General features: G+C 44.4%; 46 protein-coding genes and 5 pseudogenes. 32 read left to right on the plus strand and 19 right to left on the minus strand.

Annotated features, from left to right (window positions below):
- Window positions 1-126: 126 nt before the first annotated feature.
- Window positions 127-321, plus strand: a pseudogene (locus AC2VDX_RS00985) (hypothetical protein); the annotation flags it as partial.
- Window positions 322-417: 96 nt separating this feature from the next.
- Here AC2VDX_RS00985 and AC2VDX_RS00990 read toward each other — a convergent pair.
- On the minus strand, window positions 418-885 hold the full coding sequence (locus AC2VDX_RS00990) for a hypothetical protein (RefSeq protein WP_378173393.1): 468 nt from the start codon (window positions 883-885) through the stop codon (window positions 418-420).
- A gap of 95 nt (window positions 886-980) precedes the next feature.
- Between AC2VDX_RS00990 and crn3 (AC2VDX_RS00995) the strand changes: the two genes are divergently transcribed.
- From crn3 (AC2VDX_RS00995) to cas3, 17 genes and pseudogenes are all read left to right on the plus strand, one after another.
- On the plus strand, window positions 981-1,325 hold the full coding sequence (crn3, locus tag AC2VDX_RS00995) for a CRISPR-associated ring nuclease Crn3/Csx3 (RefSeq protein ID WP_378173391.1): 345 nt from the start codon (window positions 981-983) through the stop codon (window positions 1,323-1,325).
- A 17-nt stretch (window positions 1,326-1,342) separates the two neighbouring features.
- Window positions 1,343-2,275: a CRISPR-associated ring nuclease Crn3/Csx3 gene (crn3, locus tag AC2VDX_RS01000; RefSeq protein WP_378173388.1), complete on the plus strand. Its 933-nt coding sequence runs from the start codon at window positions 1,343-1,345 to the stop codon at window positions 2,273-2,275.
- Between the two features lie 173 nt (window positions 2,276-2,448).
- Window positions 2,449-4,785, plus strand: coding sequence for a type III-B CRISPR-associated protein Cas10/Cmr2 (gene cas10 / locus AC2VDX_RS01005; protein ID WP_378173386.1), 2,337 nt, complete (start codon window positions 2,449-2,451; stop codon window positions 4,783-4,785).
- Entirely contained in the window at window positions 4,782-5,507 is a 726-nt protein-coding gene (locus AC2VDX_RS01010; RefSeq protein WP_378173383.1) for an RAMP superfamily CRISPR-associated protein, read from the plus strand. The genes cas10 and AC2VDX_RS01010 overlap by 4 nt, the downstream gene beginning before the upstream one ends.
- A complete protein-coding gene (gene csx10 / locus AC2VDX_RS01015; protein WP_378173380.1) occupies window positions 5,504-6,802 on the plus strand; it encodes a type III-D CRISPR-associated RAMP protein Csx10 in 1,299 nt (432 codons plus the stop codon). Before AC2VDX_RS01010 ends, csx10 begins: the two co-directional genes overlap by 4 nt.
- Window positions 6,803-6,804: 2 nt before the next feature.
- Window positions 6,805-7,314 (plus strand): hypothetical protein, encoded by a 510-nt coding sequence (locus tag AC2VDX_RS01020; protein ID WP_378173378.1) that lies wholly within the window; start codon window positions 6,805-6,807, stop codon window positions 7,312-7,314.
- Between the two features lie 41 nt (window positions 7,315-7,355).
- Window positions 7,356-8,531 carry a putative CRISPR-associated protein gene (locus tag AC2VDX_RS01025; protein ID WP_378173375.1) on the plus strand — a complete coding sequence of 392 codons (1,176 nt, stop codon included), beginning with the start codon at window positions 7,356-7,358 and terminating at the stop codon, window positions 8,529-8,531.
- Window positions 8,532-8,663: 132 nt separating this feature from the next.
- Complete coding sequence (gene csx7 / locus AC2VDX_RS01030; RefSeq protein ID WP_378173372.1) at window positions 8,664-9,515, plus strand: type III CRISPR-associated RAMP protein Csx7; 852 nt, start codon at window positions 8,664-8,666, stop codon at window positions 9,513-9,515.
- Window positions 9,516-9,571: 56 nt separating this feature from the next.
- The gene (locus tag AC2VDX_RS01035; protein WP_378173370.1) at window positions 9,572-10,192 is read left to right on the plus strand and encodes a hypothetical protein; all 621 of its coding nucleotides are present in this window, start codon (window positions 9,572-9,574) and stop codon (window positions 10,190-10,192) included.
- A gap of 29 nt (window positions 10,193-10,221) precedes the next feature.
- Window positions 10,222-11,220, plus strand: coding sequence for an RAMP superfamily CRISPR-associated protein (locus tag AC2VDX_RS01040; RefSeq protein WP_378173367.1), 999 nt, complete (start codon window positions 10,222-10,224; stop codon window positions 11,218-11,220).
- On the plus strand, window positions 11,217-11,657 hold the full coding sequence (locus AC2VDX_RS01045; RefSeq protein ID WP_378173365.1) for a hypothetical protein: 441 nt from the start codon (window positions 11,217-11,219) through the stop codon (window positions 11,655-11,657). The genes AC2VDX_RS01040 and AC2VDX_RS01045 overlap by 4 nt, the downstream gene beginning before the upstream one ends.
- Complete coding sequence (locus tag AC2VDX_RS01050; RefSeq protein ID WP_378173362.1) at window positions 11,654-12,760, plus strand: RAMP superfamily CRISPR-associated protein; 1,107 nt, start codon at window positions 11,654-11,656, stop codon at window positions 12,758-12,760. Before AC2VDX_RS01045 ends, AC2VDX_RS01050 begins: the two co-directional genes overlap by 4 nt.
- 21 nt (window positions 12,761-12,781) lie before the next feature.
- Window positions 12,782-13,390 carry a Uma2 family endonuclease gene (locus AC2VDX_RS01055; protein ID WP_378173359.1) on the plus strand — a complete coding sequence of 203 codons (609 nt, stop codon included), beginning with the start codon at window positions 12,782-12,784 and terminating at the stop codon, window positions 13,388-13,390.
- Window positions 13,391-13,393: 3 nt separating this feature from the next.
- Entirely contained in the window at window positions 13,394-14,095 is a 702-nt protein-coding gene (locus AC2VDX_RS01060) for a hypothetical protein (protein ID WP_378173357.1), read from the plus strand.
- Between the two features lie 120 nt (window positions 14,096-14,215).
- A pseudogene (locus AC2VDX_RS01065) lies at window positions 14,216-14,836 on the plus strand (hypothetical protein).
- 29 nt (window positions 14,837-14,865) lie between these two features.
- Window positions 14,866-15,495, plus strand: a complete 630-nt coding sequence (locus AC2VDX_RS01070; protein WP_378173354.1) for a DEAD/DEAH box helicase family protein — start codon at window positions 14,866-14,868, stop codon at window positions 15,493-15,495.
- A complete protein-coding gene (cas3, locus tag AC2VDX_RS01075) occupies window positions 15,476-17,539 on the plus strand; it encodes a CRISPR-associated helicase Cas3' (protein ID WP_378173352.1) in 2,064 nt (687 codons plus the stop codon). Before AC2VDX_RS01070 ends, cas3 begins: the two co-directional genes overlap by 20 nt.
- A gap of 6 nt (window positions 17,540-17,545) precedes the next feature.
- Here the strand turns inward: cas3 and AC2VDX_RS01080 are convergent, their stop codons facing one another.
- The 3 genes and pseudogenes from AC2VDX_RS01080 to AC2VDX_RS01090 all read right to left on the minus strand — a co-directional run bounded on the left by AC2VDX_RS01080 (window position 17,546) and on the right by AC2VDX_RS01090 (window position 19,818).
- A complete protein-coding gene (locus AC2VDX_RS01080; protein ID WP_378173349.1) occupies window positions 17,546-18,163 on the minus strand; it encodes a Uma2 family endonuclease in 618 nt (205 codons plus the stop codon).
- A 195-nt stretch (window positions 18,164-18,358) separates the two neighbouring features.
- Window positions 18,359-19,628: pseudogene (locus AC2VDX_RS01085) on the minus strand (IS701 family transposase).
- Between the two features lie 67 nt (window positions 19,629-19,695).
- Complete coding sequence (locus AC2VDX_RS01090) at window positions 19,696-19,818, minus strand: hypothetical protein (RefSeq protein WP_378173347.1); 123 nt, start codon at window positions 19,816-19,818, stop codon at window positions 19,696-19,698.
- Between the two features lie 79 nt (window positions 19,819-19,897).
- On the opposite strand from AC2VDX_RS01090, the gene AC2VDX_RS01095 reads away from it, so the two are divergent.
- Complete coding sequence (locus AC2VDX_RS01095) at window positions 19,898-21,142, plus strand: glycoside hydrolase family protein (protein ID WP_378173344.1); 1,245 nt, start codon at window positions 19,898-19,900, stop codon at window positions 21,140-21,142.
- Window positions 21,143-21,160: 18 nt separating this feature from the next.
- Here the strand turns inward: AC2VDX_RS01095 and arfB are convergent, their stop codons facing one another.
- A complete protein-coding gene (arfB, locus tag AC2VDX_RS01100; protein WP_378173342.1) occupies window positions 21,161-21,577 on the minus strand; it encodes an alternative ribosome rescue aminoacyl-tRNA hydrolase ArfB in 417 nt (138 codons plus the stop codon).
- A 111-nt stretch (window positions 21,578-21,688) separates the two neighbouring features.
- Between arfB and AC2VDX_RS01105 the strand changes: the two genes are divergently transcribed.
- The gene (locus tag AC2VDX_RS01105) at window positions 21,689-23,425 is read left to right on the plus strand and encodes an ABC transporter ATP-binding protein/permease (protein WP_378173339.1); all 1,737 of its coding nucleotides are present in this window, start codon (window positions 21,689-21,691) and stop codon (window positions 23,423-23,425) included.
- Between the two features lie 47 nt (window positions 23,426-23,472).
- Here AC2VDX_RS01105 and AC2VDX_RS01110 read toward each other — a convergent pair whose 3' ends face one another.
- Both AC2VDX_RS01110 and AC2VDX_RS01115 read right to left on the minus strand, forming a co-directional pair.
- Window positions 23,473-23,754, minus strand: coding sequence for a hypothetical protein (locus AC2VDX_RS01110; RefSeq protein WP_378173337.1), 282 nt, complete (start codon window positions 23,752-23,754; stop codon window positions 23,473-23,475).
- Between the two features lie 206 nt (window positions 23,755-23,960).
- Window positions 23,961-24,440: a cupin domain-containing protein gene (locus AC2VDX_RS01115; RefSeq protein WP_378173334.1), complete on the minus strand. Its 480-nt coding sequence runs from the start codon at window positions 24,438-24,440 to the stop codon at window positions 23,961-23,963.
- A 163-nt stretch (window positions 24,441-24,603) separates the two neighbouring features.
- On the opposite strand from AC2VDX_RS01115, the gene AC2VDX_RS01120 reads away from it, so the two are divergent.
- The 6 genes and pseudogenes from AC2VDX_RS01120 to AC2VDX_RS01145 all read left to right on the plus strand — a co-directional run.
- Window positions 24,604-25,509, plus strand: a complete 906-nt coding sequence (locus tag AC2VDX_RS01120; RefSeq protein ID WP_378173332.1) for a Uma2 family endonuclease — start codon at window positions 24,604-24,606, stop codon at window positions 25,507-25,509.
- A 227-nt stretch (window positions 25,510-25,736) separates the two neighbouring features.
- A pseudogene (locus AC2VDX_RS01125) lies at window positions 25,737-27,568 on the plus strand (N-6 DNA methylase); the annotation flags it as partial.
- Between the two features lie 15 nt (window positions 27,569-27,583).
- On the plus strand, window positions 27,584-27,811 hold the full coding sequence (locus tag AC2VDX_RS01130; RefSeq protein WP_378173326.1) for a type II toxin-antitoxin system HicB family antitoxin: 228 nt from the start codon (window positions 27,584-27,586) through the stop codon (window positions 27,809-27,811).
- Entirely contained in the window at window positions 27,804-28,028 is a 225-nt protein-coding gene (locus tag AC2VDX_RS01135) for a type II toxin-antitoxin system HicA family toxin (protein WP_378173324.1), read from the plus strand. Before AC2VDX_RS01130 ends, AC2VDX_RS01135 begins: the two co-directional genes overlap by 8 nt.
- Window positions 28,028-28,567, plus strand: coding sequence for a type ISP restriction/modification enzyme (locus AC2VDX_RS01140; protein ID WP_378173321.1), 540 nt, complete (start codon window positions 28,028-28,030; stop codon window positions 28,565-28,567). The genes AC2VDX_RS01135 and AC2VDX_RS01140 overlap by 1 nt, the downstream gene beginning before the upstream one ends.
- A gap of 55 nt (window positions 28,568-28,622) precedes the next feature.
- Window positions 28,623-29,270, plus strand: a pseudogene (locus AC2VDX_RS01145) (type ISP restriction/modification enzyme); the annotation flags it as partial.
- An 18-nt stretch (window positions 29,271-29,288) separates the two neighbouring features.
- Here the strand turns inward: AC2VDX_RS01145 and AC2VDX_RS01150 are convergent.
- On the minus strand, window positions 29,289-29,450 hold the full coding sequence (locus AC2VDX_RS01150) for a PIN domain-containing protein (RefSeq protein ID WP_378173319.1): 162 nt from the start codon (window positions 29,448-29,450) through the stop codon (window positions 29,289-29,291).
- 2 nt (window positions 29,451-29,452) lie between these two features.
- Window positions 29,453-29,695 (minus strand): hypothetical protein, encoded by a 243-nt coding sequence (locus AC2VDX_RS01155; RefSeq protein ID WP_378173316.1) that lies wholly within the window; start codon window positions 29,693-29,695, stop codon window positions 29,453-29,455.
- A gap of 167 nt (window positions 29,696-29,862) precedes the next feature.
- Between AC2VDX_RS01155 and AC2VDX_RS01160 the strand changes: the two genes are divergently transcribed.
- On the plus strand, window positions 29,863-30,216 hold the full coding sequence (locus AC2VDX_RS01160; RefSeq protein ID WP_378173314.1) for a hypothetical protein: 354 nt from the start codon (window positions 29,863-29,865) through the stop codon (window positions 30,214-30,216).
- A complete protein-coding gene (locus tag AC2VDX_RS01165) occupies window positions 30,213-30,620 on the plus strand; it encodes an HNH endonuclease (protein ID WP_378173311.1) in 408 nt (135 codons plus the stop codon). The genes AC2VDX_RS01160 and AC2VDX_RS01165 overlap by 4 nt, the downstream gene beginning before the upstream one ends.
- Before the next feature lie 58 nt (window positions 30,621-30,678).
- Here the strand turns inward: AC2VDX_RS01165 and AC2VDX_RS01170 are convergent, their stop codons facing one another.
- Both AC2VDX_RS01170 and AC2VDX_RS01175 read right to left on the minus strand, forming a co-directional pair.
- Complete coding sequence (locus tag AC2VDX_RS01170) at window positions 30,679-31,344, minus strand: SDR family oxidoreductase (RefSeq protein WP_378173309.1); 666 nt, start codon at window positions 31,342-31,344, stop codon at window positions 30,679-30,681.
- A 429-nt stretch (window positions 31,345-31,773) separates the two neighbouring features.
- Window positions 31,774-31,932, minus strand: coding sequence for an ATP-binding cassette domain-containing protein (locus AC2VDX_RS01175; protein ID WP_378173306.1), 159 nt, complete (start codon window positions 31,930-31,932; stop codon window positions 31,774-31,776).
- Between the two features lie 122 nt (window positions 31,933-32,054).
- Here AC2VDX_RS01175 and AC2VDX_RS01180 point away from each other — a divergent pair, with 122 nt between their 5' ends.
- Entirely contained in the window at window positions 32,055-33,155 is a 1,101-nt protein-coding gene (locus AC2VDX_RS01180) for a WD40 repeat domain-containing protein (protein ID WP_378173304.1), read from the plus strand.
- A 47-nt stretch (window positions 33,156-33,202) separates the two neighbouring features.
- On the opposite strand, the gene AC2VDX_RS01185 is transcribed toward AC2VDX_RS01180, so the two are convergent.
- From AC2VDX_RS01185 to AC2VDX_RS01200, 4 genes are read right to left on the minus strand one after another with little or no spacing between them, the layout of a single operon-like run.
- Window positions 33,203-34,945 (minus strand): RluA family pseudouridine synthase, encoded by a 1,743-nt coding sequence (locus AC2VDX_RS01185; RefSeq protein WP_378173301.1) that lies wholly within the window; start codon window positions 34,943-34,945, stop codon window positions 33,203-33,205.
- A complete protein-coding gene (locus AC2VDX_RS01190; RefSeq protein WP_378173299.1) occupies window positions 34,908-35,105 on the minus strand; it encodes a hypothetical protein in 198 nt (65 codons plus the stop codon). Before AC2VDX_RS01190 ends, AC2VDX_RS01185 begins: the two co-directional genes overlap by 38 nt.
- Before the next feature lie 53 nt (window positions 35,106-35,158).
- Complete coding sequence (locus AC2VDX_RS01195; protein WP_378173296.1) at window positions 35,159-36,475, minus strand: hybrid sensor histidine kinase/response regulator; 1,317 nt, start codon at window positions 36,473-36,475, stop codon at window positions 35,159-35,161.
- Between the two features lie 50 nt (window positions 36,476-36,525).
- Window positions 36,526-38,895: an MASE1 domain-containing protein gene (locus tag AC2VDX_RS01200; protein ID WP_378173293.1), complete on the minus strand. Its 2,370-nt coding sequence runs from the start codon at window positions 38,893-38,895 to the stop codon at window positions 36,526-36,528.
- Between the two features lie 102 nt (window positions 38,896-38,997).
- On the opposite strand from AC2VDX_RS01200, the gene AC2VDX_RS01205 reads away from it, so the two are divergent.
- Complete coding sequence (locus AC2VDX_RS01205) at window positions 38,998-39,135, plus strand: hypothetical protein (RefSeq protein WP_378173291.1); 138 nt, start codon at window positions 38,998-39,000, stop codon at window positions 39,133-39,135.
- A gap of 420 nt (window positions 39,136-39,555) precedes the next feature.
- Here AC2VDX_RS01205 and AC2VDX_RS01210 read toward each other — a convergent pair whose 3' ends face one another.
- The 4 genes from AC2VDX_RS01210 to AC2VDX_RS01225 all read right to left on the minus strand — a co-directional run bounded on the left by AC2VDX_RS01210 (window position 39,556) and on the right by AC2VDX_RS01225 (window position 40,864).
- Window positions 39,556-39,777: a hypothetical protein gene (locus AC2VDX_RS01210; protein ID WP_378173288.1), complete on the minus strand. Its 222-nt coding sequence runs from the start codon at window positions 39,775-39,777 to the stop codon at window positions 39,556-39,558.
- A gap of 53 nt (window positions 39,778-39,830) precedes the next feature.
- Window positions 39,831-40,028 carry a DUF4258 domain-containing protein gene (locus tag AC2VDX_RS01215; RefSeq protein ID WP_378173286.1) on the minus strand — a complete coding sequence of 66 codons (198 nt, stop codon included), beginning with the start codon at window positions 40,026-40,028 and terminating at the stop codon, window positions 39,831-39,833.
- Between the two features lie 111 nt (window positions 40,029-40,139).
- On the minus strand, window positions 40,140-40,739 hold the full coding sequence (locus AC2VDX_RS01220; protein ID WP_378173283.1) for a Uma2 family endonuclease: 600 nt from the start codon (window positions 40,737-40,739) through the stop codon (window positions 40,140-40,142).
- Entirely contained in the window at window positions 40,736-40,864 is a 129-nt protein-coding gene (locus AC2VDX_RS01225; protein WP_378173281.1) for a hypothetical protein, read from the minus strand. Before AC2VDX_RS01225 ends, AC2VDX_RS01220 begins: the two co-directional genes overlap by 4 nt.
- 150 nt (window positions 40,865-41,014) lie before the next feature.
- On the opposite strand from AC2VDX_RS01225, the gene AC2VDX_RS01230 reads away from it, so the two are divergent.
- Entirely contained in the window at window positions 41,015-41,302 is a 288-nt protein-coding gene (locus AC2VDX_RS01230; RefSeq protein ID WP_378173279.1) for a DUF5674 family protein, read from the plus strand.
- A gap of 44 nt (window positions 41,303-41,346) precedes the next feature.
- Window positions 41,347-41,721: a hypothetical protein gene (locus AC2VDX_RS01235; protein ID WP_378173276.1), complete on the plus strand. Its 375-nt coding sequence runs from the start codon at window positions 41,347-41,349 to the stop codon at window positions 41,719-41,721.
- Window positions 41,722-41,874 lie beyond the last annotated feature (153 nt).

Below are 41,874 nucleotides of genomic sequence, written 5' to 3' on the forward strand. Positions count from 1 at the left end.
GGGATGGGCATCTCTAGCTAAATGTTTGAAAACTTGTAATTCTACATCCATTGCCCTACCTACTGTGTAGAGTTTTATTTTTCAATTTCTTTATTCATTATATTCGGAAAGTGACAGAAGAGGGATAAAGCCCAGGTAGCTAGAAGAGTTCAAAAATCATGCTGTATAAAGTGTGCCAAAACAATCAGACACCATGATAGCTACTGCCCGCACTGCGGTTATTATCAATTCATTGAATGCCAAAACTGTCACAATCTTACTTACGAACATTTGCCATATTGTAAACAGTGCGGACATTCTCAAGTACCAAGTAATTTGTAATTGGTGATGTTGTAAAAGTTCATCATTGTTGATGTAATCTTGATTCATGGCAGCCTCACATCCTATTGCACATCTTTTTAAGACACTGCGATATCCCTAGACTTTGTAATGCCCGTCGCGCTTGAGCCATCCGATTTGGGCGAGAATTTGTAGGTCAGCTTGGAGAGAACGACGAGTCACTGCAAATAAGCGCTGTTCTAAGAGTTCATCCAGCTTGGCGGGAATGGTGTCATGAGAACAGAGCGATCGCCGCCACTCGGATTCTGAGACTCCGATTTGGGTATCGAAAATCCAATCTGCCATTGTTTTGGCACAGGCGCAGTCGGGGTCGTGGAGGTGGGGAATGGCTTCTCCTTGAGGGTGAGTGGGGCTAAAAAAGGCTGTTCGCCAGTCGGCAAAGGTGAAGGAGTCGCTCAATTTCAGGCGATTTGTGTCATCGCCGTAAAGGGCAATGAGCAATGCCCACAAGCGAACGGCTCTCGGCAAGTTTTGTTTGAGGGAACCGCGTGCTAGCCATTGGAGGAGTTCGATGTGGGGAGGTTCGCTAAAAGTTGGCTCGGACATGGAATAAACCTCTGTACTCTCCCAGTATTTTGCATTCTGGAAGAGGAGTTTTCCAGGGGGTGTTAGAGTAGCGTCATCAAAGGTAGGAGACGTTCATGAATCCGATTCAACTTCAAGCGATTCCTCATCAAACGCAGTCGGGTATGCCCTATCAACACCTGCGTTTCCAGATTACAACAGATGACGGTGTTATTGCCCCAGCAGATATTAAGGGTTTGAAACTGCCAGAGGGGATTCAGTTTAACCAAGGTATTGTGATTGAGGGCAAGGGACCAATTTGGCTGTACGGATACCTGGTACATGAATGCCATCCGGCGGCTTGGGTGGGATGCTACGACCCTCGGTTGGGCGCTGTAGTGGTTGCCACTCATACTCACGAGGTAGCGGTGAGTCAGGTTTTTAAGCTGGATCTGCCAGCATCAATTGGAAATAAAGGTTGATAGCTGGGAGTAGACGGGTGAGTGACAAAATATCTGCTAAATCTAATCCTGATGTCGAGTTACAGGCGATCGCATTAAGAGGGAGCGATCGCGATTACCAAGCATTAGCAATTAACTTGACTTTGCCTGAGATTTGCCCGAAGGCAATGTGTGAGTTGGAAATACCTGCTGAACTCGATTGGCAGCAGGGAGTGATTTTATACGGTCAGGCACCAATTTGGCTTTACAGTTATCTGGTTGAGCGTTATCAAGATGCCCTTTGGGTTGGGTGCTACGACATCCGGGAGAAGGCGGTTGTTGTGGTTAAAAGCAGTGTTCCAGAGTGGCAACCTGGAGATACTATCCCCATTATTCCCAACAATGTTCCGGGTGCTGCCATCTTAGTTGGGGGACCACCTGAAAGCGGGAAAAGCGTGTTATCTAATGCTCTGCGTGTGGGTGTGTTAGGTAAGAGGGCAGATGTACAGGTTTACTTGCATCGAGCCAATTGGGATGGTGAGGGGAATCATACCTACGAAACACTAGACTCTGAATTGGTAGCCAGGTTGAGGAAGGAAAATAATGTCAAGCTGCATCACCACCCCAATGCGAATGAGTTGATTGGGAGGTATTTTGGTTATCATGCCAAGGCAACGGAGAATATCCGAAAAGTGATGGATTTGGCGCTGTTTGATGTGGGTGGGGTTCCTGACCCGGTAAAAACTCCTGTGGTAGAGCAGTGCAGTCATTATATTGTGATTAGCAGATACCCCGACAAGGTGCAGGAATGGCATGACCTGTGCGGGGAGAAGTTAAAGCCATTGGCTGTGATTCACAGTGTTCAGGAGGAACGGTTGGAGGTGTTGCAAACTGAGCCGTTTCTAGAAATTGTGGCGGGACCGTGGAAGCGGGAGTCGCCTCGATCTGTGCCGGATGTGTTGCTACAAGCGGTGCTGAAGTTACTACCGTAGTCGGGCTTTTACAAAGATTTTCGGGAACTCTAATTACAGGTTTTCTTTTGATTGGTTAGTCGGTTAGGGTTGTGAGGATGTGAGGGCGATCGCTCCTTGAGGAAGCGAAATTCATCTTTCGATGTCTATTCCATCCAGCAATTGTATCAAACTGTTTAAAGGTTAGGTGAATCATGACAAATTCTGTACACTCGATTACAACTGGAATTGCTTGGTGTCTTGCTTGGGGTGACAAGCGCGGACCTCAGTTTAAGCTAAGTGTGCAGCAAATGCGACAAGCTTTGAATGAGGGAAAAGAGGTTCCAGAGGAAGTGCGATCGCTTATCGATGAAGTTCAGAAACTAGAAAATCTAAGCTTTCCTAACACCTTAGATGAATTAAAGCAGTTAACCGAACAGCACCCTACCCTTTGGAACGCCCGAATTGGTTTAGTCTACGGCGGAGCAACTAAGATTAAGCAATATGTATTTGAAGCGTCTAAACTACCAGATATTCGTGGGGCATCAGCACTACTGGATCAAATTAACCTGATCGACTTGCCTGCTTTTTTTGGTAAAGTCTACAGACCCGAATTGCCAAAATTCAGAATTTACTGTGGAGAAGTTAGAAGATGGCTGGATAGCTCTATTAATCTGCCTGATAACAGTCCTTGCCTTTCAGAAGCTTTGATTCCTGAACTCATTATCTACTCTACTGGTGGTAACATCCTGGCATTTTGCCCTGCGGCTTTTGTACATGACTTAGCTAATGCCATTGAAAAACGTTATACCGAAAGAACTTTAACAGCGAATTCTTGTGCTGTAGGAGATACCTTTAAGCTGCTAGAAACTCGATGGGGTCTGCTGCCAAACTCAGTTGCAGAAACCTTTTGGCTAGAGAGGTATCGTCAAGAATATAAAAATCCGCTGGTTCAAGCTTATTTTGGCAATCTGGATAAGAAACCAAATGAACCGTGTATTGCCGATCCCTCATCTCTTGAAGATGCTTTTGAAAATCGGAAGAGTTTTAACGAACTAACTACCAAACTAGCAATCCTTTTCAATCAACGCCGTAGTGGAAATGACTTCCACAACCGCCCAAGTCGGCGCTATCCACCGATGTTTGAAACGCACCCTTATTTAAAAAGAGATGGAGGCGATCGCCGTTCCAGTATTACTCAAGCAACCCAACTTCCTGGACAACCGTATTTTTCAGAACCCTCTGCACGGAAACGACGGATAGGTGATAGAGCTAAGAAAGGAATGCCTATGCAGGCAGAATGGTATCCAGAATGGCAAACTGGTGTTATTGAAGGTTGGGTTGACAAGTTTGAAGAATTTTTAGAGAAAAATCCTACACAAAAACAGAAATACTATGGAAATTATCCTCCTAATGAAGTTGAGATTCCCCAATCTTTAACACATCTTGGCAATGTTAGTAAGGGTTTTGTTGCCTATATTTATGCTGATGGCAACAATATGGGAGGCTTTATTCAAAAAATCCGTACCCCAAAGGAATATCAAGAATTTAGCGAAGATGTTTCAAAAGCAACGGAGTATGCTGTTTATCAAGCCCTAGCAGATAATCTCCATCCCCGTAAGTTAAGCGGAATCAACGATCCAGAGTCAACGCTTCAGAATGGGGATATAGTTCATCCTTTTGAGATCCTCACCATCGGCGGGGATGACATTATATTGATTGTGCCAGCTAGTCAAGCATTAGCGATCGCTAAGATGATTGGAGAGCAGTTTGAAAAAATTCTACTCAAAGAAGTTTCGCTTGTAGATGTAGAAATTAAGGGAAGCTATCAGACTAAGCCACCCGAAAAACCTATCGATCTCAGTAAATGCCATCGTTACTCTAGCCAAGAAGCAGAAGCTTCTCGGTGTCAATTAAGTACCTCTATTGGGGTGTTGATTACAGCTTACAATACCCCGATTTACTATGCGAAGAATCTGACTGAACAATTACTCAAATTAGCTAAAAAACGCGCTAAAAAATTGAGAAAAGTAGGATACTGTGGTGGCACAGTGGATTTTTTAACGATGAAATCTGTCACGATGATTTCATCTAATATTGAAGAGTTTCGTAAGCAAGCGTTAACTAAGGATCGAGGTCAAAAACTAAGGCTATACGCTGCTCCTTACACTTTTCATGAATTGGGGGGATTAATTAAGGTAGTTGAAGCATTGAAAGAAGCTGAATTTCCGCGATCGCAACTCTACCAAATTCGTAGCTTGCTGGAGCATGGCAAACATACAGCAATTCTCAACTACCGTTATTTCCGAGTCAGGCTCAAAGATGGTAAGTCAGGATTACTCAAAAAAGACTTTGAAGAGACTTGGTGCAAAGCCAAGACTAACGAAGGCAATCTAGCTCCCTGGATGTATGACTCAGGAATGCTTGATCCAGATGATCGCGCCTACGAAACAATCTGGCGAGAGCTTGTAGACATCTACGACTTCATCGACACATCGGAAGACTCTGGCTCAACTGAGCAACAGTTTGCAACTCAGGAGGCTGACTCATGATCTTTCTTGGCGGATTGTCAAACTCAGTTGAGACACACCCTATTACTGCTGTAATTGATACTGCCTTGTGTGTAGGTGCGGGTGGTTCCTCCGGGACACTTGCAGATAAGCCGATTGTTCGTAACTCTGAAAGAAATCTTTTGATTCCTGCTTCGCAGATGAAGGGTCGTTTACGCCATGAATGTGAAAAGATAGCCAAGGGTTTAAATTGGGATATTTGCCAATCTCCCAATGCTCAAATGATGTGTCCGCAGAGAGCAGATGTTTCTGGAAATTTTGAGCGTGAGGAATATCAAGTAAATGAAGATGACGAGCAACGCCATTGCCTAATCTGTCAAATCTTTGGCAATCCAGTGTTGCGATCGCGCCTTATATTTGATGACCTGATTTGTACTGAAGAGCCAGAAAATTTGCCCGAAATCCTGCGTCCAAGTGTAACGATTAACCGCCGCAGACGCACAGCAGAAGAGAAAAAACTTTACTTTTTAGAGACTTCTCCAGCAAATGCTCAACTCAGGTTCAAAGGTGACATTCATATCCAACCAAGCCTAACACCTGAGCGACCAGATTATGCCAAAGCATTGATTTTGGCTGGCTGGCGACATATTCATGCACTAGGCGGAAGTAAGTCGGCTGGCTTGGGATGGCTGCATTGGGAATTGCCTGAAATTCAGGTAGATGAGGATGTTTGGAAATTTCTGGCAAAAGGAGGAGTGCAATGAAGCGCATTCAACTGGAAATAAAGGCACTATCTCCTCTGGCGATCGGACGGCAGAAACCAGGCGGTTCAGTTAGTGAAGTTGAAAATTATATTCCTGGAACTGTAATTCGGGGAGCGATCGCATCTCAAATTTTGCAACAATATCGTCAGGACGAGCAAACTCAACAAGCAGAGCGGTTAAGGCAAGATTTTTCACACAATGGCGGTGATTTTCAAACTCTCTTTCTTGGTGAAACTCCAGCAATTTTCCAAAATGCCTATCCCGCTGTACTGAACATTGATGATGAGTTTGTGATTCAAGACGAGATCAGGGTTTTACCTGCTACCGCCCTCAGTTCTAAGACGAAATCAGGTTTCAAGCCAGAAAACAATGGTGTTTTTGATACTTTGATTGACCGTTTCTGTGCAGAGAGATATGGTCATCTTTACGATCCAAATTGCCCAACTGATGGGGGGCGAGTTGACACTGTTGATTTTAGTTTCTACAGCGAACTTAATGATGAATACTACAACCATACTGTCAGCAAACGCCTGTTGACACGGGTAGGCATCAATCGACGACGAGCTACAGCAGAAGAACAGATACTCTACAGTATTGAAGTTCTAAACGAATCTGAATCCAAAGGGAAAAATCCGAAGCCTGTAATTTACATGGGAGCAATTTTAGTTACAGATGCTCTAGCAGATTCTCTGAAAGAATTCATTAATAACCATAAGGAGGGTTTTCGCCTCGGTGGATCAACTTCAAGAGGGCTGGGAAAAGTCAAAATGGACGCAAAGCTACCTGTGGATGCCAAGCCAAAGTTAGCTGATAAAATCAACCAGTTTAATGACACGTTACAGAAGCGTTGGAATGATTGGAAAGTTTTTGGTAATCCTCTAGAGGAACAGATGAGCAATTGTCCTGCGGACAGGCTATGCCAACGCACCTACTTCACCCTGGATTTACAATCTGATGCGATTCTGAGTGAGCAATGGCGGCGTACTACAGTTATTTCAGCAGCAATGCTACAGCAGTTTACAGATGTGCAAGATACTTCTTTGAAACTTGAAGCGGTTTACAGTAGTTATGACTACCGCTCTGGCTGGAATGCTGCCTGGGGATTAATGAAAGATGTTGAGTTAGTCACAAATAAAGGGGCTGTTTATTTGTTCAGCACTACTCAAAAAAATGATTGGATTGAAGCTCTAGAAAAGCTAGAAGTCCAAGGGATAGGAGAACGTATCCCTGAAGGCTTCGGTCAAGTTCGTGTTTGTGATAAATTTCATTTAATTATTCGAGAGGAGGCTGTTTAAAAATGGATCAAATTCTAGATATCTTCTTAAGAGAACAATTAGCATTAAGACTTGAAAGAGAAATTAGTAACCAAATGGATGACGTGATAGGTAACAAAGTAAAACTGATATCTCAAAAATTCTCAATCGCCAGCAAAGATAAAAAATCTCCATTTAGAAATGTTCTTGCTGTTGCTACTGACTCTATCTCCTCGCTTGAGGTTATCAAAAACTATATTCGTTATCAAGTCGGGCGTAAAGAATCTAGTCCAATTTGGAAAACTTCCAAGGATAGCGAAATATTTGCTAAAGCAGTAGTTAATGACTTACAGAACTTGAGTCAAGATGCTCAAGAAATTGTGCAAAGAATGAGGAGGAAGATTCCAAAAGGTAATTCCTTGGAGCCTTATTTGGAAGATAATCAAAATAGAGAGCAGATCAAAAAAGATATCCACCTTAAACTTGCCCAGCTTTACTTAGGCTATCTAGCAAGGGAGCATACAGCTTCAGTAGGTGAAAGTAAGCTAAATTAATAAAGCCCAATATCGACCAAGTATCAAACAGGAGATATATTATGCCTCGTCTAGTTATTTCAACCGTTGGGACAAGTTTACTAACCAATCAAATCCATCGAAGTGATCCGAAAGATTGGGAGGATATGTTACAAAAAAGTGCTAATCTTACTCAAGAACAAATTAGTCAATCTTGTCATGAAGTTTTAAGCATCATTAATCAATTGGAACAGAGGGCTAAAAATAAGCTCAATAATGGCAATACCTTAGAGATTAGAGATGCCAGCGCTGAACTGAATGGGATTTATGGACTATATGACGAGCAACTAGAAAGCAGCAAGCGAGATCATCACTTCTTAATTACTACAGATACAAAACAGGGACAAGTCACAGCAAATATTGTTAAAAGTTTTATACTACAACAGAAAAAAGATAGAAAATTGAGTTTAGAAGTTGAAGTATATACACCTGAAAAACTTTCAACAGCCAATAACAAAGTTTTTAATCAAGGAATTGACAACTTACTAGATTGGCTTGATAGACGAGCAAATGAATACAAAGAAAAAAACTATGAAATATATTTCAATTTGGTAGGTGGATTTAAAGCATTGCAAGGATGTATGAATACAATTGGAATGTTTTATGCAGATAAAATTATCTATGTTTTTGAAGGAGCCAAATCAAATTTAATTACTATACCTCGCTTACCAATAACCGTAGATTATTCACGACTGACAGACCATGTATCTATTCTAGCGCGACTCGACGCTGGTGCAGGTTTATCTTTATCGCAAACCGAAAAAGTTCCTGAAGCAATGGTGGCAGGAATAGATGGAAAAATGACTCTTTCAAATTGGGGACAACTTATTTGGAATCAGTGTAAAGATAACTTTTTGTCACAGGAATTACAAGAGTTTCCCAGGCTATCTTACGAACATAGCTTTATAGAAGACTATAAAAATATTAGTACGGCAAAAGAAAAGGTTAAACTTCAAAAAACCTTGGCTAAAGTTTCTTACTTGCTAGAAGAATCTAACTGCAATATTAGAGCTTTGGCAAAACCAGTTAGTTATTATGCTTATGGAGGCACAGAAGGAATAGATCATTTCTATGTAGGAATGGAATGGCGGGTAAGCTGTAAAATGTCAAATATAAAATTAGAGGAAATTTCAAAGAGAAAATTAGAGCTAAGACATTACGGAACTCATAAGTATGTCGAAAGAAAAGAAGGAATTTAGATAAAAGCAGTTTAATAGTGGAATCTGGTTTTAAGGGGGCGTTGCGATCGCATCCGAACACTTAAAGTTTTCCTAGTTACCTAAGACCTCTTCACCAATATGATCTTAATTCAGTCTTCTACCAATAGTAATATGTTTGATACTTTTAAAAACCGTCTAGAACTAACCGGAACACTGAGGACAGTAACAGCATTACGCATAAGTGCAGGTCGTTCTACTGAGCCAATTGGGTCAGATTTGCCTGTAATTAAAGATGCTTTGGGTAGACCTTTAATTCCAGGGTCTAGTTTTAAGGGCGCTTTGCGATCGCGTCTCGAAAGCTTCCTACGCGGTATCGATCCAAGTTTTGCTGAAGATCCAGCTAATTTCACAAGTTCAGCCCGAAATAATCAGGTCAAAGCCTTTAAAGAACAGCATAAAGATAATGATTTTAACTTGACACAAGCACTTATCGGCATAACCGACGAGGTTTCTCGCTTATTTGGTTCTCCCTGGATTGCTAGTAAATTTCAAGTGCGAGACTTGACGGTACAAGATAGTGCATGGTTTGGACAGTATCAGGAACGGGATGGAGTTGCTATTGATAGAGATACTGAAACAGCGGCGGATGGCAAGCTTTATGACTACCAAGTTGTACCTGCTGGGACACCCTTTGAGTTTAAGGCTGTAGTGGAAAATGCTAAGGACTGGGAACTGGGTTTATTGATGATTGGTTTGCACCAGTTTGAGACAGAACAAATACCTTTAGGAGGAGGGCGATCGCGTGGCTTGGGTGTTGTTCGTTTAGATAACTTAAAAATGCGCTGGGTTGACGTTGAAGGCAATCCTAAATTCTTGTTGCAATATCTTCAAAAACTAGTAATGGAAGATGAAACTGCTTATGAAGATGCAGCAGACTATAAAGATGAGTGGGCACGAGAACTTATCAAGTATCTAAAAGCTAAAATGCCCACAACGTCTGCAAACATTGCAACAATAGAGTAAAAGGGTCGGTAATAGCCACCCTACAGAAGTAATATAACTTTGCTTGTGAGGTCAAGATGGCTTTCAGTAGTTATAAAGATATCGGTAAAGTTCTCCAAGAATTTCAAGTAACTTACACCGCAACTAATTTTATGGGGGCAACTGATTTTAATATCCCTGATTATTTTCGGGAAGACTTGGAATTTATGCTCCGAGAAGCCGTTGTAGACAATTCTGAGTTTGCTGTGTGTGAAAACTTGATCTATCCAGTTCTCAAAGAAGTTTGGAAATCTTATCATACTAAGTTTGTTCTCTGGAGCCATAAATCTCTTACCTGCAACCAGAATCTTTATGGTTTTCCTGAATATATTTTGGCTAAACGCTCTCCTTTAGGAAAATTTGTGTTTGAAAAGCCTTATTTTCTGTTGGTTGAGGCTAAGCAAGACAAATTCGACGAGGGGTGGGCGCAGTGTTTAGCTGAAATGGTTGCAGTAGAAAAATTAAATGACGAACTAAAACTTACTGTATTTGGGATTGTCTCTAATGGAGCAACATGGCAATTTGGCAAGCTAGAAGGGCAGACTTTTACTCAAAATACTACTCCCTACACGATTTATGAATTAGACAAACTTTTTGCTGCTGTTAACTATGTATTTCAGCAATGCGAAATTCAGCTTAATGAGTTATTAACTGCTTAATTTTTCACTATCTATTAAATTACTCAGTCATGCACAAACGATTTGTAAATCATTGCACGATCGCCCTCACCATAATTCCCGACGGGCCAATTCTGATTAAGTCTGGCAAAGAAGGGGCAGATCCAACTAAACCAGATATGGAATTTGTCGAAACCTACCATGCAGGGGGACGCTCAATCTACTTACCTGGAAGCAGTCTCAAAGGAGCAATACGCGCCCACGCTGAAAGAATTGTAAGGACAGTGGGTGGTGAGCAGCGTCCAGCAGGAAGTAACCAGGAACTTTGGGCTAGTAACCCTTTAGATGATAAAAACAAACAAAATAATCCTAACTTCTATTTAGAAGATTGGAAGAAGCATAATAAAAATCACCCCAATCCGGGCGCGGAGTTATACAGGCAGTCCTGCTTCGTCTCCCAGATGTTTGGCAGCACTTCTGTCGCTAGTCGAGTAAGAGTTGAGGACGCATATCCTGATAAGTCCCAACCACTCAAGATAGAAGAACGTAACGGTGTAGCTATTGATCGCGTATTTGGCTCAACAGTACCTGGGGCATTATTTAACTACCAAGTCTGCACTGCTGGAGAATTCCGTACCAAAATTCATCTAAAAAACTTCTCCCTGGCTCAGTTAGGTTTAATTGGTTTAGTATTGCGAGACTTAAATGATGGTTGGTTTGGGTTAGGTTTTGCCAAATCTCGCGGTTTAGGGATGGTTGAGGTGAAATTGAATTCAGCCGTTGTTCAATATCCAGGCTGCATCTTAGAAAATCAACAAATTCACGCTCTAGGAAGACAACAACAATGGTCTCACACCTCGCTGCTAGGGGCTGGAGTGTTTTTGGAGGAGGAAGAACGGCAACGCTACGGCTTTCCCGCTAACGATGTGCAAGAAACTCCTGTTGCTGCTGAAGCAATGCCTCTCGGTTTTGGGGTGCTGTTGCAATGGCAGGGAGATAACCAAGTACAGAATTTGTTTATAAAGGCAGTTCGCTCTTGGTGTAAAGAATTGGAGAAAACAGCAGCATGAATCCTTTTGTTGGCGTTAGCGAACAACTTCTAACAGTAGAGCAGTTGAGAAACTTATTAGAAAAGCCTTTCAATCAGGGTAACTATTATTTCCTGCGCTGGACTCATCAAGTTAGTGGAATTGTAGGACAACTGCCGAATGAGTTTCCTTCTCCAGAGGGGCAAATGTTTAATTGCGATCGCGAATTGCGCTGGAAACAACAAGGACAGCACTTCAGCGTTCTTCTCCTGAGCACCACAGGTTGTGAACCCGGATTTAAGGGGATTGGACACAAGTGGGAAACCCAGCAACGGGACGCTCATATTTACCCCGCTACCGAAACCCGTTTTCCTAAAGGATTATCCTCAGCAAATGTTGATGTAGCCCAGCGTTACTTTATGGATGCCGATACCGCGACGGTACATTTTGTTGCTCTAACTGTAGCGAAAAAGCAATGACTAGCAATCGACCCTCACCACCTCGACGAGTATCACCTCCGACTCGACCCAGTCAACCGAACTCAGCCGATGCACCTACAGGACTCGTTGCCCCAAAACCTTACGACTTAGTTTCTCTACCAACTCAATCACCCGACAAAGCTAAACCAGCAGGACAAGAACGGTTTAAAAGCGATCGCATCTCTGGCAAAATCTCCCTGCGCTTAACCGTGAAAACGGCTACCTTTATCGCGTCTGGCGTGGTAGCGATGGGTAGTGATTTGTCCGACAAAACTCGAAGTATCCCTTTAATTAAAACCTCAATTGAGGGCAATCAAAAGCTGCTGATTCCTGGGAGTTCTTTCAAGGGTGTAGTGCGCTCTACTTATGAAGCAATTACCCGCAGTTGTTTATGTAAAGTGACTCGCAAGTATCAAAGCCAGATTCCGTCTGGCTATCAAGAATGTACGATTAATCGTCAAAGAAATCAGTTAACAGTCTGTCCAGCTTGTCAAGTTTTTGGGGCAATGGATTGGCAGGGACTGGTTCATTTTACAGATGCCAAGTGTGAAACAACTGGTTTTAGTACCGGATTTATGCCCTCACTCTATCGCCCTCGACCTGATGAAAGAAAGGCGTATTTTAACCCACAGGGGAAAGTCGCAGGACGTAAGTTTTACTATCATGCGGTTAAGGCGGTTGACAAAGGTCAGCAGCAAGGAATTCCAGTGCAGCAGGCAGGTAAAGAGTATAGGTTTGCGACTCAGCTGCGGTTTATGAATTTGACTTCTGCTGAATTAGGAACATTGTTGATTGTACTGGGGCAAGACCCGAAAAACCCCATTGCCCTTAAGGTTGGCGGGGGTAAGCCAGTTGGGATGGGGACGATGGTTGTCGATGTTACTGAAATTAAACGGATTAACAATAAGCAGGAGTGGCGCGATCGCTACTCCTCCTACACTCCCCCCGCATCTGCCCGACTGACTGGAGAAAGTTTGCAACAATTCATGCAGAAGAATATTCAAGCTGCCCACTCTAACTTAGTTGAGGCAACTCAGTTGCAACAACTTGCTGAAGTGCTGCGCTATCCTACGGACCGCGAACCCCCAACCGGAATGTACTAGAAAAAAAAGTGAGGACGAACCATGACTAAAACTCAAACTAAGCAACAACTCACCTTTGAGCAATTTCTAGAGAAAGATATTGCAGAAGAAGGTTGTTATGAACTCGTCAACGGAGAGATTGTGAGAATATTACCGACAAGACAACATGATAATATCGCAGATTTCATGGTTAGACAGTTTGATAGAGAGGTTGAACGGCGTAATCTGAACTACAGAGTGTCAGACAGAATTATGATTAGGACACTAACCACAGAGGGTAAAGAACAAGGTCGGCATCCTGATGTGAGTGTAGTTGATAAAACACTTTGGGACTCAAACCTTGCCGCTTACACTGCTTTTTTTGAACCACTCCAACTAGCTGTAGAGGTAGTCTCAACCAATTGGGAAGATGACTATATCGATAAGCTGGATGAGTATCAACGTTTGGGTATTCCCGAATACTGGATTGTAGATTATTTAGCGATAGGTAGTCGGAATTACCTGGGTAATCCTAAAGTGCCGATGGTCTTTGTTTATTTGCTTGATGATAATGGAGTCTACCAGGCTACTCCCTACCGAGGCACTGACCGGATTGTATCGCGAACTGTCCCAGAACTGACGTTAACAGTTGAAGAGATATTGGGAGCATAATTTATGGCAGTTGAGTCCCTGACGGAATCCTTAACTGAAGTTCAATGGCAGATTGCTCATGCGATCGCTCAAACTCTTGCTACTGATCAACTGCGAATAAATAAAGAAACAGGTAAAAATTCAGATGGCATTGCTACTGAATTAAAGAAGACAGTTACATATCTTTACGCTAATCAAGACCAACCCAATGCTAGAGCAAAGTTTTTCACATATTTAAAGACTCTAGTCGGGCATGGTTTGCAGATTGGACATAGTGGCAAGACTCCTGACTACTATCACTGTATAGAAAAAGCTTGCAAACAACATTTGCCAGGTGAGCAAGCTAATCCTCGAACCATGCTACTGATTTTAGGATGGTCAGCACGTTTGGTGCGCTATCACAAAGAGACGGTTCCGATTGGAGAAATCGCGACTCCCTCTCGAACTTCAGCTATTAAAACACCAACTCCACCTGTAGAGTCGCACCGTCAAACAGAGATCAAGGCAGTTACACAGTCTCAAACGTTTCAGTTGGGACAAACATTAGATGCAGAAGTGACAAATATTAAAGGCAAAGAAGTTACTTATACAATTCTGGAAAAAATTAAACTCACAGTTAAGGAACCCAAGAAGTACGAAATCTTATCAGTTGGAAAGACAGTCAGAGTTGAAGTAACAGAACTCAAGAAAGATGGTAGTCCTAAAAAAGTTAAGTCGGTTGAGTGAATAATAGCAGTTGATGATATGCTACCCCTGATCGCAACCAAAACAAAACAACAAGTCACCTTTGAGCAATTCCTTCCCTAACCGTCGAACAGGTGTTGAACGCTTGATCGTGAGGTCAATATGGCTTTGAGTAGTTATAAGAGTATTGGTGCAGTTGTCAAAGAATTTCAGGTTAAATATACCGAAGCGGATTTTATCGGTGAAATAGAATTTAACATCCCCGATTACTTCCGAGAAGACTTACAAACCGTCATGCGGGAAGGAGTCGTTGATAACTCAGAATTTGCTATTTGCGAAAATTTAATTTATCCCGTCTTGAAAGAAATCTGGAAGTGATATCGCAGCAAGTTCCTTTTGTGGAGTCACGAGTCACTCACCTGTGATGAAAATCTTTCAGGATTCCCTGGATATATCTTGGCGAAACGCTCTCCGTTGGGAAAGGTTGTCTTTGATAAGCCTTATTTCCTTTTAGTCGAAGCCAAGCAAGATAAGTTTGAAGAGGGGTGGGGACAGTGCCTAGCCGAGATGATTGCAGCGCAACGACTGAACGGGGAACTCCAGATAACTGTCTATGGCATTGTTTCTAACGGAACACTATGGCAATTCGGCAAACTAGAGGCAGACTTATTTACCAAAACTATCGTTCCTTACACCATTTACGAACTAGATAAACTCTTTGCGGCTGTTAACTATATTTTCCGCCAGTGCGAATTGCAACTTGATGAGAAAGTAGCTGCTTAATTCTCAATTATGTTGGGAACCTTGTATCCATGACCATCGCTCAATACTTTCAAACCCTAACTGGATTCCCTCCACGTCAATTCCAACAAAACGCGATCGCGCACCTCCTCAATCGCCAAGATGTCCTCCTCCGCGCACCCACAGGTTCGGGCAAAACCGAAACCGCGATCGCGCCCTTTCTTTTCGCTCAACATCTACAACTCGACTTCCCCAACAAACTAATTTACGTCGTCCCCTTACGCACCCTCGCCAATAGTCTGCGCGAGAGAACAGAAACCCTTATCCAATGCTGGTCAACATACTATCCTTCACCCCGACTCTTGACGGTAACGCTGCAAACCGGAGAAAACCCAGAAGATCCTCGCTTTGAAGGCGACATTATCTTCTGCACCATCGACCAAATGTTAAGCAGCTTCCTGAATATCCCGTATTCCGTTGGTCGGGGTTCTGCCAACGTCAATGCAGGTGCTATCTTTGCCTCCTACCTCGTATTTGATGAATTGCACCTTCTCGACCCTGAGCATTCTTTCAGCACTGTTCTCAAAGTCTTGCAACAAGTGAAAGTAATTGCACTCTTTCTATTGATGACTGCTACTTTAACCGACGAATTCGCCACACAGATTCAACAAGTAATTGACAATGGAAATAATTGCCATTAACGACGCAGATTTAGTAGAAATTGAATGCAAGCGTCACCGAATTTTGTGGGCTATCTCCACACCTTTAACTGCTGAAGTTATCCTCAATGACATTCAAACACATCACCGTGAGAGAGTTATTGTTATTTGCAATACAGTCTCGCAAGCGCAAGGATTGTTCAGAGATTTAAATAACCTGAATTCAGATGAAGCATTAAATATTACACTGTTCCATTCTCGGTTTTTACCGGAACATCGCGCCCAAAAAGAAACTCAAATTAAAACTCGATTTGCAGAGAATTGGCAAGATGACGGCTTATGTCATGTTTTAATCTCAACTCAGGTAATTGAAGCGGGACTTAACATTACCTGCGATGTCATGCACACTGAACTTTCTCCCATGAATTCTCTCCTGCAACGTGCTGGACGTTGCGCCAGATTCAAAGGGGAACAGGGTGAGGTTTATGTTTATTGGCAGATTCAAGTAAATCCAGAATCTCTTGAATTAGCCGCACAAGATTTTGACCCAGAATCCGAAGAACCAACTGTAGAAAAGAAAAGTTTTTTGCCCTATGAGAAAACACTGTGCGAACTCACTTGGCAAGTTTTACAGCAACATACACAATCCGAACAACTCAATCAATCAGTTGGCTTTACCTTAGAACAAGTTTGGATTAATCAAGTGCATTGGCAAGCCGATTCCCTGCAAGCCGAACGCCGAAAGAATGACCAAGCCGAATTTGAACGACGATTTAACGATGCCATATTCAACGGCGATCGCTCAACGGCGGACAACTTAATCCGCTGTGTTGATAACCGCAGCGTATTTGTTTGGAACGAACCAACACTAATTGATTTGGATAACGAGTCAATCGACCCCAAAAAACTTTTAGCCTTCTGTGTCCCTACAACAGCACTGTGTAAAGCTTGGCAAGAAATCCAAAACTTGGGATATGAAACTGACTGGGTTTTCAAGCGCATTGAAGCCCCTAGAAGGAAAGATACCGAGACTTATGCACAACCTATTTGCACAACTATCCGTTCTCGCAACGACCTCATAAATAGCATCCAAATTTTAGTCAATCCCCGCTACGTCCACTACGATGAAGAAATTGGCTTACTAATTGGAATCAATATTGTTGGTAATGGGTTTACTTCTCCCAATAAACCTCAAAAACAGGTAATCAGCGAGTATCGCTATCGCATGGATACCTATGTAGGACATTTAGGCTGTATGTGGACTTGTTGGCACAATCCTTTCACAACGAGAGTATTAAAAAATGGATCTGGGGTTGAGATTGAATATGCTAGCGTCCGCGATGAACTATTAAAAGCAGGCAGACAATTCATCCAGCAGAAAATTTTTCCCCAAGTCACCATAGCAGAAGCAGAAGCCCTGTTTGAATATTTAGTTTTACTTGCCGTCTTTACCCACGATTTAGGCAAATTGCAACAAAAGTGGCAAGATGCAATGGGAGGATGGCAAGCGATCGCACACTCTTCCTTCCACGGCAAACCGCCCAAATCCCATCTGTTAGCCCACACTGACTACAACCCCGACGATAGGCTACAACGAGATGCTCTCAAAGCCTACGAAGCCAAACACAAGCGTCCCAACCACGCTGTTGAGAGTGGATTCCTAGCCCAATACATTCTGCAAGAGTCCCTCGTTCCCCTGCTGCGCGACTATTTCCATGCCGAATCCGAACAAATTTTCGGCATCGCCTACACCATCCTTTTGGCAGCGGGACGACATCACTCTGCTTGGGCAAAAGGCTGGGAAATGAAGGATATCCGCAAAGTTGGAGAGATTCAACTGCATCCAAAAGCCAAGGAAGCGATCGCATCCAGTTGGCGCAGTCTTACCCGCTTTCTCCCTAAAACCTTACCGTTTCCTGAAACAATTCCCAACCTCAAACAAACGCGCTATTCAGCCAAAGAACTTGACCTTAACAAATTTTCCTCAGCGCAAATAGATTATCTACAACTTTACTGGTTAGTTGTGAGATCCTTACGACTGTGCGACCAGCGTTCGGTACAAATCTTCAAACCTACGCCTAACTAATAACTGTTACATTCCTACTTGAAAAACCTGTAATGCTGTTAATGCTAACTCAGGAAACGTCGGTGACTCAATACGGTCATTGTCCCTGAACTGGCGGACTTGGTATTCACCTTCAACAAGCTGATAAATCGAGAAAGTCGGTTGTTTAGGACTGCCAATAAAGCGTTTTCCACCTAATCCGAGATAATCTACTACCCAGTATTCGGAAATGCCCAGTGCCTCGTATTCTTCCAGTTTCAAAGCATAATCGTCGCTCCAATTAGTTGAAACAACCTCAACAACCAAACGTGCAGAACTCGCTTGAGTAATGATAGATTCCCGTTCCCATCGCGGGTCATTTCTGATAGTCTGCTCGTCTAGCACAATCACATCCGGCTCATACCCGGACTCGTCGCGGGTAGGTTTGATGACGCATTCTTTGGGAATAAAATAGGGCAGTTTTAGCCGTCTGATTTCAAAGTTGAGTTCAGCCCCAATAAAACCTGCTACCCGCGAATGTCTTCCAGTAGGTTTGGGCATCTCAACAATCTCCCCATTATGTAGTTCGTAGCGATTTTCTGAATTCTCCGGATACCAGGCGATAAATTCGTCGAACGTGACTAACTTGGGTATCGCTTGAATCATGGCGACCTCCTCCAATGTTGCAGACAGAGTTTAGACACTAATCTACTTACCCTGATTGTAAACGTAAGGCGCAACATCATTATGTTTTGCCGACGATGCTGAATAGTGTTTGGTTAACCTCTCCCCAACCCCTCTCCTACGGTGTAGAGACGCGATATATCGCGTCTCTACGTTATAGCGGGACTTAAACAGATTTCAAGCCCAAATAAAGCCCAAAGCAGCTTTATAAGAGACGAATACGTCGCGATTGTGGTTCAACCACTCAAGAAAACGGAAAGACATCGCTGTCCGAAATGCCTAAACATGCCTCAGTAAAGGTGTTTAAAGATTTCGATGCCCACCTTCGTCTTAATCCGCAGGTTTTGGTGTGCCATAAAATAAAAGTATAGGCACAAAACACAAGAATGAAATGACGCATTAAGCTGCGAAAATCTCTGACTTGATATTCAGACAACCCTAACCATCATGAGAGCCTCCCGATAAAAAACTTCTACCACTATCCTTTGAGAATAGGTAGTGACTATCCACTCGGCTGTGGCTATTGTTGAGTCAACATTAGTAATAAAATAGTCAATATCACTCGAAGAATTGAAGGTTGAGGCATTCATTACGATAGCAATTGTTCTCGTTCCTTCTAGCTGTGATAGTTCAACTTCAACAGTTGCCACCCAAACGGTTTTCGGTTTATCTAGATTGAGTTGAATAGGGGTAAAATCATCAACATGAAGAGCTTTGGCTAACTTATCTAGGCGAATCTCATCTCGTTTATTTGCCTCTATTTGAGTTATCACTTTGCGGTTTTTGGCTAATCCCCCTAGATACTTGAGCTTCCTTTTTTCCAGCTCTAGCAGAAATGTTGTGTTATTTCCTCGCGCCAGCATCAATTAATATGATACCGGGTCGATATCCTCTCTCCAGACTTCGGTCAATTAAATCTAATGCTAATTTCGGCTTCTTCTTAAATTCTGCATCTTGTTTTCCTTCAGGTAAAGAACTAGCGTGTTGATATAACTCTATATCTAACGGCAGGCTTTTTTTGCCATCATATAGATGAGTTGTTACTACCACTATCCCATTCTCAGTTTTTCCGATTTCTCCTATGTATTGCCGTCCCACTCCGGCTGTAAAATTACCACTTTTTCTATGTCCTGAATCGTCCACAATTAACGTATATCCTCTACCGATTCGGGTTTGGCTACACTGATTCATCACCAGAAGGCGACGTTCATTCACCTGTTTATCTGACCAGGGGGCTTCCGTCAGAAAATGGTGTAATCGATGGTAAGTCACTCCCACGGCGTTATCCGCCATTTGAGACAGGTTCTTTCGTTCACTTTCCCCGCAATTATCCGCCTAGATAGTTCCTAAACTCCCGTTTTTGCGCTTGATGCGTCCAGACATCATCAAAGCGTTTACACCATCTGTCAAAGCAAGGAGGCATGGCGGCGGGAGTTGTCTCTTTCATCCCTTATCCCTCAACGTAAAATAGCCGATTACCAAGCATTGTACCTTTATTTACGCTTAATTTTAGTTTAAGTCCCGTTAATTGCCTCACTCGGCTGGTGGGAGGCAACAATGGGCTGGGCAAACTGCCTATTCGCGATCGCGTTGACTCTGTAACCAACTGTACCCAACATCAGAAATAGGGGACTCAACGGATTTATCTCGCGTTGGATAGTGTCTCAAATGAGCAAGAGTGCCTACGATGACGAGTAAATTTACCAGAGCAAACGTATGGCTCAACGACCTGGCATCTTCCCCACCTTCTTCATCTCTGGCTTTGAGTGTTCGACGTTTCTCTGGAAGGACAAGCAACGGCGGAATCTGATTGAAGAGACACAGCACGATCGTCACGCGCAGGAAGATTACAACATCTTGCGATCGCTGGGAATTGATGTGGCACGGGAAGGGATTCCCTGGCCCCTAGTCGATCGTGATGGCTGCTACGACTTCTCTAGCATTGATCCCATGATTGCAGCAATGCAGGAGACGCAAATCGTTCCCATCTGGGATCTCTGCCACTATGGGTATCCAGACGATCTCGATCCATTTTCTGATGAATTTACCGATCGCTTTGCCCGTTACTGTCGCGCAGCAGCAGAGTATGTGATTCCCCGCTTACCTGGCCCCTATTTTTTCACGCCAATTAATGAAATTACGTTTTTCTCGTTCTGCGGTGGAGAATGGGGTTGGGTGGCTCCCTATACAACTACAAAAGAAGACCGTTTTCGCTTTCGTCTAGCCCTGTGTAAGGCGGCGATCGCAGGTGTTAAGGCAATTCGAGAAGTGGAACCCTCCTCAAGGATGATCCAGATCGATCCTTTGGTTCAGGTAGTCGCACCACGCGATCGCCCGGATCAAATCGAGTTGGCGAAACATGAAACCTATGTGGATACGTTTTTGGCGTGGGATATTCTCTACGGGAAAGAGCATCCTGAACTCGGCGGTTCCCCTGAAATTCTCGATATCGTTGGCGCAAATCACTATTCCTTCGGTCAGATGGAATACCGGGAACATGGCCCCCATCAGGCGCTAGAACCTGACGACGATCGCATCAAACCGCTTTGTGAGCTAATGCGGTGGGTGTGGGAACGCTATCACCGACCGATGATCGTTGGCGAAACCAGTGGGATGGAAGCAGGCAGAGATGACTGGCTAAAGGACGTAGTGGAAGAGTCTCTGGCAGCGGTTAATTCTGGGATGGATATGCATGGCATTTGTTTATTCCCTGCTGTTGATATGCCGGATTGGCATACCGGAAGGTGGCTGCACAATGGGATTTACGATTTGGTGGAGGAAGGGGATAATCTAAAGCGGGTGCCTTGCGAACCATACATTGCAGAGCTACGACGATGGCAAAAGGAATTCAATCGGGTTATGACACTTGATGCTGACCCATTCAGCGATCCAGTAGAACTGCAAGATGTGATTGACGCTGCTAAACGATTGCAGCCAGAAGGCGATCGCAATTGGAGTTAAAGATTCAATCCGCCACTGTCATTCATCCGTAACTTTTCCTCGCATCGTCTTAATCTGACTTCGCTTAGTTTTGCTATCCAGACGCTTTCTTTGAGAACTCCGAGTCGGTTTGCTCCTTTTTCGGGGTTTGATGACTGCGATCGCGCTCTTAATCAAATCTTGCAATCGTTGCAACGCTTCTTCCCGATTCTGTTCCTGGCTGCGGTGTTCTTGAGCCTTGATGACAATGACCCCTTCTTTGGTAATGCGCTGGTCGGAAAGCTTCAACAACCGCTCTTTGTAACGATCGGGCAGCGAGGAGGCAATGATATCAAAGCGCAGGTGAATGGCAGTCGCCACCTTATTTACATTTTGCCCCCCTGCCCCTTGAGATCGCACCGCACTCATCTCAATCTCATGCTCTGGGATACTCACGGTATTAGAAATTTGCAGCATAATTCAAAAATTGCTTACAGATGAGTCGCACTCTTTAGTCGAGCGGATTTTACTCTGGCTCACCTTTGCTGATTATCTCTTGACAGACCTGGTTGTAAGGAAAGCAAGCCGATGGATCGATTGAATTTCAATGTACTCCAGCAATTTTGGACGATCGCTAAGTCCTATTGGTCGGGAGATGAAAAATGGCAAGCCAGAGGGTTACTGCTGGGAGTCGTGCTGTTTCTGCTGGCGTATACAGGATTGAGTGTGGTACTCAACAACAAGCGAGGAGTGTTGATTTCATCTCTTTCTGCCCAAGATGAGCCGCGTTTCTGGCAAACTGTCATCGTTTTCATCGGCGTGCTGGTGGTTTATGCACCTCTATTAGCAGGTTATACTTATCTGCGCGATCGCCTCAGTTTGCAATGGCGACGGTGGCTCACTCATCGGTTTGTAGATAGCTATTTTCGCGATCGCTCCTACTACAATCTGCATATCTCTGGAACCGAGATTGATAACCCAGATCAACGAATTGCGGAGGATGTTCGCAGTTTTACCCAAGAATCCCTGACTTTTCTGTTGAGGTTAGTGGAGTCTGTGCTATCGACGATCGCCTTCAGCAGCGTACTTTGGGGAATTTCTAAACCTTTGGTATTTTTTCTGGTGCTGTACGCCTTGATTGGAACGTTCGTTACTACCGTTGTATTTGGTAAGCCGCTTGTCCGACTCAACTTTGAACAACTCAAGAAGGAAGCCAACTTACGTTTTAGCTTAGTGCGAATTCGGGAAAATGCAGAAGCGATCGCTTTTTATCGAGGAGAGGAAAGGGAATCGAATCAAGTCAAACAGCGATTTATGGATGTGTTTGAGAATGTTAAACGACTGCTGGTTTGGGAATTGAACTTAAATATGCTCACAAATGCTTATGAGTTCATCCCCTTCATTTTGCCTGCATTAGTGGTAGCGCCTGCAATTTTTGCTGGAGAAATGGAAGTGGGGAAAGTTTCTGAAGCACAGGGCGCTTTTGTCCGCGTCTTTTTCTCCCTCAATGTTGTCGTTGCCCGCTTCCAGCAATTGACCACTTTTGGAGCCGGAATTAACCGTCTCTATACTTTTGCTGAGTTTTTAGAACAAACACAGGAGGCATCCGACGAGCAAAAGCCCCAGATTCAGACAATTACAGCCGAACATCTCGCGGTTGAACACCTCAGCTTGCAAACTCCTAACTATCAACGCACATTGATAGAAGATTTATCGATAGAGTTACCTGTAGGAGGGGGACTTTTAGTGATGGGGGCGAGTGGTTGTGGTAAGAGTTCACTGCTGAGAGCGATCGCTGGATTGTGGAATTCTGGCAAGGGTGCGATCGTTCGTCCTGAATCCGATCAGATTCTATTTCTGCCGCAGCGTCCTTATATGGTGCTAGGTACTCTCCGCGATCAACTGCTGTATCCCAACATGCACCTTGAGGTTGACGATCAACACTTGAAGCAAGTTTTAGAACAGGTAAATTTAGCAGATTTGGATGAGAGATTTGGCGGATTTGATGCGGAACAGGATTGGGCAGATGTCTTATCTTTGGGTGAACAACAACGGCTGACATTCGCTCGGTTACTGTTAAATAAACCCAAATACGCCATTCTCGACGAAGCCACCAGCGCCCTAGATTTGAGCAATGAGGAAGGGTTATATCAACAATTGCAAGCGATAGGGACTACTTTCTTAAGTGTGGGGCATCGCTCAACGTTGGCGAATTACCATCAGTCTTTGCTGGAACTTTCCCAGGATAAGACTTGGCAGATTAAACAACCTGTGGCTCTGGTCAAAGAACAACCGGAGTTGTTTGAACTGCCATCAACCACCTGATATTTTAGGGCGATCGGCTCCAAGAATGCTGAAGTGCAGATGAACACTCAGAAGTTGTTGGAGAACCTCGAAGCGATGCAGCCAATCAGCACAACTAAACCTAGCGCTCGACGAAAGTAGTTAACACCCTCGAATAGCTCCTGCCACGCCCAAGTAAACAAAGAACCAAACGCTATTGCGTCTAGACCTGTATGGATATTGCCGCTTTTCACAATTAATTCGAGTACAGTTGCTGTAATCCCAACCAAAAGCGGCAGATTTGGCGGTTGAGCAATAACAATATTGCCCTCACTGTCTCGGAAAGTTTTATCGAATAAGCTATTTTCCATGAATCTAAGTGTACTTGGCTTTCTTAAGCTCAACATTCACCCGTTAGTAGTAAATCCTTGAAGCATTGGGAAGAAAATCATCATAACGGGTGAGAGGGTTTTATTATCGGCAATCATCTCGACTTGATATTAGACCTGGAATTCAGCCTGATTTTGAGGTGGCGGTCGCAATTCAACAGGAGAACTAAGAACGGTGAGTCAGCCGTTTAGTACGGAGTGCCGTCTTTGTGAACAAATTTCCACTTGCCATCCTCCAGCAGGGCTTTGAGGTCATCATCGGGATAGCTTCCTTCATCTCCCGGTGTTCTGTCCCCGATTTCGAGGTACAGGACATCCTCTAAGGTTTCGTTGATCAGATGGTGTCCGTTGCCAGTGCCAGCCTTGAAACCCGCACACATGCCCGGAGAGAGTTGTGTACGACCTTCGTCCGTGTGTAGCGTTGGATGCCCCTGCAAGATGTAGATGAACTCATCTTGCTTGGTGTGGGCGTGACGCAGGGCGGAAACGGCATTGGGAGCCAATCGTGTGAGGTTGACGCCAAAGTTTGTGAGGCCAAACAGATCACCAAGTGGGCGCTTTTCTCTGCCCACCATGCGCGACGCGAACGGTTCAGGATAGTTCGAGGGTTTGGTTCTTGCCGGTGCGTCAGATGCATTGATGGCGATCGATATGGCTCTTTCTGGCATAGGAACCTCGTGAGGCGGGATGATGAGGGCTAACTATGTATTTAACGTCACATTGGCTAGTTAAGCACCTATCTTTTCAAGGATTATCCATTATATTTATATTTGCCTGATAACACCTTAATATGAAGTAAAATTAAGGATAAGGCAAGCTTTGAGGTTGGCTATGGTTCCCATCACTCGTAAACCAGCACTCGAACAAGTTGATCCGCCGCGATCGCCACGAGAAACATTGCCCACAATGTACGATCTACCCAGTGAAAATCCAGAGGAGCCTGGTTTGCCTGACGAGTTTCACGATCTCCAGCCTCAATTGCTCAGTCGCACTCTCCGGTTGAGTGGTTACACTCGCGAGAATTGTTTTACTGCCTCTGACCTCAACCTCTACTATGATGTCAACCATCCGCTTTGGTATAAGCGTCCTGACTGGTTTTTAGCGGTAGATGTGCCTCGTTTGTATGATGGCAAAGATCTGCGGCGGAGTTATGTCATCTGGCAAGAAGGCAAAAGTCCGTATGTAGCGATTGAGTTTTTGTCTCCTGGCACTGGGGTTGAAGATTTGGGACGCTTTTACAATGAAACCTCTGGAGTGGTGAATGCAGAATCAGCGACTCCAGCAGGCAATTTAATGGAAAATGCTCTGGAACCCACTGCAACCAAACCACCTACCAAGCTAGAGATATATGAGCGATATTTGCGGATTCCTCACTACCTCGTGTATAGCCGCTATACTCAACGGTTGCGCTATTTCAAACTGGATGGGGGACAGTATCAGGAGCAGTCGCTTAGTCTAGAGAACGCGATCGCCTGGTTAGCTGATTTAGAAATTGGTTTAGGAGTTTGGGAAGGGATGTTTGAAGATGTCCCAGGTTATTGGTTGCGCTGGTGCGATGATGCAGGCAATTGGTTTTTAACCGATACGGAGCAGGAGCGAGTGGCAAGGGAACAAGCTCAGACGCAGTTGCTACAAGCTGCCCGAAATTTATTAGCAACGGGCATGGAGATTGCACAAGTCGCTAAAATACTGGGGCTATCAGAGGTGCAAGTAGAGGCTGTTCAATCGTCACATTGAGCATGGAGCGATCGCTAGTCATTCAGCTTCAAGAATTGCTTTAACGCTCAAAGACATTGCGATCGCTTCAGTAAGGTTTTGGAGCAATTGAGCAGGAGCGATATACCTAGGGTACGCCACGCGATCGCTGGCGCTGCTGCTCTTCAGATCGCGCTCTTCATTGGAATACTCAAGAGTAGGAAGACGTTTGCCAAAATTTAACTAATTGCACCGGGGTTAAGATTACAATGCCATCTCTCTCCTTTGATGCTTATCTAAAGTCAATTCAAAAGAACCTGCAAAAAGGAAGTGAGCGCAGCCATTACCCAGCATTAAAAGATTTGCTGGATGATCCGAAGAATGGAATTGACGCGGTGATTGAAGAAAAAGGCAACAAAGCAGGGATTCCAGACTTTACGGTAAAGCGGCGAGACTTGCTGGTGGGTTATGTGGAAGCCAAAGATATTGGGCTAGATCTGGATCAGATTGAAAAATCGGAGCAATTGCAGCGATATCTAGAAGCGTTTCCCAATTTAGTATTAACCAATTATCTAGAGTTTCGCTGGTATGTGAACGGGAAGCGCAGACTTAAGGAGATATTGGCACGCAACGATAATACACTGCAAGTAAAGGATGCTGACAAGGTTGCTGCACTGTTGGATCAGTTTCTCAGCTATACAGGCGAGATCATCAGCAGTCCTGAAGACTTAGCGCGACAGATGGCGAGGTTAACTAAGGCGATTCGGTTAGCAACTGAAACGGCTCTGAGCCTAGAGAAATCTGAGGGAGAATTGCATCAATTAAAGCAGGGCTTTAGTGAGGTGTTGCTACCCAATTTGACTGATGCTGACTTTTCAGATATGTATGCTCAGACAATTTCCTATGGGCTATTTGCAGCAAGAGTCGGTCATGCTCAAAATCCGGGGGGTGAGACGTTTACCCGTCGCACAGCAGGAACTTATATTCCAGCAACCAACCCATTTTTGAAGCGGTTGTTTAATACCATTGTGGAAACTGATGCTGTTAGCCAGATTGATTGGGCGATCGATGATCTGGTGCAATTGCTGTCTCAGGTAGATATGGGCAGTATTTTAGAAAACTTTGGGCAGCGTACTCGTCAAGAAGATCCAGTTGTGCATTTTTACGAGACGTTTTTGGCGGCGTATAATGCAGCTTTGCGAAAGAGTAGAGGCGTTTATTACACACCGGAACCTGTGGTGTCTTTTATTGTGCGTTCTGTTGATGCCATTCTTAAAGATCGCTTTGATTTGCCGTTGGGTTTAGCTGATAACGCCAAAGATCCGGTGACGCAAAAGCCGAGAGTGCAAATTCTTGACCCTGCAACGGGGACTGGTACGTTTTTGTATGAAGTTGTAAAGCAAATTTATCGCAATCTAGAAGAAATTGGCATGGCGAATCAGTGGGATAGCTATGTGCAAGATAATTTGCTCAATCGGTTGTTTGGCTTTGAGTTGTTGATGGCTCCCTATGCGATCGCTCATCTTAAGCTAGGTCTACAATTAAAAGAACTGGGTTATCAATTTAAGGGCAAACAGCGATTAGGAATTTACCTTACGAATACGTTAGATGAAGCTTTAAAAAAATCAGAGATTTTGTTTGGTCAGTTTGTTGCACAAGAAGCAAATGAAGCCTCAACGGTGAAGCGAGATACACCTGTAATGGTAGTGTTAGGCAATCCGCCTTATTCTGGACATTCGGCAAATAAAAGTGAGTGGATTGCAGGCTTAGTTAAAGATTATTACTATGTGGATGGTCTACCATTAGGTGAAAGAAATTCCAAATGGTTGCAGGATGACTATGTGAAATTTATTCGCTTTGGTCAGTGGCGAATCGATCGCACAGGTTCTGGAATTCTGGCGTTTATTACTAATCATGGTTATCTGGATAATCCCACATTTCGGGGAATGCGCCAGAGTTTAGAGAAAACATTTGACGAGATTTATCTGATGGATTTGCATGGTAACAGCCGCAAAAAAGAAGTTGCCCCGGATGGTTCACCGGATAAAAACGTGTTTGATATTCAGCAAGGGGTGGCAGTGGCTATTATGGTCAAATATCCAAAGGAGAGAGCAAGATGAAACGAGTTCAGCAGTTTACGGCAATTATTGAGCGTGAAGGCGATGGCTATGTATCGTTGTGTCCTGAACTAGATATTGCCAGCCAGGGTAATTCTGTAGAAGAAGCAAAAAATAATTTGGTTGAAGCGCTACAACTATTTTTTGAATTGGCAGATCCTTCAGAAATACAGAATCGCTTACATACAGAAGTCTTTGTAACTCAGTTGGAGGTTGCAATTGGGTAAGCTGCGCGTTTTCTCAGGTCGAGAAGTGTGCCAAATTCTGGCATCCCATAACTTTATAGAGGTGCGGCAACGGGGTAGTCATATCATTATGCAACTAAAGACTGAAGAAACAACGATTACTGTACCTGTTCCTAATTATGCAGAACTAAAGATTGGAACATTGCAATCCATTATTCGACAATCAGGATTACCCCGTCATCTTTTTGAGGTTATTTAATGGCTAAGATTTATCATGCTGATCTGTGGGGTTCACGAGAGGATAAATATCGCTATCTTCAAGACCATGATGTAACCACGATTGAATGGACAGAAGTCTTTCCTCAATCACCGTTCTATCTTTTCACACCTCAAGACAAAGATTTGCGTACAGAATACGAGGTGGGCTGGAAAATTACAGAAATAATGCCAGTCAATTCAACAGGAGTCAAAACTCACCGAGATCATTTTGTATTTGATTTTGATTTATCAGAACTCCGCAAGCGAATAGATAAATTTAGAGACTTAAATATTTCAGATCAAGCAATTAGTGAAGCCTATGAGCTTCAAGATACGAGAGATTGGAACTTAAGCCAAAGGCGAAGATCGCTCAAGTCAAATTTTGATTGGGAAAGCCATTTTACACAATGTCTTTACCGTCCATTTGACTGGAGAGCTTATTACCATCATGAAGATGTAGTCGAACTTCCTAGAAATGAGGTTACATGTCACCTTCTCATAGGAGAAAACTTGAGCTTAATGTACAACTCGTCAAGTTAATGGTGAATTTAGACATACATTTTGTACTAAATATTCTGTAACAGACTGCACAGTTTCAGTAGCTACACGGGAACGGACTTATCTTTTTCCTCTCTACCTATATCCTGATAATCGGAATGAACAAGTTAGCTTATTTACAGAAAAAGCTATAAACTTAGTCCCAGGCTTTCTGAGTACAATTCGAGAAAAACTTGGCGATATTCCCACACCAGAAGCCATCTTTTACTATATTTACGCCATCTTCCATAGTCCCACCTATCGCCAACGCTACGCAGAGTTTCTCAAAATCGACTTTCCCCGTGTGCCATTGACCAGCAACGATCAACTATTTAAAGATTTGGGTGCAAAAGGTCAGGAATTAGTAGACCTACACCTGATGAAATCGAAAAAACTCAATAAACTGATTACTAAAATGGGTGGCGATGGTGACAATGCTGTTACTGAAGTTATCTACAAACCCACAGAACAGCGTGTTTATATCAACAAAGACCGCTACTTTGAAGGCATCACCCCTGATGTGTGGGAATTTAAGATCGGTGGTTATCAAGTATTAGACAAATGGCTAAAAGATCGTAAAAAAGCCAGACGCACTTTATCTTTTGATGATGTGTTGCACTATCAAAAAATAGTAGTTGCGCTTAAAGAAACCATGCAACTAATGGTAGAAATTGATCAATTGATTCCCAGCTTTCCGATTGAGTAGAACTTGATAACCCAACATTCATGGGTTATGGCTTCGTAGCGCACCATAAAATAGTTTAGCTTTGACCACCGAACACACAGCCATGTCTTCAGTAGGTGTAGAAAGCAAGCGATCGCGCACCGAGGTTGAACGACTATTCAAATACATCACACAAACATTCGTATCCAACAGGTAACGCATTCCTAGTCAAACGCTCCAGCAAGGTCATCATCAAGAGCTTCTGCGATCCCCTGGTCATCAAGAATAATCGGGTCATCTGCACAGATGCCATAGAGAGATTCTAATGATGCTTCAATAGTCGTTAACGATGGAACAGGCTGATAAATTACCATTACTTCTACATCCTGCTCTCTTATCCCGACGGGAATCTCAAGATGGAGAATGCCATCTTGTCCAATGTGCTGCCGTACCTTAATGCTCTCCATCGTTGCTGGCTCCGTGCTTACAACCTAGAACCCCAATACACCCAAAAACAGGGGCAATACATTGCCTTCATCTACTATTACACCAAACTCAACGGCTATCCACGCAGAGAGAAGCTCTCAACTAGATATACAATAGCGAATAGTGTAGTTATTGCGTGGCTCTTGCTGTGGCAACTATCACGATTGAAATTCCAGACGACCTCTCAGAACAACTGACCCAATTAGGCGATCGCTTGCCAGAATTATTGCGGCAGTGCGTTCAGCAGGGAGTCCTTCCCGCCCATGTCTATCGCTACATTCTGGACTTTCTAACAAGTCAGCCAACCCCAGAACAAATAGCCGCCTTTCGCCCCACACCTGAAATGCAAGAGCGGCTCAGTACGTTACTTACCAAAAATCAAAGCGGCAATATCACACCAACTGAGATTGCAGAACTCAACGAGTATGAGCGAATTGAACATCTCGCGATCATGCTAAAGCTTGGCAACTTGCCTTATCTCACGCGCCCCTCTAACTCGTGACATACATATCTGAATCCCTACGCCGTTTGGTTCAAGAGCGAGCCGGATATTGCTGTGAATACTGCCAAATTCCAGCAGATGTTAGCTTCTATGCCCATGAAGTAGATCATGTTATTGCCCTCAAGCATGGCGGTGAAACCATTGCTGAAAATTTAGCCTATGCCTGCTGGCGGTGTAACCGATACAAAGGAACTGATCTTGGCTCTTTTGATCCACAAACCAACGAATTTAGTTTTTTGTACAATCCCCGCACTCAACAATGGAGCGAACATTTCTCCTTAAGAGATGACGAAATCGTTGGCTTAACCCCACCAGGAAGAACAACTGTGCAACTTCTTGGATTCAATAGCGTTGAGCGTTGTGCAGAACGTAGACGAGCAGAGGAAAGTAAAAAAATTGAATGAACTAACCAGCAATGCTCTTGCTCTGTAACTTCCAATTCCTCAAATCTGTGCCGCACATCTACCAAGGCAGTACTTCTCCATTAGCGTGCCAAAAAGTGCCTGTATTCTCCAGCGTTAACTCATCAATCCGAGACAACAAACCCTTCACCGAATCTTCCGGCGTAATGCCACCAGCAGTAAAGTTCGTCATGCGGGTTTGAACTAACCCTGGATGCAGAATCGCCACTGCAATTTTACGCGGTTTGAGATCAATAGACAGGGATTTGCCTGCCATCGATAACGCCACTTTAGACATCCGGTAGCCATAGGAACTGCCAGAGGTATTATCTGCGATCGCTCCCATCCGACTCGTCATCAACACGATCTTGGAGCCTGCTTTGAGAAGTGGCAATAGCGCATGAGTTACTCGTAAAGCCCCCAAAGCATTCACCTCAAACTGTTCCCGAATGCTCTCAAAATCCAAGTCTTCCAGCGTCACGCGCTTGATAATTCCGGCATTGTTAATCAGAACATCAATCCTAGTGTCACCCAGGCGATCGCGTAAAGAAGCAACCGAAGCATCAGAGGTAATATCAATCCCTTCCTCAACATGCACCCCTAGCTGCTTCAATTCCTCAGAAGCAGTGCGACAAATGGCAATAACAACATTACCCCGCGCTTGTAGTTGACGACAGTATTCATAACCAATGCCCCGATTAGCGCCCGTAACCAGATAAATTGCCATGCGAACTCCAACGTCTTAATTAGAGGGACATCCCTAGACACTCATAGCCTATCGGAAACTGTCGCTTACCATCCTGCTCCAGAATGCTGCCGCGTGCTACGATCGTCCGATCAAAATCCCAGGTGAGGATCTGTTGAATTGACTGCTTTAGCGCTCATCCTCCGACTTTCAAGCAGGGAATGAGCTTAAGGTGTTTCAATTTTCCACATTTTTCGAGGATTGTCAGGTCGAGAATGACTTGTAGCCCAATATTTGGAAGTAGAATCCTTTTCGGGCAAGGAGTTCAGGATGGGTGCCTTCCTCGACGATCTCGCCCTCCTGCATCACAAAAATGCGATCGCAGTCTACGGCAGTTTCGAGTCGGTGCGTGACCAAGATCATGGTTCTCAGGCGGCGTAGACGCTGGAGGGCTTCTATCACCCACTGCTTTCAAATCAGCGAACTCGTGGGTTCGTCGAGGATGAGTATAAGAGAGTTAGTGACCAGCGCCCACGCGATCGCTAAATTCTGCCGCTGTCCGCCCGATAGGTTCTGACCGCCCAGTAGGGTATCGTACTGCTTCGGCAAGGTTTCGATGAACTCAGCCACCCAGGAACCGAGGCTGTTGTAACTGTTATGACGGCAACATTGGCGTATACATCTGCCGTCTTATGGGATTGTATCGGCTAGTAATAGAGTTTTTGTCCTGCCTGAACCACATACCTATCTATATGAAAAATCTCAACCAGTTGTCTTGGAAAAACGCGATCGCTCTAGCTGTTATGGCAATTGCCACTGGCGCGATCGCTACACTCCCATTAACAGCCCAATCCTCAACCCAACCCAACTCAACAACACCAACAACCTCTAACTCCCAAAGAGATTTTGAGCAAATCTACGGTTTACGCGGGCATCAAAACGATGTTACTTTTCTGACCTTTAATACCAATGGTCAAATCTTGGTCAGCCATAGCCCTGGTGAGGCAATCAAGCTGTGGAACCTCAAGACGGGTAAGCTGCTGCGTACCCTCAATGAAAAAGTATATGCCGCAGGTGTCGTTGCGATTACTCCTGATGCCCAAACCTTGGTGACTGTTGACAGTAAGGCACAAATTAATGATAAAACAATTAAGGTGTGGAACCTGAAAACTAATAAACTTCTCTACACCTTAAAAGGGCATTCACAACAGGTCAATCGCCTTGAAATTGCTGCGGATGGGCGAACTTTAGTAAGTGCCAGCGATGACAAGAAAGTGTTGGTGTGGAACCTCAAAACAGGCAAACTGCTACAGACTATCAATCCACAATCAACGCCGATTCGGTCAATTGCCCTCAGCCCAAACGGACAGATGCTTGCGACTGGTGGTGGAGATAATGTAGATCAAAATACCAGTAAGGACACCAGCATTAAGCTATGGGATATCAAGACGGGAAAACTGCTGGGTACTCTCGAAGGACATACTAGCCCAATTGGTTCTATTGCGATCGCTCCCGATGGGCAGACTCTTGTGAGTGTGGCAGATTCCATCAAGATATGGAACCTGAGAACAAAGCAGCTTCTCCACACGATACCCGAAGGTTTCGGTTCCATTTCAATTAGCGCTGATGGGCAGAAGCTGGTTGCTACTTCTTGGGATAATTCGGTCAAGTTGTGGAATTTGCGGACTGGAGGGCTACTTAAAACGCTGTTTAAGGCTTCCATTAACGACCAAACTCTTGGTCGCATATACGCAAGCAGCATTGCCTTTAGTCCAGATGGCAAAACTCTTGCGATTGGTTCTGGGGGTGGTTTGTCAGGTTTTGGAATCAGTGTTTTGCGCGGGTCTTTTTGAAGTACCAGCCACCTTTTGGGAAGTTACCGTCATCTAGAGCAATATTATCAAAAGGGCGTTTTTGCTTGGAGATGGAGAGTTTCTCCAGATTGCGGATGCACAAAGCGAAGTTCTCTGGCGTGCAGATGTAACCGACTGGCAGTTGCACGACATCCATAAAGGCGATCGCCCAATATAATTACCCCAAGTCCTCGCGGTGAGGCAGCGTGAACTCGTAGCTGATGGGTGCGTCCGGTTAGGGGGATAAACTCTATGCGAGTCCAGTCTCCTTCCCTGGCGATAACTTGGAAGCGAGTCAAGCTAGCTTTACCCCGTTCATCGACTTTCTGATAGGGGCGATTTTCCGGATCTCCCCATAAAGGGAGTGCGATCGCACCTTGCTCAATTGTCACAGAACCGGAAAGTAGGGCTTCATAAACCTTGTGAACTTGGCGCTGCTGAAACTGCTGACTCAGTTGGCGATGGGTTTGGCGATCGCGTGCCAGCAAGAGAATACCAGATGTTTCTCGATCCAGGCGATGCACAGATGCGATCGCCATGCCATCTGGCAACAGATGACGCAAGCGACTGAGGACACTATCAAAGCTGTCGCGATAACGACCAGGTACTGATAGTAACCCTGCGGGTTTGTTCACCGCAATCAGCCATTCATCTTCATAAAGAATGGGTAGCGATCGCGTCAGCGTTGCGTAGATCGCCGACATCCTAAAGGGTGCGGCTATACAGACTAAGCCTGCCTCCGCAGGCTGGGATATTTGCCAGCCCACGCAGGCGGGCTTCGTTTGTATAGCCCCAGGCTTATAGCCTGTGGGCATCTGAGGCAAGCCCGACAGCAGAAACCCCATCAATGGCTGACAGCGTTCCGCACAGGCTCCATAAAATTCTCCCTGAATTTTGTCCCCAGAGGACGACCCCCACCAAAACTCTGCCATTGCCAGTGGTTTAAGTCCATGTGTTGCCGCATAGTGCAGCAGCTTGGGGGCACAACAGTCTCCGGTTCCAGTGGGCATAGAGCCTCCTGGCATCAATTGCTGCAATGATAGAGACTGCCCGAAAAAATTAGTTAGGCTGTATGCCGCGTGCATCTGAGTCTGCAATTGGCGGGATAGTTCTTTACGCTGTTGTTTTAATTCCCAAATTCGCGATTGGGTTGCTTCAATCAGTTGCTTAATTGGCTGCAACACTTCATTCTGCTGACGTTTGAGTATTCGTCGCTCAATTCCATGCCGACGACTTTCTTCGTCAAGTTCTTCGAGGGCAATTGTTAGCGCTTCTCCAGTCAGTGTTTCGCAGAGTATCTGACGTTTTCGGTGTCGTTGCTGCTTGCAATCTCGATGGCGATCGCTCATTTCTTGCAACTGCTGTTCAAACTTGCGAGAGTGCGTTTCGTACTGCTGCCGTTCTTTTAGTTGCTTTAGGGTAATCAGTTCCTGCTTAATCGCCTCCAGTTTGGCTAAGGTGCGGGCTTCTTCTAGGGCAACTTCGTCTCGTCCCGGAATTGGCGGCACCCAGAGAGCGATCGCGCTATTACCATTCAGAAGACCGGAGAAAGCTTTGAGTACCCGTTGTTCGCCATTCGGTAGTTCAACTAACAATATCCCATACATCTTGCCTTCATCGGAATAACGGTGATTGTTGGCAAGGTGTTGCATTAAATCATAAGCGATCGCTTCTGCTTGCTGAGTGCGGGGTAGTCTCAGTAATTCCCCACTTTGAGGACAACGCCCTTCATAGTAATAGTTTTGAATACCTTTAGCAACCTTTATAGATAGTCTCTTGCGGGTATCCATTATTTTCCTCTGCACTTGTGATTACTCCAGCAATACCTACAACAAAAAAAACCACAATCAGAATCTGCCATGCGATCGAGAGCTTTTGCAGTTCGATGTGTACCACTCTGTCATATTGCCACCGCAGCACTAGCAGTCTTACTGATGAATTTACAGTCACTCACCAGAGCTGATTGAGACATTGACTTATCTGATGTAGCTCTAGAGACTAGATTATACAATCGGAAGAGCGATCGCAAACTCTGTACCTCTTCCCAATTCAGAATTTACTTCGATAGTTCCTTCGTGCTTTTCAACAATAATTTGATGAGCGATCGTCAGTCCTAGACCCGTTCCTTTTCCCACGGGTTTAGTCGTGAATAGATGATCGAAGATACGTTGCTTGACATCTTTCGTCATCCCCATCCCATTATCTACAATCCGGATTGCAATCTGCTGTTCATCTTTCATTTCGGTTTGAACTATAATTTGGTTGGGATTTGCTTTAATCGCTTCATAGCTGTGCCCCAGGTTCCCTTCTTCCAAAGCATCGATTGCATTTGCCAAAATATTCATAAATACCTGATTGAGTTGCCCTAAATAACACTCAACTTTAGGAATTTGACCATAATTTTTAATTACCTGAATTGCCGGACGATGTTCTTGAGCCTTCAAACGATGTTGCAAAATCATCAGGGTACTCTCAAGTCCCTCATGGATGTTAACTGATACCTTGAAATCTACATCAGCACGCGAGAATGTTCTGAGTGATGTACTAATGTTGCGAATTCGATCGATTCCTGTCTGCATAGATAAGAACATTTTGGGTAAATCGTCTAGAAGATATTCAATATCAATCTCTTCAGCTTTTTGTTCAATTTCTATGCCAGGATTAGGGAACTTGGTTTGATAAAGACGTATATAATCGACCGCATCTTTAACAGCAAGAGTAGCTTGCTCTAGATTGCCAGTAATACAACCAACTGGATTATTAATTTCATGAGCGATACCAGCAACCAACTGACCAATTGTAGACAGTTTTTCATTTTGAATTAACTGCAATTGCGTTTTCTTTAATTCTTGCAGGGTGCAGGTTAATTCAGATGTGCGTTTTTGAACAACTTGCTCAAGTTCTTGTTTTTGTTGTTCGAGTTCCAAGCTCAAACGCCGAATTTTTAAGTGGGTTTGAATCCGGGCAAGTGCTTCTTCTTGGCGAAACGGTTTTGTAATATAGTCTACTGCCCCTAAATGTAACCCCTTCACTTTGTCTGTGGTATCAGTCAGCGCCGTCATGAAAATCACTGGAATGTTTTTTGTAGACGGATCTGTCTGCAATTTACGGCAGGTTTCAAATCCATCAATTCCTGGCATCTGAACATCTAGTAAAATCAAGTCTGGCGGATAATTCTTGGCTTGCTCAATTCCACTAAGACCATCCATTTCCACCAAAACTTCATAGCCAGACGAACCCAAAGCATTATGCAATAATTCTAGATTGGTTGGATTATCATCAATTACTAAAATAATTTCGTTACCGGCATTGCCTGACATTGTTTAATTGCTCCTGCGGTCGAATTCTGGTGTATTTATAGATGGGCAAATTACTCCGCCTTTTCCTGAAGAAATTGGCGAATTTTCTGAATATTAAATTCTTTCACTAACGAACTTAATTTGTTGACAAACGGCTGATAGTTTTCATCTAGTTGGGCAAGTCGTTCCAGTTCTTTTTGGATGCCTTTGATTTGTCCTCGCTTGGCATATTCCAGTAGGTCTGACAGTTCAGATAGGGGTGGCACAGCGAGTTCGGTTGAGGTTGCGATCGCGCTTTCAATCGGTTTTGCCTCAGCATAGATCCAGTCCAGTTGCAGATGTTTTGCCAAGAGGCGATATAACTCCTCGACTTGCACGGGTTTAGCCAGAAAATCGTTGCCGCCTGCTGCAAGGCTTTTCTGGCGATCGGCATCATACACGCTTGCCGATGACACAACGATTGGCACATCCTTCAACGTTTCTGACTGGCGCACCAGCGCGAGAAAATCCCAACCATTCATGATAGGCATGAGCAGGTCAGTAATAATCAAATCCGGTTGAACCCGATCCGCCTTCTCCAACCCTTCCTGTCCATTGCTGGCTTCAATGACAGTGAATCCCAACGGTTGTAGCAAGTTAACAATCACCGAGCGATTTTCCCATCGATCGTCCACAATCAAAATGCTTCGGCGATCGCCTGTATAACCAGCAATCCGTCCAGTGGTAACTGTGTTAGTTACTATCCAGTTCGTCGCTAAAGAACACTCGATCTCAAACTCAAACGTACTACCAACTTTCGGTAAGCTCTTAACGTGGATGTCCCCTCCCATTATCTCGACAATTTTTTTGGTGATCGCAAGTCCCAATCCAGTCCCCTCCGCTTGTCGCTTGGTATCACCAACCTGCTCGAAGGGGAGGAAAATTTGCTCTAGTTGTTGTGGTAACATCCCAATGCCAGTGTCTTCAACAGCAAAGCGAAGCTGAGTGAACGATGGTTGCTGCGAATTTTCAGTCACCTCCACTCGTAATGTCACGCTACCGGAGTCGGTGAATTTGATAGCATTGCCCAAGAGGTTCAGCAGCACTTGTCGCAAGCGTTTCTCGTCGGTGGCGATCGCAGTCGGCAAATTAGCGGGTGGCTGATAAATGAACTGAATGCCTTTTTGCTCGGCGCGGATGCGGCAAATCTCCTCGACTCCTTGCAGGAAGGCAGGTAGATGTAAATCGCTCAGATGCAGTTCCATCTTACGTGCTTCGATTTTGGAAAGATCGAGTACGTCTTCGATCAGCGTTAGCAAATGAGAGCCGCAATTATAGATGATGTCGATGCCGTGTTGTTGCTGTTCGGTAAGATTGGGGGCAGCAGAAAGAACTTGAGCATACCCCAGGACACCGTTGAGAGGGGTGCGTAATTCGTGGCTCATGTTGGCAAGAAATTCACTTTTAGCTTGGTTGGCAACTTCGGCAGAATTTTTCGCCTCATTGAGTTCAGTCGTCCGTTCTTCAACTCGTTGCTCCAATTCATCATTCGCTTGCCGGAGTTTTCTTTCTGCCTTGCGGTTTTCATTCGTCACCGCAGAGATGACAAATGTGGTGATCGCAATGACACAAATAAACGATTGCAGCAGGATAAGCGATTCGTTGGGCGAAGCTTGTTTGGCGAACGAGCCGAAGCCGCGAACGGTTCCAAAAACTGCGATCGCTGACACAATTAGCACGAGTAGCGTTGATACCCGCGCTTCAAACCGAAATGCCGACCAAATCAGTGGGGGAATTACCATGTATTCGATTGGGTATCCTCCCGAAAAAGCTATCTGATCGAGCGCTATTACCCAGACCAATACAAATACAAACTCTATAATTTGTTGCTTGTCGAATTTTTTTTGAAGTTCAGATTTTTGCAACCATGCCAGTAATAGGGGTGTAACGACCAAAATGCCCGTGCTGTCTGATGCCAACCAGGTTCGACACACTTCTGCAAATGCTGCCCAGGGCGCAATCCCACTTGTGCAAAGCGTGACAGCAGCTAGGAGGGAACTGATCAGGGGGGTGGGTATGGTCAGGATGATAAATTTAAAAACATCTTGCGATCGCTCTAAAAAATTGTGGCGTTTGATGAAGCGATTAATTAAAAAAGTTCCGGTGAATGGGGTGATCAGGTTGACAGCGGGAATAATAAGACTGATTAAAAGATTGTTCGGGAAAAAAAGAATATGGCTAACAATGAAATCACTCACAAATAAGATCGGCCAGACGCGATAGCCCAGTAGCAGCATCGCTGCCAAAAAGACACCGAGTGAAGGCCAAAATACGGAGGCACCATTGACAAATGTCGTGGATAATCCGACATATCCCAAATAGAGGTGAACAATCGGAATTACCAGCGCTGCTATCAAATAAGTGCGATCGAGTTTAACTGGGAACTTCTGCTTTATCGCCATCGGCTGCATTTCATGTCTCCGCGCACATACCATAAGAGCAGCAAATCTCCAGAAAGGCTGCTACCCTTATAGTTCCCAAATTGAATTTGAAGTTAACAGCGGGTGAGATCGAGTTGGGCTAAGCCAGAAATTTCGATTGGGGCTAAGGCAAATATACCTGGCGATGTTCGTAATCGCGGCTACACAAACTCTCGTCCGGATGGTGCGCGGACTATTGAAACCCGCTGGCGTCGGGTTTAGTCTGCGTAGATACGAATTTTATTCGCCCTTTTATATAAGCATTGGAATACTCCCGATGAGTCCTACCCTCTGAACCGATAAGTTAACTGCGCGAATGTTGGACGCGATCGCTTATCTAACGGTTACACTCAAGATCAAAGCGCTCATCCCCCAGACTTGAAAAAACTGGCGAAATAACACTTCACGCGCTGATTGTTCCGCCGCTCTTGGGAAATGATGTTGTAGGCGATCGCAATGATACGATCAAGGCGACTGTCTACGGCACGCTACGCGAACTGACTCTTTCTGTGCAACGCGCGAACTGACAGGTCGGCGCAACGCTATCGCACTATACTAGGATATGCATCGAACCTTCATCCCCGGCATTGCTCCACCTCCAGTACAATCTGAACCTGCGTGGTGGTTCGCCTTTGTCGGTAATCAGCTGTTGGTTCGACTGGAAGGGAGTCTCACCACAATTCCCAACCTGATCAGTCTGGCAGAGATTGGCTTAATACCCGTGCGAACTGACAAGTCAGCGCAACGCGCGATCGCAATTTCTCGGCACCCTAGACGATAAACCTTTTCTGCATAGGCGATCGCCTCATCCGATAGCTCAATCACAAGTGCATCAACATCTTTGCTGTATTTAACTGCTTTCATAACGACTCCTCCTGCCTGGATAAAGTGTAATTACTAAAATGAATGCCTCGTATTCAAGGGTAGACAACCCGTAACACCAGATTCTCATTCAACTGTTTTTGTGCTATGACTTTTTCTCCTTCTCCGGGTTCTCGTCTATCAGGAAACCGAATGGTTTGAACTATAAACTCCTGAGCAATAGCAATTCCCCGTTCACTTAAGAGGTCAATTTTTAACAGGGCGTGGTCACTGAAACGGATTTTCTTTGACATGGTTATAACCCGATAACTCAACACCTAATGCGGCAATTTGTTGGTTCATCCAGGCAGTTGCAGTGGCTTCATTTGTCTTAATTACCCGTTCCACTCCTGTCTTCGTAATCTTTAGCTATTGCTTACTTCCGCTGACTCAAACTCAACCTTGTCATATATATCTGCCAGCGATATTTGAAATGGAATAGAGTTTAGAGATACCGTTTCATTGGTATCGTCATACTCGGAAAATGTCCAGCGTTTTTGCTCGGTTTTGAAGTATTGCTCAATGTGCATGGTGTACTGGTCAATTAATAGATACTCCTGAAAACTTGGAATAGTTCTATAAGCAGCAAATTTTGCATCTTTGTCATAGCTTCTGGTGGACGCAGACAACACTTCAGCTATCATTAGCGGATTGGTAATGGTGTCTCCTCGTCCTTCTTGCAATTGCAACTCACCTTGAACTATCATCACATCAGGATAAGTATAGATGCGTTTTCTAGGAATCCAGAGTCGTTGATCGGTGATAAATACTCGATAAGGTTGACGTTTGAGCGCAAAATTCAACGCCGCGTAAAAGTTGCCAGTAATTTGATTATGATTCGGGGTTCCACCAGTCATTAGGAAAATTTCACCGTTGATATATTCATGCCGTTCTTCTGAGTTAACCTCAAACTCAAGGTACTCTTCAGGTGTGTAAACTTTTTTATCTTCAGCTTGCATAATCATTTAATTTCAACTCCCAATGCTTCAAGTTGTTGGTTCATCCATGTAGTTGCAGTGGCTTCATCGGTTTCAATTGCCTGTTCCACTCCTGTTTTAGCAATTTCTCGCAACAAAGCGATCGCTCTCACTGTTTATCCTTTACATCCAGAGCGTGCGATAGCGAAGCGCTGACTTGTCAGTTCGCTCCCACCGTTCATTACAAATAGGTAGGTGAACACGCCTCCGTTGTTTCCTTACCCCTGATAAACTATGGAACAGCTTACTCAGATGGACTTTGAATGATTCTCATCATCCGCGATCGCGCTACCAAGGCGCAAATTGATGAAATGCTGGAGGCGCATGGTTTCTACATTAAACTAGCAGTAGATATCGAGCATGGAATTCTTGCTGGTGGTGGGGAGCTTCATGCGGATTGCGAAGCGGTGTTGCTGGAAGATGGGAGTACGCAGGAAAATATATGGGGAGCGAGTTGGAACCCATTGACGCAGGAAGTGTTTTATGAATCCCTGATTAATATCCGCCCCCGTCAAAATAATCGCTCAATGGAGATTCTTGACCCAGCATAAGATGAGCAAGTTGCCCAAATAACTCAGGAATTATTAGGAGGCGTATGAAAGATTGGACGGCGAAGCGAGAGCGTTATTTGCGTGAATCTGTACCTACGCGCTTGGGGGAACTCGCTGCAAATTTAGCTCGAATTCGGTCATTTTCTAATAACGACCTGAATCACGATGCAGTTGCCCATTTAATAGAGGAAAGCAAGTTCTTCATCGAGTGGACAGCAATCGATGCTGGAATAGATATTGCAGCAGAGTTAGTTGAGTTACAAGTGCAATTAGCTCGTTGGCAATTAGGTTGGGCAAACATTTGGGCAGATGATGCACAACGAATGAAAGTTGCCCAACAAGCTAAAATTTGGTCAGACCGCGTGTTAGAGATGTCAGGATTGCTGTCTGAGGCAGTTACATCAGCGACTCAAAGCTGAAATTTCATGGAATGACTTATTAAAACTATAGCTGTCGCCAGGTGCATTAGGACATAGACTATGAGGGATGTCGTTGTCGTCTATTTTCAAACTTTTATGGCTAAACCCTACAGCTATGACCTGCGGCAAAAGGTGATTGAAGCGATCGAGCTG

The organism is Coleofasciculus sp. H7-1 (genome assembly GCF_057473865.1).

Coding starts and splice junctions, on each gene's coding strand:
- AC2VDX_RS00990 (WP_378173393.1), bottom strand. CDS start 885: ATGTCCGAGCCAACTTTTAGCGAACCTCCCCACATCGAACTCCTCCAA.
- crn3 (WP_378173391.1), top strand. CDS start 981: ATGAATCCGATTCAACTTCAAGCGATTCCTCATCAAACGCAGTCGGGT.
- cas10 (WP_378173386.1), top strand. CDS start 2,449: ATGACAAATTCTGTACACTCGATTACAACTGGAATTGCTTGGTGTCTT.
- AC2VDX_RS01010 (WP_378173383.1), top strand. CDS start 4,782: ATGATCTTTCTTGGCGGATTGTCAAACTCAGTTGAGACACACCCTATT.
- csx10 (WP_378173380.1), top strand. CDS start 5,504: ATGAAGCGCATTCAACTGGAAATAAAGGCACTATCTCCTCTGGCGATC.
- AC2VDX_RS01020 (WP_378173378.1), top strand. CDS start 6,805: ATGGATCAAATTCTAGATATCTTCTTAAGAGAACAATTAGCATTAAGA.
- AC2VDX_RS01025 (WP_378173375.1), top strand. CDS start 7,356: ATGCCTCGTCTAGTTATTTCAACCGTTGGGACAAGTTTACTAACCAAT.
- csx7 (WP_378173372.1), top strand. CDS start 8,664: ATGTTTGATACTTTTAAAAACCGTCTAGAACTAACCGGAACACTGAGG.
- AC2VDX_RS01035 (WP_378173370.1), top strand. CDS start 9,572: ATGGCTTTCAGTAGTTATAAAGATATCGGTAAAGTTCTCCAAGAATTT.
- AC2VDX_RS01040 (WP_378173367.1), top strand. CDS start 10,222: ATGCACAAACGATTTGTAAATCATTGCACGATCGCCCTCACCATAATT.
- AC2VDX_RS01045 (WP_378173365.1), top strand. CDS start 11,217: ATGAATCCTTTTGTTGGCGTTAGCGAACAACTTCTAACAGTAGAGCAG.
- AC2VDX_RS01050 (WP_378173362.1), top strand. CDS start 11,654: ATGACTAGCAATCGACCCTCACCACCTCGACGAGTATCACCTCCGACT.
- AC2VDX_RS01055 (WP_378173359.1), top strand. CDS start 12,782: ATGACTAAAACTCAAACTAAGCAACAACTCACCTTTGAGCAATTTCTA.
- AC2VDX_RS01060 (WP_378173357.1), top strand. CDS start 13,394: ATGGCAGTTGAGTCCCTGACGGAATCCTTAACTGAAGTTCAATGGCAG.
- AC2VDX_RS01070 (WP_378173354.1), top strand. CDS start 14,866: ATGACCATCGCTCAATACTTTCAAACCCTAACTGGATTCCCTCCACGT.
- cas3 (WP_378173352.1), top strand. CDS start 15,476: ATGGAAATAATTGCCATTAACGACGCAGATTTAGTAGAAATTGAATGC.
- AC2VDX_RS01080 (WP_378173349.1), bottom strand. CDS start 18,163: ATGATTCAAGCGATACCCAAGTTAGTCACGTTCGACGAATTTATCGCC.
- AC2VDX_RS01095 (WP_378173344.1), top strand. CDS start 19,898: ATGGCTCAACGACCTGGCATCTTCCCCACCTTCTTCATCTCTGGCTTT.
- arfB (WP_378173342.1), bottom strand. CDS start 21,577: ATGCTGCAAATTTCTAATACCGTGAGTATCCCAGAGCATGAGATTGAG.
- AC2VDX_RS01105 (WP_378173339.1), top strand. CDS start 21,689: ATGGATCGATTGAATTTCAATGTACTCCAGCAATTTTGGACGATCGCT.
- AC2VDX_RS01110 (WP_378173337.1), bottom strand. CDS start 23,754: ATGGAAAATAGCTTATTCGATAAAACTTTCCGAGACAGTGAGGGCAAT.
- AC2VDX_RS01115 (WP_378173334.1), bottom strand. CDS start 24,440: ATGCCAGAAAGAGCCATATCGATCGCCATCAATGCATCTGACGCACCG.
- AC2VDX_RS01120 (WP_378173332.1), top strand. CDS start 24,604: ATGGTTCCCATCACTCGTAAACCAGCACTCGAACAAGTTGATCCGCCG.
- AC2VDX_RS01130 (WP_378173326.1), top strand. CDS start 27,584: ATGAAACGAGTTCAGCAGTTTACGGCAATTATTGAGCGTGAAGGCGAT.
- AC2VDX_RS01140 (WP_378173321.1), top strand. CDS start 28,028: ATGGCTAAGATTTATCATGCTGATCTGTGGGGTTCACGAGAGGATAAA.
- AC2VDX_RS01150 (WP_378173319.1), bottom strand. CDS start 29,450: ATGCGTTACCTGTTGGATACGAATGTTTGTGTGATGTATTTGAATAGT.
- AC2VDX_RS01155 (WP_378173316.1), bottom strand. CDS start 29,695: ATGGAGAGCATTAAGGTACGGCAGCACATTGGACAAGATGGCATTCTC.
- AC2VDX_RS01170 (WP_378173309.1), bottom strand. CDS start 31,344: ATGGCAATTTATCTGGTTACGGGCGCTAATCGGGGCATTGGTTATGAA.
- AC2VDX_RS01180 (WP_378173304.1), top strand. CDS start 32,055: ATGAAAAATCTCAACCAGTTGTCTTGGAAAAACGCGATCGCTCTAGCT.
- AC2VDX_RS01185 (WP_378173301.1), bottom strand. CDS start 34,945: ATGGATACCCGCAAGAGACTATCTATAAAGGTTGCTAAAGGTATTCAA.
- AC2VDX_RS01195 (WP_378173296.1), bottom strand. CDS start 36,475: ATGTCAGGCAATGCCGGTAACGAAATTATTTTAGTAATTGATGATAAT.
- AC2VDX_RS01200 (WP_378173293.1), bottom strand. CDS start 38,895: ATGGCGATAAAGCAGAAGTTCCCAGTTAAACTCGATCGCACTTATTTG.
- AC2VDX_RS01210 (WP_378173288.1), bottom strand. CDS start 39,777: ATGAAAGCAGTTAAATACAGCAAAGATGTTGATGCACTTGTGATTGAG.
- AC2VDX_RS01215 (WP_378173286.1), bottom strand. CDS start 40,028: ATGTCAAAGAAAATCCGTTTCAGTGACCACGCCCTGTTAAAAATTGAC.
- AC2VDX_RS01220 (WP_378173283.1), bottom strand. CDS start 40,739: ATGATTATGCAAGCTGAAGATAAAAAAGTTTACACACCTGAAGAGTAC.
- AC2VDX_RS01230 (WP_378173279.1), top strand. CDS start 41,015: ATGATTCTCATCATCCGCGATCGCGCTACCAAGGCGCAAATTGATGAA.
- AC2VDX_RS01235 (WP_378173276.1), top strand. CDS start 41,347: ATGAAAGATTGGACGGCGAAGCGAGAGCGTTATTTGCGTGAATCTGTA.